General features: G+C 66.8%; 42 protein-coding genes (1 of these 42 running past the window's edge). 18 read left to right on the forward strand and 24 right to left on the reverse strand.

All coding sequences use genetic code 11. The features are described from left to right. Positions 1–114 precede the first annotated feature (114 nt). On the reverse strand, positions 115–1,086 hold the full coding sequence (gene galE, locus ACPDIX_RS12430; RefSeq protein ID WP_423432123.1) for a UDP-glucose 4-epimerase GalE: 972 nt from the start codon (positions 1,084–1,086) through the stop codon (positions 115–117). 186 nt (positions 1,087–1,272) lie between these two features. Here galE and infA point away from each other — a divergent pair, with 186 nt between their 5' ends. Next, the gene (gene infA / locus ACPDIX_RS12435; RefSeq protein WP_165106626.1) at positions 1,273–1,491 is read left to right on the forward strand and encodes a translation initiation factor IF-1; all 219 of its coding nucleotides are present in this window, start codon (positions 1,273–1,275) and stop codon (positions 1,489–1,491) included. 309 nt (positions 1,492–1,800) lie between these two features. On the opposite strand, the gene ACPDIX_RS12440 is transcribed toward infA, so the two are convergent. Both ACPDIX_RS12440 and ACPDIX_RS12445 read right to left on the reverse strand, forming a co-directional pair. Beyond that, positions 1,801–3,177 (reverse strand): MBL fold metallo-hydrolase, encoded by a 1,377-nt coding sequence (locus tag ACPDIX_RS12440; RefSeq protein WP_423432124.1) that lies wholly within the window; start codon positions 3,175–3,177, stop codon positions 1,801–1,803. A 103-nt stretch (positions 3,178–3,280) separates the two neighbouring features. Further along, entirely contained in the window at positions 3,281–4,057 is a 777-nt protein-coding gene (locus ACPDIX_RS12445; RefSeq protein WP_423432125.1) for a LolA family protein, read from the reverse strand. Between the two features lie 140 nt (positions 4,058–4,197). Between ACPDIX_RS12445 and ACPDIX_RS12450 the strand changes: the two genes are divergently transcribed. Continuing rightward, a complete protein-coding gene (locus ACPDIX_RS12450) occupies positions 4,198–4,788 on the forward strand; it encodes an RsmD family RNA methyltransferase (protein ID WP_423432126.1) in 591 nt (196 codons plus the stop codon). Positions 4,789–4,845: 57 nt separating this feature from the next. Here the strand turns inward: ACPDIX_RS12450 and hypB are convergent, their stop codons facing one another. Together hypB and hypA are read right to left on the reverse strand one after the other, a co-directional pair. After that, complete coding sequence (gene hypB / locus ACPDIX_RS12455) at positions 4,846–5,709, reverse strand: hydrogenase nickel incorporation protein HypB (protein ID WP_423432127.1); 864 nt, start codon at positions 5,707–5,709, stop codon at positions 4,846–4,848. Positions 5,710–5,716: 7 nt separating this feature from the next. Next, the gene (gene hypA, locus ACPDIX_RS12460; RefSeq protein ID WP_423432128.1) at positions 5,717–6,058 is read right to left on the reverse strand and encodes a hydrogenase maturation nickel metallochaperone HypA; all 342 of its coding nucleotides are present in this window, start codon (positions 6,056–6,058) and stop codon (positions 5,717–5,719) included. Positions 6,059–6,333: 275 nt separating this feature from the next. Here hypA and ACPDIX_RS12465 point away from each other — a divergent pair, with 275 nt between their 5' ends. Then, positions 6,334–6,705: a hypothetical protein gene (locus ACPDIX_RS12465; protein ID WP_423432129.1), complete on the forward strand. Its 372-nt coding sequence runs from the start codon at positions 6,334–6,336 to the stop codon at positions 6,703–6,705. 357 nt (positions 6,706–7,062) lie between these two features. Here ACPDIX_RS12465 and xylA read toward each other — a convergent pair whose 3' ends face one another. Then, on the reverse strand, positions 7,063–8,376 hold the full coding sequence (gene xylA, locus ACPDIX_RS12470; RefSeq protein ID WP_423432130.1) for a xylose isomerase: 1,314 nt from the start codon (positions 8,374–8,376) through the stop codon (positions 7,063–7,065). A 203-nt stretch (positions 8,377–8,579) separates the two neighbouring features. On the opposite strand from xylA, the gene ACPDIX_RS12475 reads away from it, so the two are divergent. Then, a complete protein-coding gene (locus ACPDIX_RS12475) occupies positions 8,580–10,820 on the forward strand; it encodes a carboxypeptidase-like regulatory domain-containing protein (RefSeq protein WP_423432131.1) in 2,241 nt (746 codons plus the stop codon). Between the two features lie 295 nt (positions 10,821–11,115). Then, positions 11,116–13,701 (forward strand): DEAD/DEAH box helicase, encoded by a 2,586-nt coding sequence (locus tag ACPDIX_RS12480; RefSeq protein ID WP_423432132.1) that lies wholly within the window; start codon positions 11,116–11,118, stop codon positions 13,699–13,701. A gap of 27 nt (positions 13,702–13,728) precedes the next feature. Here ACPDIX_RS12480 and ACPDIX_RS12485 read toward each other — a convergent pair whose 3' ends face one another. The 5 genes from ACPDIX_RS12485 to ACPDIX_RS12505 all read right to left on the reverse strand — a co-directional run bounded on the left by ACPDIX_RS12485 (position 13,729) and on the right by ACPDIX_RS12505 (position 22,315). Continuing rightward, positions 13,729–14,703, reverse strand: coding sequence for an arabinosidase (locus ACPDIX_RS12485; protein ID WP_423432133.1), 975 nt, complete (start codon positions 14,701–14,703; stop codon positions 13,729–13,731). A gap of 1,937 nt (positions 14,704–16,640) precedes the next feature. Further along, a complete protein-coding gene (locus ACPDIX_RS12490; protein WP_423432134.1) occupies positions 16,641–19,013 on the reverse strand; it encodes a VIT domain-containing protein in 2,373 nt (790 codons plus the stop codon). Continuing rightward, the gene (locus ACPDIX_RS12495) at positions 18,997–19,428 is read right to left on the reverse strand and encodes a helix-turn-helix domain-containing protein (protein ID WP_423432135.1); all 432 of its coding nucleotides are present in this window, start codon (positions 19,426–19,428) and stop codon (positions 18,997–18,999) included. The genes ACPDIX_RS12490 and ACPDIX_RS12495 overlap by 17 nt, the downstream gene beginning before the upstream one ends. 318 nt (positions 19,429–19,746) lie before the next feature. Next, positions 19,747–21,495 carry a TIGR03790 family protein gene (locus ACPDIX_RS12500; protein WP_423432136.1) on the reverse strand — a complete coding sequence of 583 codons (1,749 nt, stop codon included), beginning with the start codon at positions 21,493–21,495 and terminating at the stop codon, positions 19,747–19,749. Continuing rightward, positions 21,476–22,315: an MBL fold metallo-hydrolase gene (locus ACPDIX_RS12505; RefSeq protein WP_423432137.1), complete on the reverse strand. Its 840-nt coding sequence runs from the start codon at positions 22,313–22,315 to the stop codon at positions 21,476–21,478. Before ACPDIX_RS12505 ends, ACPDIX_RS12500 begins: the two co-directional genes overlap by 20 nt. 105 nt (positions 22,316–22,420) lie before the next feature. Here ACPDIX_RS12505 and recN point away from each other — a divergent pair, with 105 nt between their 5' ends. Next, positions 22,421–24,157, forward strand: coding sequence for a DNA repair protein RecN (gene recN, locus ACPDIX_RS12510; RefSeq protein ID WP_423432138.1), 1,737 nt, complete (start codon positions 22,421–22,423; stop codon positions 24,155–24,157). Positions 24,158–24,163: 6 nt separating this feature from the next. On the opposite strand, the gene ACPDIX_RS12515 is transcribed toward recN, so the two are convergent. From ACPDIX_RS12515 to ACPDIX_RS12560, 10 genes are all read right to left on the reverse strand, one after another. Next, positions 24,164–25,573 (reverse strand): enolase C-terminal domain-like protein, encoded by a 1,410-nt coding sequence (locus ACPDIX_RS12515; RefSeq protein ID WP_423432139.1) that lies wholly within the window; start codon positions 25,571–25,573, stop codon positions 24,164–24,166. 62 nt (positions 25,574–25,635) lie between these two features. Then, the gene (locus ACPDIX_RS12520) at positions 25,636–27,465 is read right to left on the reverse strand and encodes a c-type cytochrome domain-containing protein (protein ID WP_423432140.1); all 1,830 of its coding nucleotides are present in this window, start codon (positions 27,463–27,465) and stop codon (positions 25,636–25,638) included. A gap of 9 nt (positions 27,466–27,474) precedes the next feature. After that, positions 27,475–28,944: a DUF1501 domain-containing protein gene (locus tag ACPDIX_RS12525; RefSeq protein WP_423432141.1), complete on the reverse strand. Its 1,470-nt coding sequence runs from the start codon at positions 28,942–28,944 to the stop codon at positions 27,475–27,477. Between the two features lie 37 nt (positions 28,945–28,981). Then, positions 28,982–32,044, reverse strand: a complete 3,063-nt coding sequence (locus ACPDIX_RS12530) for a PSD1 and planctomycete cytochrome C domain-containing protein (protein WP_423432142.1) — start codon at positions 32,042–32,044, stop codon at positions 28,982–28,984. Between the two features lie 285 nt (positions 32,045–32,329). Then, positions 32,330–33,820 (reverse strand): nucleoside hydrolase, encoded by a 1,491-nt coding sequence (locus tag ACPDIX_RS12535; RefSeq protein WP_423432143.1) that lies wholly within the window; start codon positions 33,818–33,820, stop codon positions 32,330–32,332. A gap of 143 nt (positions 33,821–33,963) precedes the next feature. Next, positions 33,964–34,698 carry a type II secretion system protein gene (locus ACPDIX_RS12540; RefSeq protein WP_423432144.1) on the reverse strand — a complete coding sequence of 245 codons (735 nt, stop codon included), beginning with the start codon at positions 34,696–34,698 and terminating at the stop codon, positions 33,964–33,966. After that, on the reverse strand, positions 34,695–35,945 hold the full coding sequence (locus ACPDIX_RS12545; RefSeq protein ID WP_423432145.1) for a hypothetical protein: 1,251 nt from the start codon (positions 35,943–35,945) through the stop codon (positions 34,695–34,697). Before ACPDIX_RS12545 ends, ACPDIX_RS12540 begins: the two co-directional genes overlap by 4 nt. 415 nt (positions 35,946–36,360) lie before the next feature. Then, a complete protein-coding gene (locus tag ACPDIX_RS12550) occupies positions 36,361–40,089 on the reverse strand; it encodes a PAS domain S-box protein (RefSeq protein ID WP_423432146.1) in 3,729 nt (1,242 codons plus the stop codon). 130 nt (positions 40,090–40,219) lie between these two features. Then, positions 40,220–40,633: a response regulator gene (locus ACPDIX_RS12555; protein ID WP_423432147.1), complete on the reverse strand. Its 414-nt coding sequence runs from the start codon at positions 40,631–40,633 to the stop codon at positions 40,220–40,222. A gap of 165 nt (positions 40,634–40,798) precedes the next feature. After that, complete coding sequence (locus tag ACPDIX_RS12560) at positions 40,799–41,749, reverse strand: sensor histidine kinase (protein WP_423432148.1); 951 nt, start codon at positions 41,747–41,749, stop codon at positions 40,799–40,801. Between the two features lie 236 nt (positions 41,750–41,985). On the opposite strand from ACPDIX_RS12560, the gene ACPDIX_RS12565 reads away from it, so the two are divergent. Beyond that, positions 41,986–42,642 carry a M50 family metallopeptidase gene (locus tag ACPDIX_RS12565; protein ID WP_423432149.1) on the forward strand — a complete coding sequence of 219 codons (657 nt, stop codon included), beginning with the start codon at positions 41,986–41,988 and terminating at the stop codon, positions 42,640–42,642. A gap of 39 nt (positions 42,643–42,681) precedes the next feature. On the opposite strand, the gene ACPDIX_RS12570 is transcribed toward ACPDIX_RS12565, so the two are convergent. After that, complete coding sequence (locus ACPDIX_RS12570; RefSeq protein ID WP_423432150.1) at positions 42,682–43,521, reverse strand: glycosyltransferase family 2 protein; 840 nt, start codon at positions 43,519–43,521, stop codon at positions 42,682–42,684. 79 nt (positions 43,522–43,600) lie between these two features. After that, a complete protein-coding gene (locus ACPDIX_RS12575; RefSeq protein WP_423432151.1) occupies positions 43,601–44,104 on the reverse strand; it encodes an acyltransferase in 504 nt (167 codons plus the stop codon). Between the two features lie 511 nt (positions 44,105–44,615). Between ACPDIX_RS12575 and ACPDIX_RS12580 the strand changes: the two genes are divergently transcribed. Both ACPDIX_RS12580 and ACPDIX_RS12585 read left to right on the forward strand, forming a co-directional pair. After that, positions 44,616–47,852 (forward strand): LamG-like jellyroll fold domain-containing protein, encoded by a 3,237-nt coding sequence (locus tag ACPDIX_RS12580; RefSeq protein WP_423432152.1) that lies wholly within the window; start codon positions 44,616–44,618, stop codon positions 47,850–47,852. 94 nt (positions 47,853–47,946) lie between these two features. Continuing rightward, positions 47,947–48,990 (forward strand): SDR family oxidoreductase, encoded by a 1,044-nt coding sequence (locus tag ACPDIX_RS12585; RefSeq protein WP_423432153.1) that lies wholly within the window; start codon positions 47,947–47,949, stop codon positions 48,988–48,990. 104 nt (positions 48,991–49,094) lie between these two features. On the opposite strand, the gene ACPDIX_RS12590 is transcribed toward ACPDIX_RS12585, so the two are convergent. Then, positions 49,095–50,102: an aspartate-semialdehyde dehydrogenase gene (locus tag ACPDIX_RS12590; protein ID WP_423432154.1), complete on the reverse strand. Its 1,008-nt coding sequence runs from the start codon at positions 50,100–50,102 to the stop codon at positions 49,095–49,097. A 152-nt stretch (positions 50,103–50,254) separates the two neighbouring features. On the opposite strand from ACPDIX_RS12590, the gene gap reads away from it, so the two are divergent. From gap to ACPDIX_RS12635, 9 genes are all read left to right on the forward strand, one after another. Continuing rightward, the gene (gap, locus tag ACPDIX_RS12595; protein WP_423432155.1) at positions 50,255–51,304 is read left to right on the forward strand and encodes a type I glyceraldehyde-3-phosphate dehydrogenase; all 1,050 of its coding nucleotides are present in this window, start codon (positions 50,255–50,257) and stop codon (positions 51,302–51,304) included. A gap of 279 nt (positions 51,305–51,583) precedes the next feature. Beyond that, positions 51,584–52,318 carry a MotA/TolQ/ExbB proton channel family protein gene (locus tag ACPDIX_RS12600; RefSeq protein ID WP_423432156.1) on the forward strand — a complete coding sequence of 245 codons (735 nt, stop codon included), beginning with the start codon at positions 51,584–51,586 and terminating at the stop codon, positions 52,316–52,318. A 22-nt stretch (positions 52,319–52,340) separates the two neighbouring features. After that, on the forward strand, positions 52,341–52,757 hold the full coding sequence (locus tag ACPDIX_RS12605; RefSeq protein WP_423432157.1) for an ExbD/TolR family protein: 417 nt from the start codon (positions 52,341–52,343) through the stop codon (positions 52,755–52,757). After that, positions 52,757–53,578, forward strand: coding sequence for an energy transducer TonB (locus ACPDIX_RS12610; RefSeq protein WP_423432158.1), 822 nt, complete (start codon positions 52,757–52,759; stop codon positions 53,576–53,578). Before ACPDIX_RS12605 ends, ACPDIX_RS12610 begins: the two co-directional genes overlap by 1 nt. After that, positions 53,575–54,756, forward strand: a complete 1,182-nt coding sequence (locus tag ACPDIX_RS12615; protein WP_423432159.1) for an LpqB family beta-propeller domain-containing protein — start codon at positions 53,575–53,577, stop codon at positions 54,754–54,756. Before ACPDIX_RS12610 ends, ACPDIX_RS12615 begins: the two co-directional genes overlap by 4 nt. Before the next feature lie 26 nt (positions 54,757–54,782). Next, a complete protein-coding gene (gene pal / locus ACPDIX_RS12620; RefSeq protein WP_423432160.1) occupies positions 54,783–55,382 on the forward strand; it encodes a peptidoglycan-associated lipoprotein Pal in 600 nt (199 codons plus the stop codon). A gap of 200 nt (positions 55,383–55,582) precedes the next feature. Further along, a complete protein-coding gene (locus ACPDIX_RS12625) occupies positions 55,583–55,867 on the forward strand; it encodes a Sec-independent protein translocase subunit TatA/TatB (RefSeq protein ID WP_423432161.1) in 285 nt (94 codons plus the stop codon). A gap of 35 nt (positions 55,868–55,902) precedes the next feature. After that, the gene (tatC, locus tag ACPDIX_RS12630; protein WP_423432162.1) at positions 55,903–56,907 is read left to right on the forward strand and encodes a twin-arginine translocase subunit TatC; all 1,005 of its coding nucleotides are present in this window, start codon (positions 55,903–55,905) and stop codon (positions 56,905–56,907) included. Between the two features lie 547 nt (positions 56,908–57,454). Continuing rightward, positions 57,455–57,671: the start of a hypothetical protein gene (locus ACPDIX_RS12635; RefSeq protein WP_423432163.1), read on the forward strand. 1,619 nt of this gene lie beyond the right edge of the window; 217 of the gene's 1,836 nt are visible here — the first part of the coding sequence; it begins with the start codon at positions 57,455–57,457; its stop codon lies off the right edge, out of view.

Here is a 57,671-nt window from a genome sequence, read left to right on the forward strand (position 1 = left end):
GCAGCGCGAGTTCGTGGGGGCGAGGAACCGGGCGGTCGCACGCGATTCCTGTCCGGGGCGTTCGCACGGGTTTCTGTTTGCCGGGTTGTGGACCCCGCACGAAAACCACGGCGATCAGTCGGGGTAGCCGTCCGGGTGTTTTTGGTGCCACGACCAGGCGGTGGCCACGATGTCTTCCAAGCCCGGCCAGCGCGGTTTCCAACCCAGTTCGCGAATGGCCCGTTCAGCCGAGGCCACGAGCCGGGGAGGATCGCCGGGGCGACGGGGTTTTTCCTCCACCGGTATGCGCCGGCCGGTGACGCGTTCGCAGGCGGCGATGACCTCGCGGACGGAATAGCCCCCGCCATTGCCGAGGTTGTAGAACCCGCAGGTCCCGGGAGCCAACGCCAGGATGTGCGCCTCCACCAGGTCGGCCACGTGGATGTAGTCGCGTATGCAGGTGCCGTCCGGGGTGGGATAGTCGGTCCCGTAGATCTCCACGCAGGGTTTCTGGCCGAGGGCCACCTTGAGGACGTTGGGGATGAGATGGGTTTCGGGGCGATGATCTTCGCCGTAACGTTCGGTGGCACCGGCGGCGTTGAAGTACCGGAACGCCACGAACTCAAGTCCATGGATCCGGTGGTACCAGGTGAGGATCTTCTCGAACATCAGCTTGGCCTCGCCGTAGGGGTTGACGGGCCGCTGGGGGGCGTCTTCCGGGATGGGGATTTGTTCCGGATGGCCGTAGGTGGCGGCGGTGGAACTGAAGATGAATTTGCGGACGTTTTGCGCGCGGGCGGCCTCCAAAAACTCCAGGCTGCAAGCGACGTTGTTGCGGAAGTATTTTCCGGGGTTTTGCATGGACTCGCCCACGAGGATGTCCCCGGCGAAGTGGAGGACCGCCTCCGGCCGCACCTCGGCCATCATCCGGGCAATGTCCCCCGGTTCAAACGGTCGTCCGTGAATGAACCGGGCCCGCGGATCCACGGCCGAGCGGTGTCCCTGCCACAGGCTGTCGTACACAATCACTTCGTGGCCGCGGTCGCAAAGTAGTTCTGTGCATACGGATCCGATGTAGCCCGCTCCTCCCGTGACCAACACTCGCATGGGGCCGCAAACTAGGGCAGGCGTCACGGGTGCTCAACGGAAAAGCGCAACGCCGGCCGCGCATGGCCGCGTTCGCGGGGGGCTGCTGCGGGGCTTCCCGGAGGGTTTTCCTGCCGGGCCGTACCAAAAGGGGGGTTGCTTTTCTGCAGCCGCCGTGGCACTTACTCAGGGCAGCGTACTGCGATCATGGCCAAAGAGGAACCGATCGAGCTGACCGGAGTGGTGACGCAAGTCTTGCCGGGCACGATGTTTCGCGTGGCCCTGCCCAACGGGCACGAGGTCCTGGCGCACATCTCCGGCAAGATGCGCAAGCACTTCATCCGCATCAGCGTGGGCGACAAGGTCAGCGTGGAGATGTCGCCCTACGACCTCAACAAGGCGCGGATCACGTACCGGCATCCCTGATCTCCGGGCGGGGATCTGGGTCCTTCCAACTGGCGATCCTCCCGGCACGACTCTTTCCGGTCGGGCGACGTGGTTCCGCGTCGACCTGTTCATGTCCCTGTGGCGTCGGTTTCCGGCGAGTTTGCGCGGGCGGATGGAGGATGCCGTTCCGAGTGCTCGAAGCCTCCGCTTCCATGACCTGCTGGGGAATCCCGCAAGAGGAAGCACGTGGGGCGGGCAGTGAGGACAGCGTGGCCCGGCCGGGTGGTGGCCCTGCGAACTGTTGAGGGTGCAGCCGCGCCACGGGCGGGCTGCGGGGTCTCGCGAGCCTCAGAGGTCCAGTGGCTCGCCGGGTTGGGGTTCCACGATTCGGATCCGCGGATAACGGAGCGCGATTTGCTCGGCGAACCACTGGCGGGCGGTGGCGTCGCCGTGGCCGAGCACCACCACCCGGGGGTCCACCATTCCCACGAAGTCCAGCAGGTCTTCCCGGGCGGCGTGCGCGGTGAGGTCGAAATCCTGGACCTCGCAGTGGCGCACCATTTCGGGAACCTGTTGGCTGAAGAAGAACGGTTCCCCTTGACGGCTGGCCTTGAACCGGCCGCCGGGTGTGTCCGGATCCGCGTAACCCACGAAGAAGACCGCGTGCCGTTCGTCGCCGGCGAGGCGGACGGCCAGGTCATGGGCGGGCGTGTTCTCGGTCATCATGCCCGCGGTGACCACGAAGAGACGGCTCGTGTGGAGCGAGAGCCGTTGGGTCTGTTCGGGATCCAGCACCACCAGGTCGAGAGCCTCGTTGAGGTGCAGGTTGTGATGTTGCCGGTGGGTCCGGTGGGCCTGCAGGTCGTAGATTTCGGTAAACACGCGGCCCAGTCCGCCCACGTAAACCGGTTGGCGGCGGAGACGGCCCTCGGCCATTTCCAGCGCCAGCAGCCCCAGGATCTCCTGCGTACGTCCCAGCGCAAAGCTGGGGATCAGCACACTCCCCCGCCGTTTGAAAACCCGCCGGATGGATTCGATCAGGCGGTCAATCTCGGCTTCCCGGGTGAAGCCGGCCGGTGTGCCGCGGCCGCCGCGGGTCGTTTCCATGATCAACACGTCGGCTTCGACGTCTTCGAATCGCGCGGCGCGGAGCAGGGTCTGATCATGGAAACAAACATCCCCGGTGTAAAAGAGCGTCTCCCGCCGGCCTTGGACGCGAATGCCGGCCGCGCCCAGGGTGTGTCCGGCATCGAAGAACTCGAGCGTCGGCGAGTTCCGCCGGTGTCGGGCCTGGGAAAAAGCGGCCCATTCAACGGGCCGGTTGTATCGGAATCCCTGGAACAGCGGGGCGATCTCGTCCACCTCGTCGTGGGTGTAGAGAGGGTATTCGGTAATTCCCTGTTCGGCCCGTTGCCGGGTCATGACGTTGACGGAGTTGTGAAGCACGCGCTCGACCAGGTAATAGCTCAGCTCGGTCATGAGCACGTGTGCGTGTGGGAAGTGCCGGAGCGCCACGGGCAGGGCGCCGACGTGGTCGTGATGACAGTGGGAGATGGCGATGGCGTCCACGGCGTCGTATCCGGCCGCCTCGAACAACGGCAGGGCGCGCCGGCCCTCCCACTTCGGGTGCATGCCGGCGTCCAGGAGCAGCCGGTGTCCTTCCAGCTCCACCAGCCAGCCGCTGGCACCGATGTTGGTGTCCGGGTTGAGACTCGTGATCCGCATCAGTCAGCCATTACGGTGCAAACGCGCGGTTCCGGGGTGCGGAACCGGGTTCCGACGCGCGGGAGGCCCCCGAGGGTGCCGCCCCGTCCGGGAACGGCATACTTTACTGCTGGGAAGCCTCTTTCATCAACTTCCGCATCAGGTCGGCGGTAAAGGCCTCCATGCTGGAGTAGGCCGTGTAATCGGCGGGAGGCTCGAAAAGGCGGGCATCCGGCTCTTGGAAGCGGACGTTGCGATAGCGGAATGTGACGGTGTCGCCGGTTTCGGTGGTTTGGATCTGGAGGGGAAACTCTTTCAGGTCGGTGGCGAACCAGACGGTCACCTCCGTTTTCTTGCCGCCGGAGGTGGTGAGGGTGACCGTCTCCTTCCGGCAGGGATGGCCGTCCACGGTCTCCTGGCCGAGCACCTTGCGTTCGATGGCGGGCGGCTGGTTCAGTGCGGCACGGTCCTCGGCAGACATGGCCAGGTTGACCGCCGCACGGGCCGAGGGGAACAGGACGTGCATGGCCCCGGTGTCGGTGCGGGTGATGCTGACGATGCGGTCCATGCCCATTCGTTTCACCGTGGCCATCTGATCGGGCCGGGCCTGGCTCCCTTTCATGCGGGAGAGATCCACCTCGGTCCGGAAGCGGCCCTCTCGTGCGGCGAACTGCATGGGCAGGACCACCTTGTCCTGGTTGCGACTGTCGGTCACACGCAGTTCGGCCTCGGCGGTGAAGGTCTTGTGCGCGTCGAACAACCGCATCAACGCGGCATCGAAACTCGTGCTGCTGGCGGCGGGTACCTGGGCGTGCGCGATCCCCAGGCCCGGCAGGGCGGCGCACGCCAGCCCGAAGACGAGGGTCCGGAGAAACCCGACCCTGACGATCATGCGCTTCATGGTGCGGAACCATAGGCCGGTTGAGGCGCCGGCGCCAGTCGAAAGCAAACCGGGCCGAGCCCCGCACAGCCGGGGGGTCGCCCGGCGGGGCCCCTTCCACTTGCGGTGGCACTGTGCAGGGCGATCGCTATACTGGGTCCGTGCGCATCATTGGTGGTCGAGCGGGTGGGTTGATCCTGAAGGTCCCCAAGGGCCTGGCAGTGAGGCCGACGCCGGACCTGGTGAAGCAGGCGGTCTTCAACAGCCTGGGCGACCGTGTGGTGGACGCCGAGGTGCTGGAGCTGTTCGCCGGCACGGGCGCGTTGAGCCTGGAGTGCGTGAGCCGGGGAGCCAGGCTGGCGGTCTGTGTGGAGCGCTCGGCCCGGCATGCCGCGGTCCTGCGGGAGAATTGGCGTCGGGCAGGGTTCCCGCCGGAGACGCTCGAACTCCGAATCCAGGACGTGTTCGCGGCGCTGGAGCCGCTGGCCATGAGCGGCCGGTCGTTCGACCTGATCCTGGCCGATCCACCCTACGGACCCAAGAATTCGACTGCGCGATCGGAATCGGCCGCCCAGCGATTGCTGGACGATCCCTGGCTCCCGCATTTGTTGCGCCGGGGCGGCCGGTTCGTGCTCGGCCACGCCCATCGGGATCGCCTGGAGATCCCCCCCGTATGGCGCGAGGTCAAAACCATGCGCCACGGCGACAGCGTGATGCGCTTTCTGGAATCATGCCCGCCGGAGTGGGCGTGAGACCGCTTCCGCGCATGGGCGGCCATTGCAAACCGAGCGAGATCTCCGCCGCCGCTTTCACAGGGGCCGGGTGCGGACCCGGCGATGCTCCTGCTGCAGGAACTCCAGCCAGGCAGACATCCCTGCGCCGGTCCTGGCGGACACTTCGAAAATGCGCGCGTGATGACTCACCCGCTGCAAATGGGCCAGCGCAGCGGCGCGATTGAACTGGGCCGCCTCGGCCAGGTCACACTTCGTGATCAGGGCCACATGGGCCGAGTGAAAGAGCGGCGGGTACTTGAGCGGCTTGTCCTCCCCCTCGGTGACCGAGAGCAGGACCACGCGCAGGTCCTCGCCGAGATCGAAGTCGGCAGGACAGACCAGGTTGCCCACGTTCTCGATGATGAGGAGGTCCAGCCCGTCGGTGTTCAATTGTTGAACAGCCCGGCGGACCATGTCGGCGTCCAGGTGACAGACCGTGCCGGTGGCCACCTGGACCACAGGCACACCGGCGGCACGGAGCCGGGCGGCGTCAAGGTCGGTGGCCAGGTCACCCACCACCACTCCGCACTGCAGCCGCCCTTGCAACCCGCGGGCGGTTTGCTCGATCAGGGTTGTCTTTCCCGCACCCGGGCCGGACATGATGTTGAGCACCAGCCAGCCCTTGGCACGGAAGAACCCCCGGTTTCGCTCGGCCAGTCGCTGGTTTTTCTCCAGCAACGAACGTTGGACGGCCACCGTGTGAACCGGGTGCGCATGCGGATCCCCGGCCTCATGCGGGTGCGGAGGATGTTCGTGCGCCGGGGATGCCTCGTGCTCATGGCCCGGATCGGGTCCGGGTGCCGGACCCGCCGGGGCCGCTGAAGTCGCCGGCTCCACGTTCCCATGCCCGCCCAGGATTTGCGGGGTTCCGCCCAGTCCGCAGCCGCATTCCTTGCACATAACCCGTTCAGACCAGATCCATGCTTGCGATTTCGAGTTCCCGTCCCTGTCGGAGTTCGGCCTTCAGCCCCCCGCAGTGAGGACAAGCGGGCCATGGGTCGTCCCCGCCGAACTCCTGTTCACAATCCCGGCACCACCACACGGCGGGCACCTGTTCCACCTCCAACCGCGCTCCCTCGGCCGCCGTCCGCGCCGTGACCAGGTCGAACGCAAACGCCAGCGCCTCCGGCACCACACCGCTGAGGGTGCCCACGCGCAGGCGCAACGCCGTGATGCGCCGGGCCCCCCGGGCCCGGGCCTCTTCCAGCGCGATCCGGATCGCCTCGGTCATCAACCCGACTTCATGCATGACCCGACTTGATGCTAGCACAGTTAAAAGATGAGCGAAACCCATCTTTCCACCGAAAAGCAGAAATGCCTCGGCGACACCGCAGGGTGTGGAGATGGTCTCCGCGGGTGAACTGAGAATGGCAGTTGCCCGTGTTAAGGGTGAGCCTTGCGGCGGCGTGGTCGTCTTTCGCCGGCTGACCAGCCCGGCAGTTCGCGGGAGGTCCGCGAACCGCCCGGTGGCAGAGCGGCTGGCCGCTGATGGGCGGGCCCGGGCCGGACGGAGTGGGGGAACCGGTGTTGGTCCATCCCAAGCTGCCCCCCAATGAAGCCGAGCCGCAGGGCACGTGTGACGAGTTCGATGGTGCGACGCTTGCCCGGGCCTGGCAATGGCATGCCAATCCGGAACCCGGCCGGTGGTCGCTGCGGGACCGACCGGGTTGGCTGCGGTTGTTCGCCCGGCCGTGCATGCGCCGGCTGGAGGACACGCCCCATCGGTTGTTGCAAAAGTTTCCCGCGCGCACGTTCGCGGTGGAAACCCGGCCGGACATGCCCGGGGGCGTCGGTGTGGAGGCGGGTTTGGCGTTCGTGGGCCGGGCCAGTGCGGCCCTTGCTGTGCACCGGGCCCCGGGGGATGCGGGCTTGTCTTTCGGAGGGAGGAAACGTTGAGGGAACCTGGGACGGTACCCGACGGGGGCGTGCGATTGCGGGTGCGGGTGGGAGAGGGCGGGTTCTGCGAGTTTGGGTTCGCCGGGCCGACGGGCCCGATCCCGTGCGGTGGCGGAACCGTTCCCAGCCCGTGCCGGGCTCTGGATCAGGGCTAAGGTGGGCCTGTACTGTTCGAAAACGGGGGAGGCGGCCACCACCGGGCACGCCGATTTCGATTACTTGCGGTTCAGCCGCGGTTGAGTGAGGACGGGACGACCGGACGGGAGCGTTTCCGCGCCATGACCCACCGGAAAAGAGAAGGGCCGGGCGTGGGAACTGCCCGGCCCCGTTGGGTGATGAGGGGTGGAGTGGAAACTCTCAAATAAACTCGTTGATGATGTTTTCCAGCAGCTCCTGGCGGCCGCTGGTGTTGGGGGCCGCTTCGCCCTTCTTGAGCATGATGGCCTCAAGTTTTCGGAAATTCATCTTGCCGGCTTCAATTTCAGCGCCCAAACCACTGTCCCAAGAAGCATAGCGCTGTTTGACGAATTCGGCAAGCCTTCCGTCCTTGCGCAGGGCGGCGGCGATTTTGAGGCCGCGGGCGAAGGCGTCCATGGCCCCGATGTGGGCGTAGAAGAGGTCAATCGGCTCGAAGCTTTCGCGCCGGACCTTGGCGTCGAAATTGACGCCGCCGGTGGTGAACCCGCCGTATTTGAGGATGGTGTACATGATCTGGGTGGTCAGGTAGATGTTGGTGGGGAACTGGTCGGTGTCCCATCCCAGGAGGGTGTCGCCCGTGTTGGCGTCAATGGATCCGAGGGCGCCGGCGGCGCCGGCCACCTCGAGTTCGTGCTGCATTTCATGTCCGGCGAGGGTGGCGTGGTTGGTTTCGATGTTGAGCTTGAAGTGCTGCAGCAGGTCGTATTGCCGGAGGAAATTGAGGCAGGCGGCGGCGTCTGAATCGTACTGGTGCTTGGTGGGTTCCTTGGGTTTGGGCTCGATGTAGAACTGGCCCTTGAAACCGATCTCTTTTTTGAACTCCACGGCCATGTGCAGGAAGAGGGCCAGGTGATCGAGCTCGCGCTTCATGTCGGTGTTCCACAGCGTGCTGTAACCTTCACGCCCGCCCCAGAAGACATACCCGGCCCCTCCGAGTTCGTGGGTCACCTCGATGGCCTTTTTCACCTGTGCCGCGGCGAAGGCGAACACTTCGGCGTTGGGGCTGGTGGCGGCGCCCATGGCGTAGCGCGGATGGGTGAAAAGCGAGGCCGTGCCCCAGAGGGGTTTGATGCCGGTGCGTTCCTGTTCCTCCTTCATGACCTTCACGACGGCGTCGAGGTTCTTGTTGGTCTCGCGCAACGTGCGTCCCTCCGGCGCCACGTCGCGGTCGTGGAAGGCGTAGAAGGGCACGCCCAGCTTTTCCATGAACTCGAAGGCGACCCGGACCCGCCGCTGGGCGTTGGCGATGGAGTTGGAGCCATCGTCCCAGGGCCGGATGGCTGTGCCCACGCCGAAGGGATCGGCCAGCGGATTGCGGAACGTGTGCCAGTAGACGACGGAAAACCGCAGATGCTCGCGCATGGGTTTTCCTTCGACGATCTCGTCCGGGTTGTAGTGTTTGAACGCCAGCGGATTACGGGACTGGGGACCTTCGTACTGGATCTTGCCGATTTTCGGGAAGGCGGCTTTCATGGTATTGTGGTGATGTTGCGTTGTTCGATCTCGCTCCCTCGAGCGGTGTTGGTACCCCGGCTCGTGTGCCATATCAAGTCGAAAGCGCGTTTCAGTGGGGGGAAAAGACCTGTCCGGGAAGGCGAAAGGGTGCGGGATCGCGCGGGAGGGTTTGTGGCAGGGGGCACTTGACCCCGCCTGCAAGCGGGTCTAATGAAGGCCACGTGACCACATCCCTCGCAGCGTTCCTCAGGCTTCTGCTCGTGGGCTGGGTGGTGGCGGGATGGGCACGCGGGGCGGAGCGTCTCGACTTCGTCGGAACCGTGGAAGATCCGGAGGGAAAACCGGTGCCCGGGGCCACGGTGTTTCTGCACACGGCCAGGCCCAGGAAGGGGCCAGCCTACCTGTGCCCATCGTGTTATCCGGATTGCGGAAGGTACGGCCGGACGGGTGCGAACGGACGGTTCCGGATTGAATCCGTCGATGGTGCGCTGCTGTTTCGGGTGGTGGTGGTGGCCGAGGGTTACGAACCCGGGTTTTTCAAGGACGTTGACGCGGCCCGGGGCCCGTGGCGCGGGGTCTTGTCGCGAAGCCGCCAGCCGGTGCCATCCGAACACCTGGTGCGCGGTCGGGTGGTGGACAGCCGCGGTGATCCCGTGGCGTTCGCGATCGTGGAGGTTCAGACCTATACGCAGGGTTCCTTGGTGACGGGCGGGGTGCCGGCCGGCGCGGATGCGGTGGCGTTGACCGACGAAGCCGGTTGGTTCGAACTGCGGGCGCCGCCTCCGGTAACGAGCGTCAGCCTTCGGATTGAGGCACAGGCCCGCGCACCTCTGGTCGTGGAGAATCTGGCGCCCGGGGGCACAGAAAAGAAGTTTGTCCTGACCGAGGGGGTGTCCATCACAGGCCGCCTGGTTCGGAACGGCCGGCCGGTACCGGATGTTGTGGTGGGTGCCATGAGCGCCGACCGAATGTACCGGACCCAGGCCGGCGGGCATGAGGTGGCGACCGGGCCGGACGGGCGGTTCCTGCTGGTGAACCTGGCGCCGAACCTCGAGTACCACGTGTACGGCCGACTCTCCTCACTGACGAACCTCGGGGTGTTGCCGATCCGTCGGGGGAACCCGGGCGGCGACGGCGCCGTGTGGGACCTGGGAGACTGGCAGATCCAGCCGGGCAACCGATTGGCGGGTCGGGTGCAGTTGAGTGACGGTAAACCGATCCCAGCCCAAGCCTTGCTGGTCATCGATCGGGAAGACGCATGGGACACCCTGGCCATTGAGCTCCCATCCGATGGCCGATTCGAGATCCCGAATCTTCCGCCGGACGAACCTCTCTCAGTCCGGGTGGCGTTGGACGGTTACCACCTGGCCCGGTCCAACGGGAGTTTGGACTGGCTCAATCCCTGGCGGCTGATCGGGCGACTGCCGGAAGACAAACGGGACCTGACCATCCTGCTCGAACCTGGTGACCGGAAGACCGCATCGGCTGACCCGGATCTCTATCAGGACCTTGAGGATGCCCAGCCGGCGCATCTGCCGTTGTGCGGGGTGGAACGTGCCCTGCCGCTACCCGTGGGTTGGGAGATCGAAGGCACCGTTCGCGATGCGGACACAGGCGAGCCAATCGCGGATTTCGAGGTCTTGCCGGCCACGGCGTTGACGCTCCGGGGAGAAGACCTGGCCTGGCACCGCCGCCGGCTCGTGCAGGGACGGAACGGCCACTACCGGGTGGGCCTGCCGCCTGCGACCACGCGTGCCGTGGTGGAGGTGCGGGCCCCGGGATACCTGCCCGCGCGTTCTCCGGCCTTGCAGAAGGGGCGGGCCCGATGGGATTGCGAGCTGCGGAAAGGAAGACGACCGGCGGGTGTCGTGTTGGACGACCAGGCCCGGCCGGTGAAAGGTGCCGCGGTCTGGTGTCTGGCGCCGGGCGACCGGGGGATGGTGAGCTGGCAGGAACTCACGTTACGGGTCGGCGCGGGGGTGATCCGGGCCATGACGGACGAGCAGGGGCGATTCGAGCTTGAACCCCGGAGTGGTGACTGGTGTTTGATCGTGCTGGACGAAGCCGGGTTTGCATGTGTGGACCGGGCCGAAGCCGGGTCCAACGTGGTTGTGCGGTTGCGCCCATGGGCGCGTGTGCAGGGTCGGGTGGTCGGCCCCGCGGACTACGAGGGAGCGGTTTTTGTGTGGATCCGGCGCACCGGCACCTGGGAACGTCTGGAGAACGGCGGATTCGGTGCTCCGCTGATCGTGCCCGACCGATCCGGGCGATTCGAAGTGAAGCGGTTTCCTCCGGGACCGGCCATTGTCCAAGTGTCCATCCCAACCAGGCTGCCGAGCCCGCCCATGGAGATCCTTGAGCAGGTGTTCCAGCGAAGGTTGGACCTCCCGCCGGGTGCCGAGGTGGACTTGGGCGAGATGCGATGGGAAATGCCAGACTCCCACAAGACGCATGACCGCTGAGCACCTAGCAGAGTCCGGCGGGTTTGCCTCACGGGTTTGGCTGCTCGGCATGGCCGGATTGTGAGCCCGGCGCAGCGGACCGTTTGCCCCGCCCGGTGGAGAGCTTCTTCACGGCCCACCGGCATCCTTCCCCGGAAGGCGAAACCCGGGCGAATCGCTTTACCACGCAGTCGGTGCCCCCCAAATTGGCGGGCGTGAGAATGCGCAGGCTGAAAACCGAGGACGGTGCGGGACGGTTCGGCCGCAGCCGGCGGCCCCGGGCAGTAGAGCGGGGAGTGGCGAGGCGGATCCGGCCATGGCAGTGACGCTCTACGATCTGTTGGTGCGGGATCCGGACAATGTGTCCAGCGAGAGCCTGCTGGACCGGTTTCTCGAGTATGCGGCTGATCGGGGCCTCACCTTGTACACGGCGCAGGAGGAGGCGCTGCTGGCGGTTCTGGAGGGCCACAATGTGATCCTGCAGACGCCGACCGGCTCGGGGAAAAGCCTGGTGGCCATGGCGATGTTGTTTGCGGCGTTGGCGCGGGGACGGCGGGCCGTCTACACCTGTCCGATCAAGGCCCTCGTGAACGAAAAATGGCGGGATCTCTGCAGGGAGTTTGGCCCGGACAACGTGGGTCTCTCCACGGGAGATGCCTCGGTGAACCGGCAGGCGCCGATCCTGTGTTGCACGGCCGAGATCCTGGCCAACATCGCCCTGCGCCGTGGCGCTCGTGCACCGGTGGACGACCTGGTCATTGACGAATTCCACTGGTATGCGGACCGCGAGCGGGGCGTGGCCTGGCAGGTGCCCCTGCTGACGCTGCCACAAACGCGGTTTCTCTTGATGTCGGCCACGCTGGGTGACACGCGATTCTTCGAAGAGGAACTCACACGGCTGACCGGGCGGCCCACGGTGACGGTCAGCGGGACCGAACGGCCGGTCCCGCTGGAGTACGAATGGTCGGAGCGTCCCCTGGCCCAGACCATCGAACGGTTGCTGGCCGAGGACAGGGCGCCGATCTACGTGGTTCATTTCACGCAGGCGGAGGCGGCCGAAAGTGCCCAGGATTTCATGAGCCTGCCGCTGTGCACGCGGGCCGAGAAAGAACAGATCGCGGCCGAGCTGGAGACGGTCCGGTTCAACTCCCCCTACGGTCCGGAGATTCGGAAATGGCTGCGGCACGGGATCGGCCTGCATCATGCGGGTCTGCTGCCGAAGTACCGCGTGCTGGTGGAACGGCTGGCCCAGCGCGGCCTGCTGAAGCTCATCTGCGGAACGGACACGCTGGGGGTGGGTGTCAACATCCCGATTCGCACCGTGGTGTTCACCCGGCTTTGCAAATTCGACGGTGAAAAGGTGAAGCTGCTGACGGCGCGCGATTTCCACCAAATCGCCGGCCGGGCGGGGCGCAAGGGCTTCGATGAACGGGGCTCGGTGGTGGTGCAGGCGCCCGAGGAGGTGATCGAGCGGAAGAAGCAGGAGGAAAAGGCGGCGCGGGACGGGCGGAAAGTGGCCAGGCGCAAACTTCACGAGCCGGGCCGGATCAGTTGGGACCGGAAAACCTTCGAACGATTGATCGCCGCGCCGCCGGAGCGGTTGACCTCGCGGTTCCAGGTCACGCCCGGGATGCTGTTGCATGTCCTGAGCCGGCGGGACGAGGACGGCTGCCGCGCGCTGCAACAGATCATCCGCCGGTGCCACGATTCGCCGCGCCAGAAAAAGGAACATTTCCGGCGCGCCTGGCAGTTGTTTCGTTCGATGGTCAACCGCAATGTGATCGAGATTGTCCCCCGTTCCGAGCGCGACGGGAACGGCCTGCCGAAACTCCGGGTGAACGTGGAACTGCAGGAGGATTTTTCCCTGGACCAGACCCTCTCGCTGTACCTGCTCGAGACGCTGCTGATTCTGGATCCGCAGTCGCCGCAGTATGCGCTGGACGTGTTGTCCCTGGTGGAGGCGATTCTCGAGGATCCTGAACCGATCCTGCGGCGCCAGCTCGAACGGGTGAAAGCCGAGGCGCTGGCGGCCATGAAGGCCGAAGGGGTGCCCTACGAGGAGCGGATGGAACGGCTGGAAGAGCTGGAGTATCCGAAGCCGAACCGGGATTTCATCTACGGCACCTTCAACGCGTTTGCCGAGCGACACCCGTGGGTCGGCCAGGAAAACATCCGGCCCAAGAGCATCGCGCGCGAGATGTACGAGACCTTCCGTTCGTTCGACGATTACGTCCGCGATTATCAGTTGCAGCGGGTGGAGGGCCTGCTGCTCCGGCACCTGCACAGCGTCTACAAGGTGCTCAAACAGACCGTGCCGGAGCCGGCCAAGACCGACGCAGTGCGCGAGATGGAACTGTACTTCGGCACGATGATCCGCACCGTGGACTCCAGTCTGCTGGAAGAATGGGAGCAGATGCGGGACCCGGAATACGAACGGCGGGTGGCCGAGGAACGCGCGCGCATCACCGGTCAACCCGTTGCTGCTCCGGCCCCCGCCGACGCCGCGCTCACGGCCAATCCGGCCACGTTCACCGCCCTGGTGCGAAACCGGATCTTCACCTTCCTGCGTGCGTGGAGCACGCGGCAGTTCGACACGGCCCTCGCCCAATTGAACCCGGCGGCCGACGCCGAGGGCAACCCGTGGTCGACTGCGCGACTTCAATCCGCTCTCGAGACCTATCTGCAGGAGCATCTCCGGCTGAGCCTGGACCCGGAGGCCCGGAACCGCCGGCACACGCATGTGCAGCCTGCCGAGGACGGCCGGTCGTGGACGGTGCAACAGATGCTGATTGACCCCGACGGGCACAACGACTGGGTCGCGGAATGGCGCGTGGACCTCGCGGCCTCCGACACCACGGGCGAGCCGGTCATGCAGTTGCTGCGTCTGGGCCCGCTGGTTTGAAAAGGGCGCGCCTGCGCAGCCCGCAGCTCAGGGACCGGCCCCGGCACCCGCCCGCAGCACACGCTCCACGTCCGCCCGGGTCACACGAAAGGCCGTGCCGTGTTTCATCGGTTTCGGGAAGGTCATCTCCCGCGTGGCATCGCGGAAGGAACGAAAGTCACGCGTCTTCAAAGCCCGATACTCTCGCAGGCGATAGGCCTCATGGTAAATGATCCAGTCTTCCCCGATCTTCAGCGCCGACGGCCCCTCGGTGAACGGCTCGGTCAGATGCGGCGAAATGTCGCGCCACGGTCCGAGCGGCGAATCCCCGAAGGCCACCCGCAGGCGTCGCTCGGGCCGGGTGTTGTCCTTGTGCACCAGCACGTAGCCGGGATCGGTGAACACAATCTGCGCATCGATCACGCTGTAACCCGGATCCCAGAAAAGCCGCGTGGGCGTGAACTCGCGAAAGTCGCGCGTGGTCGTGTAGTACAAACGATGATTGTTCGTGCGGGGCTCGAGATGATCCGGAAACCGCCCCGGGATGGTGGACGCCCAGACAATGATGAACCGGTCCCGGGGCGCATCGTAAAACAGTTCCGGAGCCCATACGTTCACCGTTTCCGGCTCGTGCTCCATGGCAGGGATGAAACGCTGGTCTTCCCAGTGGACCAGGTCGCGTGATCGCGCATACCCGAAGCCCCGGTCGCCCCGCCATGCGCTGGTCCAGACCACGTGCCAGGTTCCGTCCGGCCCGCGGCAGACACTGGGGTCGCGCAGGATTCTTCCACCCACCGTCGGTCGCAGGAATACGCCCGGCACATTCGACCAGTGATGGCCGTCCCAACTGTAGACGAACCGCAGGCCGTCCTGCTCGGGCTCGCGAAAGGTGCTGAACAGGTAGGCCGGCGCATCCGGCGCGCCTGCCACGGGAGAGCCGGGTTCGGCGACCGCCGCAAGAGCTGTCCAACCGGCCGCGCACAGCATCCAGACAAACCAGCCCACAACCTTGGCCGTTCGCATGGCGATCATCCTAGGGCGATGCCTCCGTCCCGCACAGCTCTTTCTGCCGGCTTGCAGATGGTGATCGGACCCGGCTCGCCACGCCGCGGCGGAAAAGGAAACTGTCCGACCAGGCGCGGACTGCTGAAAGTCCGGGCTGATCGGGTCGGGTCCGGCAAAAACTCGCCCACGTGACTTGTTCACCCCGGGACACGTCTTACGCGAAGGATTGGTGAACAAGATGGTCCGCGGGTTCGGGTTTCGTTGGGCGGGAATGCGTTGCGGCAGAGGGAGGCGGTGGCGGCGTGCGACCCCCGGTGAATAACGTGGTGAACAACTTCCTGTGGCAGGGTTCCGCAGGGCGACCTAGAGTAGTGGTGGTTCATTGAAAGAACAGAGGCGATCGGCGACCCCTGCGGGGGTCGGGGTCGTCTCAGGGATGATCCCGGGCAACCGGGGAAAGGTCGTCTCCTGCTGGTTGGAGACGGCCCCTCCGGCGCGGCCGGCGGGCCAGCAAAGGCTGTCCTGGCGGCGTGGGAGGCAGGATTCACCGGCTCCTCCGGCAGGGTCGCACCTGCCGGTAGTGCGAACTTGGAGCCGTGCGGCTAGGGGCCCACCGGAATGTGCCCCGAGCCGAGTCAAGTAATCCGGGTGATTCCGGCCCCGGATGAATCGCAGTGACCCACGGGGTCCACGGTTGCTACTGCGTAACCAGCCGATGCAAGACCGAAGCACCCGCCCGGGCGCGGCGTGCCGCAACGCTCCCGAGGGAGCGTGGCTCCCGCCCATAAAGGGCAAACTGGGTCGGCATCGTGGGGTGTGCGATGCCCGCACTGACGGGCCGCAATTCCCGGCGGTTTCCGGGTGCCACCGCCGCCCCCGCACAAAAGGCAACCTGTGAGGGTTGGCGAGACCCGTGGGGATCGAGCGCGAATGGTCGCCTGCGGGCGCATGCGCCGATCCCGTTGGGCGGTGCCCGTGCCCGTTTTCGCACGGGCCCCGTCCCGGGGTCTCCGGCAGGGCCGATCCAACATGCGGCCCCGAACGCCGGAGGCTCAGAAGCCACCCCTCGAGATCCGTCGAACCGCAAGGTTCCGGACGGCCGTCGCCGTGCGGCCGATGACTCCCCAGCGGGACACGGCGTCGGGGAACCGGCAGCGCATGCGCGCCCAATGCCGGTCGGAGGAGAGCGTGGCGAGCTCCTTCCCAAAGCCGGCCCCCGCGGGGTCTGCGGATCCCGCGGGGACCCTTTTTCTTGATTGTCTTTCGGCCCGCCGGGCCCGAGCGACGGCGACCACGGCCGCGGTTGATGACTCGCGCGCTCTGCGCGGCCCGTTCCTCACTGGCCGCGGCCAACCGTTGGTGCGGTGATCCCAGGCATGACTTCTTCCTGGACTGCGAGAATTCGAACCGCTCCTCGGCCGGTCCGCACGACCGGGGTGAGAACGACCTTACGCAGCGCAACCGGGCTGCCCGATGGCCGGAGTGCCCGCAGACGCGCTGCGGAGCGCCCGGGCAAGGTCCGCGCGCCCCGGCTTCGAGTCCGCCCCGGACACGGCTTGCTCGGGCAAGCGGACCGACCCGGGTCGGGTGGGACGGCGCTGCAGCCAGGGAGTTCCTCATCCGCGTGGGCCGCTCGGTCCCAACCGGAGTGCTCCGCCATCGTTCGGCGCCTGCATTCGCCCGGGTATCCACACGCACTTGGAATCCACTCCGCCATGCCCGTCCGGTCCCCTGTGCAACCGATCCCTGGAGCCGGGACCCTCCCGGCCACGGTGGTGCTCGCCATGGCGCTGTGGCAGGGGCGCAGCCGCGGACGAAGGCAGACGGCGGACGAGTCGGACGCCCTCAGTCCGGGTTGCCCCGGCTGACCCGCACGGGCGGCAACGGCACGCATGCGACCACGTTCTCCGCGCCGGGTCGGGCTGTCGGGCTTGTCCTGCCGGATGGCCGCCCGGTCACGACGCGGGTTCGAACATGTCCCAGAATTCGCGCGGCTCGATGCGGTCGCCGCGGAGCAACCTCCGTGTCCACCTCTGCGGGTCGGGGAGTGCAAGGGCTCCCTGCCGGGCGCGATCGAGCCACCGGCGTTTGCGCGGGTCGTGTTGGGTGAGTTCGCTGTGGTCCAACCAGCGCCGGAGGCGCGTGGTGTGAGCGCGGAAGGCGGAGGTCTGGAGGCGTTCGCACGCGGCGACGAAGCAGAGCCAGGCCAGGGCCGTGGCGAACCAACGCTGTTCGGGGTCGGCGCCGGGCAGGCCGCCGTCGGGCTCGAGCCGGGCTGCGAGCTCTAGGAGTTGATCTTCCCAGGACCGGTCTTCGGAATTGGTCGGTGCCTTTGCTGCCCTTTGCCCCGCGGCTCGAGGTCGCATGGACTTGCGGACCTGCAGGCGTTTGGGTGCGGCGGGCGTGGTCAGGAACCCGAGCATTCCGGGAGGCGGAGAGGCGAATGCAGGCGTGTTCGGTTGGAAGTACGAGTCGAAGGATAGGCTCTCCGGAAGGCCCAGCGGTATGACGATGGTTCGGGGTGGGGCCCCGGGTTGATCGCCCGGGCGACGGACGACCGCCACCAGGGACATGGCGCGGCTCGCCAGTCCGTACCGGCGGCTGAGCTCTTCCAAGCGGACCCACGCGGCGCGCGCGGTCGCATCCGTGGCACTTTCCGGATCGGCCTCCCGAACTTCGCTCTCGGCGTCGGTGATCAGGCGGGCGCCTTGAAGGAGGCGGACGACGGCGGCTTCCGGGCTCGGGCCGAGGGTCACAGGCACCTCGATGCGGTGATGGCCGGCGCCGGTTTCCCATTCGATGCGGACCCGCACCTCTCCGGGTGCATCCGCCTCGCCCCACAGCACAAGCGGTTGCCCCTCCGCGAGTACGTGGGGCGGCGGAATCGTGAGGCGGGCGGACGTGGGCCCGGAAGGGTGGAGCTGCACCTGCAGGTGCCGGGCAAAGGTCCTTTGCATGGAAGCAAAGAGCTCCAGGACTGCCAGGTCCACCCGTTCGGACGGGGTCAGGAACTTCGACCGCCCTCCTGTCCGACGCGCCAGCAGGGCAAGGAACCGGTCCTGGCTGGCCGTGCCGATGCCCAGGCAGTGGACGCGCACGCGCCCTTGTGGCAGGGCCTGCAGGATGTCCTCGGTGCCGGCCACCTGGCCGTCTGTCAGCACCAGCAGATCGCCGCCTTCGTCGCCCAGCAGGGCCGCGCCGGCCCGGATCCCGGCCAGGAGTTCGGTCCCGCCCACTGCTTCCACGCCCGCCAGCCAGGCTTGCGCGCGGTCGCGTTGGCAGCGGTCGGCCGACACGAGTGTGTCGGAGAAACTTTCGACAGTGTGGTCGAAAGCCACCACGCCAAAGAGGTCGCGGTCGGTGCAGGCGCCCAGGCAGGCTTCCACCGCCCGACGGGCCTGTGTCAGGGGCTCGCCCGACATGGATCCGGACCGGTCCAGAACGAAGACGACCCGGCGCGGCCGCTCATCCGCCCGGGCATCAGCCCGGGTGAAGCGCGTGGAGGGGATCATCAGGGCAAAGCCGCCCGCAGTGCGGTCAGCGATTCCGCCCACGAGTCCTTCCAGTTCGCCTGCGAAACGCGCCTCCAACACGAGGTCACGGTTCGGAACGTCGGTCTCTGTGGCCAGGGTGACGCGTGCCTGTCGGGGAGTCGAGGTGTCCACCACGATGCGGTGCGAAGGACAGCGAACTTCGCGGAGCGGCGCGGGCAGGACCAACTGGAGGTCGAACCCGACCTTGTGAAGCTGAGTGGCGTCGCGCATCCATGGCGGCAGGAGCACGTCGCCGAATTCCGCCGGCAGCTCCAGCTCGCCCATCCCGGGCGCGGGACTGATGGTCCGGGCCCCCGGGTGATAGGTGGGTGCCAGTGTGAACGGGAAGCGGAACCGCCAGCCGTCGTCGCAGGGGTCCACCCCGGCCAGCAGTTCCAAATCCACCCACACCATGGCCCCGGGCCGCAGATTGCCCAGGGTGAGATTCACCACGCCGTCCCGGTACGATCGGACCCAGGCCGCCATGTGCCCGGCTGTGATTCCCTGCTCGTAAAGCCGCTCCGCCTCGGCCAGCGGTCGCAACTCCGAGTCCACGGACCATCCCTCCCCGCGGATGCGAAACCGGCGCAGCGCTGCATCCCGCGGGAGTGCGAAGGCGTAGACGACCTCGACCGGCCCGGACTCGCCCGATTGGAAGCCGTGTTGCACGCGCAACTCGGCGCCCACGGGCAAAACCCGTCCCGTCAGCCAGAGTCGTTGGAGGGTCAGTCGCAACGACCGCCCGGTGCGGGCGTCCCGCACATCGTAGGGGATCGTGTCAGATATGGTTTGCATGGGATGCCTCCTTTTGCTGGGGGTTCGACGCCAGTCGCCCGGCCAGTTCCTCCAAGGCCCGGCGAATCTGTCGCGCCCGCCAGGGCGCGACGTCGGCCCGCACATACACCGTCACGTCCGGCGCCACCGCGAAGGCCCAGCAACCAACCGGTTCGAGGGCGGCGGGCCGGTCCGGCTCCGGTTCACCCAGGCGGAGTCCGATCTCGGCGAGTGTCAGCCCCCGGGCCTGCCAGGCCCGGATTTGGCGGAGGCGCTCCAGATGTTCGGGCCCGTAATGAGCGCCGGGACCGGCCTTGTGAGGCGGCGGGATCAGACCGCGGGCAATGTAGTAACGGATCGTCCGAGCCGGACAACCACTCTGCTGTGCCAGTTCGGTCAGGGTCCACCTTTGCGTCCCGGCAGTTTCGTTGCTCATCACGGGCGAATATACGACACTATTTGACACTGTCAAGATCATGCCGGCGGGCTTCGAGCATGTCGGGGTGTCGGGGCTGCGGGGGCGGTGTGGTATCGGGCAGGGGCGCGGGCGGGGCTGATTGGGGCGACGGTTGCAAGGTGGGGACAAGTCCGGCTCGAGGGCCGGGGCCGGGGTCAACGCCTGCGTGGCCGGGGCTGTGCGGTTGCGCGGGCCCCCTTGTGGAAGGAGGTCGTCGGGGGGCGTGTGAGGGGGAAAGGAAACGGGCGGAGGGATGCGGCGCGGATGCGTCCCGGGCCCGCGGGCGGCGGTGGTGGGTCAGGGTGTCCGGGAGGGGACGGAGTTGGTGGCGGGAGGCTGCATGTCTTCCCAAAGCTTGCGGTACTGCCGGGCTTCTTCGGGCTTGTCGAGCCGCTCGGCCAGTGTGGCGAGTTTGCTGTAGAGGAGGGCCTTGTCCACCTGGTCGGGGTAGTCTTGAAGAAGGGTGCGGCGGGTTTCGTACGCGTCGTTCCATTGTTCGAGCTGTTCGTAGCGCTCGGCCAGGCGGAGGAGGAGCCGGAGCCGTTGTTGGGGGCTTGGGTCGAGGCTGAGGGCACGCTGCCACATGAGGGCGGCGGAGTGGGGTTTGCCCTGTTCGTCGTAGAGGTCACCGAGTTTTTCGGTGAGGATGGCGCTCTGCCGGGTGACGGGGCATTGTTCGAGGTAGTGGACCATTTCCGCCACGGGTGTTCCGCGTGCGAGGTTGAGGTTCACGAGTCGCAGGTGAGACCAGGCGACCAACGGGGATCCGCTGGATTCGAGTTCGGCGTGGAGGGCGCTGGGGGACCGCCCGTAGGGGCGGTAGAGCGGATCGCCGACCACGGTGATCTGCCAAGACAGGGCTGGTTGGCTGGCCCAGGCGGCCTCGCCGAAGCTGAATCCCTGGAGCACGAAGCGGGAAATGAAAATGGTCATGTCCGGTGTGCCGCCCAGGTAGGGTTCATACACGGGGCCCATGGTGATGGTGGCGCCGCGGTGCAGGAGGGGCCCCACCCAATGCCGGTCCGTGCTGCGGAGATCTGCGGCGGCGTAGGAGTGGAGGTGATAGGCGAAGGCGCCCGGCAGGAACTCGACCCGGGGTCGTGCCAGTGCTCCGGCGACATTTTCGGCGTACCAGCCGATGTAGATGCCGATCTGGCTGAGGGGGAAGGTGGAGGGGAAGACCGCCTCGTTGGTGTCGAGGACGGTGGGCAGGCCGAGCAACCGGGCCATTTCGGCTGCCTGGCGGAGCATCTGCTCGCCCGGTTGGAGTCCGGGTTCGACGGTTCCGCGGCAGTCGAAGTAGGCGCGTCCCCACATGCCGTTGCGCTCGGCTTCCCGAGCCTTGTCCACGAGTGCGCGGGCGATTTCGGGTGAAGGCCCGTCGAGCCGGCTGACCAGGAGAATGCCGTTGGTGGGGTGGAGGAGGGCGCCGTTGGTGACGCCGTAGAGCGGGTTGACGTAGGGGCCGATGAGGGGATAGCCGCTGACGGCCAGCGGCAGGCAGGCCAGCTCCGAATCCACGGCGGCCTCGTTCCGGCGAAGTTCGGGTCGGAGCATTTCGGTTTCGGGCTCGTACAGGCCGGTGTCGGGTTTGATGCGCCACGGCACGCCGTAGCAGAGGACGGCGTAGCGGATGCGGGACCGGACCACGCCGCGGCGGACGGGTGTGCCGGGTGAGGGGTCGCGGGCGGGCACCTCGCCGATCTCCCACAAGCCGCGGTTGGTCAGTGCGGTCAACAGGGGCTGCTGCAGCAGGTCACGGTACTCCGCACGGGACATTTCCGCGCCGGTGGAGAGTTTGAAACCGAAGATCTGGGATTGCGGGACCTGACGGCGTTCGGCGTAATGGAGGGCCACGGCGCGGCTTTCCGGGACCGCGCTGTTGTACACGACGATGACCTGATCGCCCTCCGTTGCCTGCGCCGCCGGGGGCAGAAGCCACGCGGCGGTCAGGACCAGCAACCGGGCCAACCATGCGAGGGCCCGTCCGTGGCGACGCAGGACCGGCGCTGCGCCGGCCGGGGCATCAGCAAGGTGCGGTTTCATGGTGGGAGGCCGGGTTGGAGACGCTTTCCGCGGGCCTGCCCAGCAGGATGCGCATGCCGTCGTAGGCGAGTTCCACGCCGGCAGGCAGGTCGGCGTTGACCAAGTCGTGATCGTAATCGTGGGTGAGGTGGGTGAGCAGGGTGCGGTTGGCGCCGATCCGGCGGGCGGCGGCGAGCGCTTCGTCCAGGCACATGTGCGTGGGGTGGGGCCGAAACCGAAGGGCATCGAGCATGGCCACTTCGACACCCCGGACGCGTTCGATCACCTCCGGGGGCACGGCGTTGCAATCGTTCAGGTAGGCCAGGCGTTTGCGCCCGCCCTGTTCGAAGAGGTAACCGGTTGTGGTGAATCGGCCGTGGGGCAGAGGCAGGGGGGTGATGTGGAGGTCACCCAGGTCGAAGGGGCCCTCGATCACGTGTGGTTCGGGCATGAAATAGCCCCTGGGCCAGGGCCCGTCATGAAAGGCGTAGGCGTAGACGCGGCGCAGGTCGGCCATGGTGACCGGGTCGGCGTAGACCGGCAGGGGCCGGCCGCCGCGCAGGTCGCAGAACCGGCGGCAGTCGTCCAGGCCCATGATGTGATCGGCGTGTCCATGGGTGAAGAGGACGGCGTCGAGCCACCGGATGTTTTCGCGCAGCATTTGGAGGCGGAACTCCGGCGGGGTGTCCACGACGAGTTTGACCTTCGGCGTGGCCACGTAGATGGCCGAGCGGGTCCGGTGGTTGCGCGGATTGGCAAGGAACTCCGGCGGGTAGTCCGCGCCGATGATGGGCACTCCCTGGGAGGTGCCGGAGCCCAGTACGATCAGTTCGAACGTCATCGTTCCATTTTTCGTTTGCCAACCGGAGCAGCCCCCCTTGAATGAGACGGGGTCCGGTGGCGGGCCGGTGCAGCGACCGACCTGCCGTTGGGATTTCAAGTTAGCATGTTGATCACGCTGCGCATCAAAAACCTTGCCCTGGTGGAAGACCTGACGTGGGAGTTGGGTCCCGGTCTTCACGTGATCACCGGCGAGACCGGTGCGGGGAAATCGCTTTTGATCGGTGCCTTGGAACTGGTGCTGGGAGAGCGTGCCGACCGGTCGCTGCTGCGCAGCGGTGCCGAGAGCGCCACGGTGGAGGCGGTCTTCGACGTGCGGGGTCTGCCGGAGCCGCTGGACCCCTGGTTGATGGAACGGGGCTTGGAACCATGCGAGGAGGGTCGGCTGATGCTCAAGCGGACGGTCACCGCCACCGGCGCCAACCGCCAGTTCGTGAACGGATCGCCCGCCCCACTGGCGGTCTTGAAGGAACTGGGTGACCGGTTGGTGGACATTCACGGCCCGCACGATCACCAGTCGTTGTTGCATCCGGCCAGGCAGTTGGACCTGGTGGATGCCCACGCCGGCCTGCAAGAGCTCCGGACGGCTTTTGCGCGGGCCTGTGCCGAACGGGCCCGACTGGAGCGGGCCAGGACGGAGCTGGTCATGGACGAGACCGCGTATGCGCGGCAACTGGATCTGTTACGGCATCAGGTCCGGGAGATCACCGAGGCGGCGCTGCAACCGGGCGAGGAGGAGACGTTGCAGGCGGCTCATCAACGGCTCAGCAACGCGGCGCGCCTGCTCCAGCTGACGCGCGCCGCTCTCGACGTCCTCACCGAGAGCGAGCAATCCATTCTCAACCAGGCCGGGGTGGTGGGCCGCACCCTCCAGGAGCTGCAACGGCTCGATCCCCAGACCGGCGACTGGATCGAATGGCACTCGCGCGCGGTCGAACAGTGGCAGGGGCTGGCGCAGGAACTGAGCCGGTACGCCGATCGTCTGGAACTGGATCCACGGCGGTTGGAGGAGGTGGAACAGCGACTGGACCTTTTGCAGGGTCTGAAGCGCAAGTACGGCCGCACGGTGGCCGACATCCTGGCTTTCGGGGAAGAGGCTGCCCGACAACTGGCCACGTTGGAGCAGCGCGAGACGGAACTGGCCCGGCTGCAATCGGAGCTGGCCGCCCTGGACCGCCGCCTCCGCGAGCTGGGTGCGGAGTTGCATGCGCGCCGTCGCGCCGCTCTCCCCGGCTTGGAACGGGCCGTCCGCCGGCACCTGGAAGACCTCGGGTTCCAACAGTGTCACTTCGAGGTCCGGCTGGAGTCGCGACTCGAAACGGCGGGTGAAGGGCCGCCGCCTTCGCCCGCCGGTTGGGACCGTGTCGAGTTCCTGTTCGCTCCCAATCCGGGTGAACCGCCCCGGCCCTTGCGCGCCATTGCTTCATCCGGCGAGCTGGCGCGGGTCATGTTGGCGCTCAAGACCGTGCTGGCGGCGCAGGACCAGATTCCGGTGCTGGTGTTTGACGAGGTGGACGCCAACGTGGGCGGGGAAACCGCGCACGCCGTGGGGGCCAAGATGCGGGAGATCGCGGCTCACCGGCAGGTCTTGTGCGTCACCCATCTGGCCCCGGTGGCCGCACCTGCCACGCAGCACTGGCGGGTGCAAAAGACCGTGCGCCAGGGCCGGACCTACACGGAACTGACGCGACTCGACGCAGCCGGGCGGGCGGAGGAGCTGGCCCGCATGCTGGGCGGCCGTTCTGAAGAGGCCCTGCGGCACGCGCGCAGTCTGCTCGAGGTTGCGGAAGGGCGGACAGCCCGGGCACCGGCCGGCAAACGTGCGCGGGCGCGCGGCCGCTGAGCGCCCTCAGAAACCGCACGAGACCGCGGGCACGGGCAGTTCCCGCCGGATCCGCTCCAGTTGGTACCCGAACCCGGGTCCGTGCAGGGTGGACAGGTCCACGCAGCCGTGTTGTCTGCGGTAAGCCCCGGGGTGCACCTCCGCTTCCGGGGCCGAGGCGGCCGGGTAAAACTGCATGGCGTTGGTTTCCACGCCCATCAGGGTGGGCAGGTGCGCCGCCAACAGGAGGTGCGGGATCTGGGCGAGCATGGGATTGGTCAGGTCCTGCACCATCAGGGCCATGCCGTGTGCGCGCGCCCAACAGGCCGAAAGGATCGCCCCCGTCTGCGTCTTGCAGGTTTTGAGCGCCACGCCGTTCCAGCCCAGGGCGCGGCCGAAACGGATGAGCTTCCAGTCATGGGCGCTTTCATCCAGGAAGAGCGGTTTGCGCGCCGATACGCCGTGCACATCGAACGGGTGCGCCTCCAGGTCGTAGGGGAACGGTTGTTCGACGTACAACAGCATGCCGTAGAGGCGCGGATACTCGTCGCGCAACCGGTCGAGGATCTCGTTCACGTAGGCGGGGTCGGGCGCGGTGCAATTGAAATCGGCCGACAACCAGTGCACGTCCTGGGCCAGCGCGATCCGGCCCACGCGAACGAGCCGTTCGTAGTCCCAGGCGGAGTCGTTGCCGCGAAGTTTGATCTTCAGACATCGGAGTCCGTCCCGGCGGATCCAATCCGGCAGCAACACCGGGTGCCCGTCCGACGGCTCCGATCCGTTCAGGTCCGCTCGCTCCAGCGGATCCGCCCCACCCACCAGGTGCCAGGCCGGCAGCCGGCGACGGGGTTCCCTCAGGAAAAAGTCCGAAGGGTGTCGCCCCCGAAAATCCACCGGGGCTCCGGGGGCCGGCTGAAGATACCGCGCCAGGTCGTGGTTGAGGAATGCAGGGCCGAGGGTTTCGTACACGGATTTCCCGACGCACTGTCCGAACGCGTCATAAGTGGCCAGATCGAACGGGGAGACGCAAACCAGGGCCGCCAGCCAGGGCATCGGCTCCCGTCCCCGACGGTGACGCTGATTGAACCCGCGCCAGAATCCCGGCAGGACGGTTTCCAGGAAGGCGTGACCGATTTCCAGCGGATGGCCTTCCACGCGGATGGCGGCCCAGAGCGGCGCCAGTTCACGGCAGAACTGCTGCAGCGTCTCCAGACGTTCCTGCCAGGGCGTGGCACCGGGCCAGACCCATTGCACGCTCAGCGGGGTTTCGCCCCAGCCGTCCGCCGTGCGACCCTGGCGATCCGCCACGCGCACACGTGTGCGGGCACAGACCACGGACGTGAGGGTTTCGGTGCCGAACTTCAGCGGTACGCGGGTCGTCACGGGGAGGAAATACAACTCGGCCGCCACCGGCCGGACGTCAGTGCTCAGGCCCATGCGCCGGGGTGTAACCGGGAGCCGACACGGCGACAAGCCGATTTCCTGGCGCGGATGCCCCGTCAATCCCCGGATGCGAGTCGGGCGAGAAACGCGCCGGGCCCGGCCGCGAACGTGTCGCGGCATGCCTCGCTGCAGAAGGCCACCAGACGTCCGTCGTGCGCGACGGTGATGTCCTTCCGCGCCGGCCTGCCCGACACCGGACAGAGTGGGTTGGAGGGGGGTTGGGCCAGTTGGCCGGGGGGCGGTTGAGCCAGTTGGGCCAGACGAGCGGTGAACCGGGTCGGTTCCCTGCGAAACGTTTCGCGGCAGTCGTCACAACAGAAGGCGACCAGCCTGTCTTCGTGCCAGAGGGTGCGCTTCGGATCGGCCAGTTTGTCCGACACCGGGCAAATCGTGTTGATGGGAACGCCCGTCACCGGTTCCCCACCCCCGGTTGGTGCACCGAGTTCGATGGACAAGCTGCGGGTCCCTGCCGCTGCGGCGGTGCGGTCCTCTGTCCCTGTGGGGTCTGCGGCCTGTGCGAGCAGGCGTGCCACGGCGTCGGACGTCACTTCTGTCTTCCACAGGTAGAGGTGTTGCAGTCGGGGCAGGCGGAGCAGGCCGGCGACGCCGGTCGCGGTCACGGCGGTGCCGTAGAGATTGAGCGATGTCAGTTCTGTCAGGCCGCGCAATTCGGCCAGGCCGGCGTCGGTGACGCGGGTGCGGTCGAGGCGGAGCCGTTCCAGGTGGGGCGCACCCCGGAGATGGCGGAGGCCGGCGTCCGTGACCGCCGTGCCGCCCAGGTCGAGCCACCGGATGCGCGGACCGCAGAGGGCGATCAGCCGCTCCAGTGCAGCGTCGTCGAAACGGGGCCCGGCCGGTGCGGCGTTGACCTGCAGCCAGGGTTCAGTCGCGGCCAGGGCGGCGATGGCGACACCCGGCCGGTCGAGTTCGGCATGGATCTGCTCCGGCCCCGGCATCCTGTAAGGATCGGGCGTTTGTGCGGAGGGCGGTTGCGGGGCGTTGGAGGCAGGGGCGGAACCGGTCGGCGTCGGAAGGGCGCGCAACCGTTCCAGGAGGTGTGTCGGCGGGGTCAGTTCTGCGAGGGTGCGATTGGTGGGGGCACCCTGGGCGATCCACCAGGCCAGCAGTTCTAGGTCTGCGGGGTCGGGTTGGGGTTTGCCCTCCGGGGGCATGTGTTCGTCGTGATCGAGCGGCAGGCGCATGCGTTTGAGCAGGAGACTGGCCTCGGGCCGGCCCGGTTCGATGGCCGGGCCGGAATCGCCGCCGATCCAGAGGCCGGCCGCGTGGTCCAGACGCAGGCCTCCCTTGGCCTTTTCGCTTCCGTGGCAGCTGATGCAGTACCGATCGAACACCGGCTGGATCCCGTGTTGGTAGAGATCGAACGCAGCCGGGTCGAGCGGCACCGGTCCGGTCGCGGGCCCGGCACCGGTCCTGCCTCCGAGCAGCGGTTTGAGCCAGGAAGGAGCGTGTTGGGCGAGATAATCGCGGCCGTGGGTGAGCGACCCGCCGTAGTGTCCGGCAGGGACCAGCGCAAGCGCGCACACCACCAGCAGGAACCGGTACCAACCGGACCGGCGGAAGGCATGCGCCACCGCCATGAGCACGGCCAGCACCGCCACCGCCAGCCCGGTGAGGCGGTGAAGTCGCAGCAGCCCCGCATCGTATCCTCCGGCGCCGGCCAACAACCAACCGCACAGCGCGGCCGCCAGCGTGGAGGGGACCAGCAGGATCAGCAACGGGCCTGCCGCGGCGCGGACCACGGCCTTTCGCGGGCGCAACGCGGCCACGATTTCCAGAAACAGCAGGCCCAGCACCAGCCCGATGGGCAGATGAACCAGCACGGGATGCCATCGGCCCAGAAAGAGGGTCCAATCCACCGTGTCCATGCCACACTTTTAACTCAGAATCTCCTGGATGACACGGGCTTCCTCCGTGCCGGTGAGCCGCTGATCCAGGCCTTGAAACCGGTAGGTGAGCCGCCGGTGGTCAATGCCCAGGCAGTGCAGGATGGTGGCGTTCAGGTCGCGGATGTGGACGGGATCGCGCACGATGTTGTAGCTGAAATCGTCGGTCTCCCCGTGGACGAGCCCGCCGCGGACACCGCCGCCGGCCATCCACATGGTGAAGCAGCGCGGGTGATGGTCCCGACCGTAGTTGGTCCGGCTCAGTTCCCCCTGGCAATAGACGGTGCGACCGAACTCGCCGCCCCAGACGACGAGGGTGTCCTCCAACAATCCCCGCTGTTTGAGGTCCGTGATCAGCCCGTAACAGGCGCGGTCAATGTCGCGGCATTGCAGGGAGAGGTCGCGTGGCAGATTTTCGTGGGTGTCCCATTCGCGGTGCAGAATCTGGACCACGCGCACACCACGTTCCACAAGCCGGCGCGCCAACAGACAACTGGCCGCAAACGTGCCGGGTACGGCCACCTCCGGCCCGTACAGGTCCAGCACCGATTGCGGTTCGCCCGACAAATCCGTCAGTTCCAGAATTGAACTCTGGAGACGAAAGGCCATTTCGTACTGGGCAATGCGGGTCTGGATCTCGGGGTCGCCCTGGCGTTCGTAGGCGATCTGGTTCAGTTGGGCCAGCCCGTCGAGCATATGCCGGCGCGTGGCCGCGTCCACTCCGTCCGGGTTGTTCAGAAACAACACCGGATCACCCACGGATCGGAGGGCCACGCCCTGGTGTTTGGCCGGCAGGAACCCGGCACCCCAGAGGCGCTGGTAAAGGGCCTGAGCGTCGCGTTTGGACGACCAGCGCGGCGTCATGACCACGAAGGCCGGCAGATCGTCGGCCTCGCTGCCCAGGCCGTAGGAAATCCAGGCGCCCAGACTGGGCCGGCCCGGGATTTGGCTCCCGGTCAGGAGATAGGTTGCGGCGGGGTCGTGGTTGATGGCCTCGGTGTGCACGGTCTTGATCACGCAAAGGTCGTCCACCACACGGGCCGTCCAGGGCAAGAGTTCGCTCACCCAGATGCCGCTGCGCCCGTGCTGGGCGAACCGGAACACGGAAGGCGCCACCGGGAACCGTTTCTGTCCGGAGGTCATCGTGGTCAGTCGCTGACCCTGACGGACCGAATCCGGCAGGTCCGTGTCGTACAACTCCTGCAGGCGGGGCTTGTAATCCCACAGATCGAGCTGGGAGGGCGCCCCGTTCATGAACAGGTAAATGAGACGCCGAGCGCGCGGTTTGAAATGGGGCAGGCCCGGCAGCCCGGGATGGGCGCGGCCGCGGTCGGACGGCGCGCCGCGCAACAGCTCGGGCAGCATCAGGGTCGCCAACGCGATGCGGCCGGCCGCCAGACCGGTGGTCTTGAAGAAGGCGCGTCGGGTGAGACGTCGGGTGAATTCGTCCAGTGGGTTCATGGTCGGGTGAGGCGATGGAGTTGCCGGTGAACTGGTGTCAGTTCTTCGTGAGGAACTCGTCCAAGTTGAGCAGCAGGTTGGCCACCAGCGTGTAGGCGGCCAGGTCCGTGGCAGGAATATCCTCCGGCGCGGGTGATTCACCCACGCGCATGAGTGCCCGTGCGGCTTCCGGCTCGTTCTGATATCGTGCGCGTTGCCGGCCGAGGTTTTCCTCCAGGATCGCCGCCTCTTCCGGCGAGGGTTCGCGCCCGGTCACGAGCCGGAATCCGTGCCGCAGCCGGGCGGGGTCATTTGAGCCGCCTTCCCGCCACATTCGGGCGGCGAGATGGCGCGACGCCTCGACCACCTGCACGTCGTTCATCAGCGCCAGGGCCTGCAACGGTGTGGTGGTGCGGTCCCTGCGCACCACGCACTGTTCACGCGAGGGAGCGTCGAACAACACCATGAACGGCGGCGGCGCCGTGCGTTTCCAGAAGGTGTACAGGCTGCGACGGTAGAGCGCGGCCCCGTGATCCTGCTCGTAACGTGCGGTGTTGCTGGTGGTATAACCCACGGCTTCCCAGATCCCGGGCGGCTGGTAGGGCCGCACACCCCGGCCGCCCATCTGGAAGTTCAACAGGCCGCTGACGAAGAGGACACTGTCGCGCACCACCTCGGCGTCCAGCCGGTGACGCGGTCCCCGGGCCAGCAACCGGTTCTCCGGATCGCGTTCCAGCAACTCGGGCGTCACCCGCGAGCTCTGGCGGTAAGTAGAGGAGGTCACCAGCAGCCGGAGCAGCCGTTTGACGTCCCAGCCGCTCTCCCGAAATTCCACGGCCAACCAGTCCAGCAGCTCCGGATGTGACGGCCATTCACCGCGCAGGCCGAAGTCTTCGCTGGTTCGCACCAATCCGATGCCGAAGAGTTGCTGCCAGAACCGGTTCACCGTCACGCGCGCCGTCAGCGGGTGTTCCGGGCTGACGAGCCACCGGGCAAAGGTGAGGCGGTTGGTCTTTTCCGCCGGGGGCAGCGGTGGAAGGATGGCCGGCACGCCCGGACCCACCGGTTCGCCCGGTCGGTCATACTGACCGCGGATGAGCACGTGGGCCGGACGTGGCACCTCGAGTTCACGCGCGATCAGCGTGCCGGGGATCTGCTTCTCCAGCTCGGCCTTTTGCTCTTGTACCTCGGCGAGTTGGCGGCGCAACTGCGCCAGTTCCTCGTCTCCTTCATACACCCGGTCCAGGTAATGCGCGCGGACGCGGTCCTGTTCCGTCTGGGGAAGTTCGGACCAGGGCCGGTCGAGGAGCTTGCGCAATGCCTCCGGCAGTTTGGATTCGCGCGCCCGGGCCCGTTCTCCTTCCCACCACGCCTGCAGCGAGCGGGCCGGGTCGCGTGCGGGGTCATGAACCGTCACCGCACCGGCGGCATCCCACCAGGCGCGCCCGTCGAACTGGGTGAAGGCAAGGCCGGTGATCCGTGCTCCGGCTGTCAGGCCCAGCTCGGAAGCGGGCACTTCGAGTCGCACCCAGCGCCCTGTCGGGGGCAGGTCACCGCGTTGAAGTTTCTCGGTCGTGCCGGAGCGACCGTAGGGGATGGCGCCCGGATCTCCCCAGTTGGCGCGTTTGGACCACTGACCGTCCACGTGGAACTGCAGCATGACGGCCCGGGGCGGCGCCTTCGGATCCAGGTAAACATGTGCGAACAGGATGGTGTCGGCACCCAGTGCCAGCGGCCGATTGCAGGTCGGGAAATACGTCTGGTGCAATCCCGACCCTTCCCTCAGCAGACTGCGCCGGCCGCGGTGGACCGGTCCGTCTCCGGCGCTGACCCAGCGATGCGGCAGGTTGCCCTCGTTGACCCGCGGTTCCGCCCCCGGCGGGAACTCGTCGTCCACCCACAAAATCTCGGTTGGCACCGGTCGGGGCGGTTCGGGTGACAGTGCCGGGTCCTCATAGACGAGCTGCGCGGCCCGCCGGGCCAGCGCGGTTTCGAGATCCGTCTGTTGTCGTGTCAGTTCCGTCAAACGCCGTTCCTGCGCGGGCGTGGGCAGGGGCAGCGAGGGCGGCGGCAGCAGGGCGTTCCCGTCCATCGCGTTTTCGGCCAGGTTGTTGAAAATGGCGAAGAGCTGGTAGAACTCCTTCTGGGTGATCGGATCGATCTTGTGATCGTGACAGGCGGCGCACCCCAGCGTGAGGCCCATCCAAACCGTGCCCACCGTCTCGACGCGGTCCACCGCGTAACGCACGCGAAACTCCTCTTCGATCGCCCCGCCTTCACTGGTGGTGACGTTGCATCGGTTGAATCCACTGGCGATGAGCTGGTCCCGGCTCGGCTCGGGAAGCAGATCCCCCGCCAGTTGTTCGATGGTGAACCGGTCGAAGGGCAGGTTGCGATTGAAGGCCGAAACGACCCAGTCGCGGTACGCCCACATGGATCGTTCGTTGTCCAGGTGCAGCCCGTGGGTGTCGCCGTAACGGGCCGCGTCCAGCCAGTAATGAGCCATGTGCTCGCCGTATCGCGGCGAGGCCAGGAGCCGGTCCACCAGCCGTTCATATGCGTCGGGCCGCTCATCCCGAACAAACGCGTCCACTTCCTCCGGTGTGGGCGGCAGGCCGGTCAGATCCAGACTCAGACGCCGGATCAACGTCACCCGGTCCGCCTCCGGCGAGGGCTTGAGCCCCTCCTTCTCGAGCCGTGCCAGCACGAACCGATCCACCGCGTTGCGCGGCCAATCCGCCTGCCGCACCTCGGGCAACGGCGGGCGGCGGGGCGGTTCAAAGGCCCAGTGCCGTTCATAGGGCGCACCTTCCGCGATCCATTGCCGGAGCAGGCGGATCTGCGCCGGCGTCAGCGTGTGGCCCGAGTCGGGCGGCGGCATGCGGTCGGCCGGATCGTTGGCCGTGATTCGGTGCCACAGCTCACTCTCCTCGGGCCGGCCGGGCACCACGGCCGGACGCCCCTTGCGCGCTGCGGTGGCGCCTTCGAATGTGTCGAGTCTGAGATCCGCCTTCCGGTGATTCGCATCGAAACCGTGACAGTGGAAACAATGATCGGAGAGGATCGGCCGGATGTCCCGGTTGAAGCGCACCGAGGCGACGGCGCGCGATGTGGCCAGCAAAGAAAGGGCGATCCATCCCGTCAGAGACAGGCATGGCCACCACCGGCCCTGGGTTCGAGGACTCACCGGTTCTGTGCGCCGGTCCGTGGCCGGCGCTCTTGTGCCTGTGCCGGCGCCTTCGAACCGCCGTCCACCCGGGCCCGGCTCTTTGAAGGCACCGCCCAACAGGCAGGTTCATGCCAAACATAAGCCGCCACCCGCGCGGGTCAACGCTTTTGGCGGGGACGGGCGAACGGGACAAACCCGGCCTGCTGGCGGACTGGGGTGCGGCCTGCGGGCGGCGCGTCAGGGTCGGGGGTGCGGCGCCGGTTCGGGTGCCTCCTCAAAGATCGAATGCCGATCCATTTCGAGCCAGTGTCGCAGGGCTGCGGCCCGGACGGCCTCGAAATAGGAGGGTGTCAGACCTCCGTGTTCCCGAAGCAGCTCGTCCAGCTCCCGCTGGATCGCCTCCGCAAGATCGGGCCGCAGTCGCAGCCGCAACCGGCGTCCCTCATGAATAAAGACGGCCTCGCAACGCGGCTCATCGGTGTCGGCCACCCGGATCGTGCCCCGACCGAGGCTGGCCCCCGTGGCCACCTGCAGACCGTCATTCACGCAGCTCAAGGGCGGGCGCAATCCGGCGTAACTTTCGACCTGCAGCGCGTCCCGCCCCACGCCCCATCGTTCGCGGGCGTGCAAACCCATCTTGGCCCCCAGGATGGACCAGGTGCCGAGGTGGCGGTGCAACTCCGACGTCAGCACCACCAGCCTCCATTCTTCCCACCCGTGCCTCTGCTGAATGGCGCGGGCCAACTGCCGCACGTCGGGCCGCAGAAACTCGTCGGCTGTTGGGAACCGGCTCCAGATCACCGTCTGGTGCAACGGCGCTTCCCCCGCCACACGGGCCACGGTTGCGGGCACCGCTTCGGGTGTTTTCGGCCTGACGATCCGCCACCGCGGTCGGCCGGGGCACGGCGAACTTTCGAACTCTTCGGGCGCGAGCAGCCAGAGTGCAACCAGGTCATCCCAGAACCGCAGGTGACCCGAACCCGCCAACCCGGCACCGTGTCCCTCCCCGAACAACGCCTGAATGAGCCGGCCGTAGGGTGTGCGATCCTGCCCCACCTCCACGACCCAGGCCGCGGTCATCGCGGGCGGCTCCACCCCGTCCGGGTAACCCACGGCCAGCACGGCCAACCCGGACGCGCACACGATCTGCACCGCTCCGGTGTCCCACCGGGCGTTCCAATCGGCAGCCGCAGCATCGGGGACCGTGCCGAACCAGACCACCGATTCGATTCGCCCGGCTGCCGAGGGATCCCGCACCAGCAGGCTCGCCAGGGTCGTGAGCGGCCCGGTGCAGACGTAAAGGACACGTTCGTCGGCCCGATCGCGCACGTTCCGCCAGACGGTGTCGAAATCCGGAAACCCGTTGATCGGAACCGGGGCCGGCCCCAGCCTTTCCCAGGCCAGCCCGGTTGCATGGGAGCGAAAGGGCGGAGCCGGGCGCGCGACCGCGGATCCGACGGCCACCGGAACATCGGTCCGACCGAACAAGCGCAGCAAACGGGCCGCGTTGGTGGCGCCGACGTCCGCAGCGCAGGCTCCCTCCGTGGCCACCACTGCCAGCAACTCGAACTCCGGATCGCTCAAAAGCAACCCCAGGGCACGCGCATCGTCCCCGGCCCAGTCACCGTCGAAGACAACCGGCCGGGCGGTGTGGCCATGCGCCGGGGCGATGGCCACAAACAGCACGAGCACCAGACACCCCGCCGCGATGGGCCGCGGGGTTTTCATGGCTGTGAGGAACCTCCAGAGTGCGGCGCGGAAAATGCCAAACGCGACGCGTTCCCGCGTTTGGCTCCCATCGCGGGGATGCGCGTCGGCCGCAGAAGTGTGCAGGACGCCACCGCTTTCCGGGAATGATCGTCGGGTGGTTCTCATGGGGAACTGTAGGACCGGCCTTCCCGGTCTGCGTACCGGACGATCACGCCGCCACCGCCGACGCGCTGGTACCAGCTGGCAGCCGCCAGGGGCGCGTGCGTGTGCTGGGATTCGGGACTGCGCGGCCGGGGCCCCATGCTCCAGAGCACCCAGCGCACCGGCGCGGTGCGGGGATCGGAAACGTACCGACCGCGATCGGCCCGGTTCCGTGGAAAATCATCCGGCACCCAGAGGGCGTAATGGCCCGCCGGACTCCCGTTGAGCAGTTGCGGACCGGGAGCGGCGTATTTGTAGGTGTGCCCGCGGTGAAAAGGATCTTCCAGGAACGAATCCATGCCCGGCCGGTCGCTGCGCGGCAGGTAGCCGTCGCGGGCAAGCTCGACGGGCAACTGGCACCAGTGCTCTGCCAGGTCGCTGTTGCAATTGACCCGCACGGGCGGGACCCGGCCGTCGTGATCTTCCGCATACATCTCGAGGGCCAGTCCCAGAGCCTGCAGTTCCATGCAGACCCGTGCCACCATCGCCTTCTCTCGGGCCCGGCCCATGGCCGGTAGCAGCAGTCCGGCCAGTACGCCCAGGATCCCCACCACCACCAACAGCTCGATCAAGGTGAATCCCACGCCGTGGCCGGGGCCCGCTGCGAGGATCCGCGGGGGACCGCCGGGTCGGCCCGGGCGATCAAGGGCTGCCGCCGTTTTGAATGGCCGGCAGATGGGGCGATCCACGTTCATGGCTGGCGGAGGCGGAAATATCGCTGATGTTCCTCCGGCGGCAGGATGACCAAACGGCGGCCGTCGGATCGGATGGCGGTGCGGTTGACGGGGGTCCAAACCGGATCGGACAGGCTCGCTGAAGATTCCAAAACGTAGTCCGTCCCGTTGTCGGCCCAGTGCACCACAACCGGCCTGCCGATCTCGATCTCCGGCGGCGGCAGGATGATCTGCTGCACGATCAGTTCGTAGCCGTTGGTGCCCTGGAGGCCGGAACCCGATTCCTGGTTGAGGATGCCGATGGCATCGAAAACTCCCGTGGGCACGGGGCCCAGACTGTAGCGTGGGTGCCGCAGGGTGAAGTATCGTCCCGCACCGTCGGTGACGGTGCAACGTCGATCGCCCCAGGGCAGGCTGGGATTCCAACCGTTGGTGCCGTAAAAGCGTGCTCCCAGTCGGTTCGTGAGCGTGGGATCCGTGGCCATTCGCAGTCCCGGGATGCGGACCCGCATTCCCTGCCAATGTTCGCAGCCGGTGGACCGCGTCGGATCGAAGATCTCTTCGCTCGTGTCGGGATCGCCGTCATCCACGCGCACCAGTTCGGACAGCGGCACCCACTCCGGCTCCGGCAGCCCGTAACCCGCCTGCAAGAGCCGGAAGGAAAAGTCGTACTGGGGATCGATGCTGTGTCCCTCGTTGATGTTCCTCTTGCCGCCATAGAAAAGGGATTGGTTCACGGTGACCTCCACCAGATCCCCGGCGCGGAACCGATGACCGGTCTCGGGGTCGTGCTCCAGCCGCAGGATCTCGGCCACCCAGGCCCGGTTGGTGTAGCTGAGGTCGCTGTTTCGGATCCAGGGCAGGTTGCCGTAGTTCTGTCCCATCCAGCAGGCGGTGCCGCCGCGATCTTCGGGGTCCACCGCCTGCAGGAAGACCTGCCATTGCCCGCCGAGCTGGCCTGCATGGGCGCCGTTGTCCCAGGGCAGGAACGCCGGCTGCGGATCCAGCAGATCCTCCGGATTGTTGAGCCACACCCCGCGCAACCGGAACGGGAACGATCCCGTCCATGCGCTGGTACCGTCCTCGTTGACGGCCTGCAACCGGGCATGCGTCTCGAACGGTTGCGCGTTGACCCGGCCCGGAAGGATCGTGACCAGGGCGACCCAGAGGATGAACCCGACCGCGCCGGAGGGGGCGGGCCGGAGGGCGCCGCCGCCCGGATGCCGTGCCTGCGGGGGTTGATTCATACGAACTTGCACAATATTCATACGCACGACCATCCTGGCCCGTTGGTGTGGTAGGAAGCAAGTACAAAATCGTATGAAACATGTGAGGCGGGGCTGCCCGGGCCGCGGGACCGTCGGGGCTGCGAGTGTCGGAGCGATTCAGGTGTCGGGTGCGGGAGACGTCGGCGGGCAGGGAGGTTGTCGCGCGTGCACACCGGCGAGAGGGGCACCTTTCGGAAGGGCCGGCACCGTGCGGTTTGCACAGGTTTGGTCGCTGGTGTTGGTGGGATCCGCTGCCTGCCGGGCGGCATTCTCCGGCCGGAGGCTGCGCCGCTGCGGCCGCCGGGGGCGCGGGGAACAACGGAGACTGCACGGCCGGACCGGTTGTGCGTCGCGCTTGCGAGCCGAGCCGGAGGGCCCTCGCCGCGAGGGCCGGGATTCAAGGGACACGAGGGGGTTATTTCGCGTCGAGCATTTCCCGAATGCGCCTCAGGAGGAGCTCGGGTGGGAACGGCTTGGGCAGGAAGGTCTGGTGCGGTCCCAGTTCCAGCAGTCGGCCGGCCATTTCCTCGCTGTAGCCGCTGAACAGGATCACGCGGAGGTTCGGCCGATCGGCCTGCAGGTGCCGGGCCAGTTCCCGGCCGTTCATGGGGCCGGGCATGACGATGTCGGTGAGCAGCGCGCGGATCTCGCGGCGGTGCCGGGCCCAGACTTCCAGCGCCTCGGCGGCGTCTCCGGCCTCGTGGACGGTGTAGCCGTGGCGTTCCAGGGCGGCGCGGGTGAGGCGCCGCAGGGACGCGTCATCCTCCACCAGCAACACGGTTTCGGTGCCGCGCGGGGGGCGACTGCGGGGTTCTGCGCCCGGCCCGGTGGCCGATTGCGTTTCCAGGGGCAGATAGATTTCGAAGGTGGTGCCCTGCCCGGGTGCGCTGCGGACCTCGATCCAGCCCCGATGCTGTTGGACGATGCCGTACACGGTGGCCAGGCCCAGGCCGGTCCCTTTGCCCGGTTCTTTGGTGGTGAAGAAGGGTTCAAAGATGTGCTCGAGGACCTCCCGGGGCATTCCGCATCCCTCATCGCGCACGCGCAACACGGCGTAACGGCCGGGGGCGGCACCGGGGCGGAGTCGCGCCTGCGCCTCGTCCACGAGGCTTTCGGCTGTCTGGATGGTGAGCGACCCGCCCTGGGGCATGGCATCTCGCGCATTTACGGCGAGGTTCATGAGAACCTGGTCCAGCATGCCGGGATCGGCACGCAGGAAAAGCGGTCCGGGATGCAGATCGAGTTGGAGCCGGACATCCTCACCGATGATACGCTGGAGCATCCTGGCGATGCCGGTGACGCTTTCATTGAGGTCGAGTATGCGCATTTGCATGACCTGGCGCCGGCTGAAGAGCAGGAGCTGGCGGGTCAGGTTGGCTGCGCGCTCGGCGGCGGCGTGGATTTGTTGCAGCCCTTCGCGGAGGGCAGGGGTGAGGGCCTCCTCGTCACTGAGCAGTTCGGTCTGCATGATGATGGCGGTGAGGATGTTGTTGAAGTCGTGTGCCACGCCTCCGGCGAGGCGGCCGACGGCCTCCATTTTCTGCGCCTGTAACAGTTGCTGTTCCAGTTCGCGTTCACGGGTGATGTCCCGGGTGACACCCACCCAGCGGTTGACCCGGCCGTCCGGTCCGAGCACCGGGTAGATGTGGGAGCGCACCCAGCGGACGCGGCGGTCGGGACGGACGATGCGGTACTCGACATCGCGGGGGCCCGGCTCGACAGATTCGGCGTTGAGCAGTTGGATCCGGTCACGATCCTCCGGGTGCACGAAATCCAGCCAGGCTTTGGGGTTTTCTTCCAGCCGTCGGGCGGGGATGCCCCAGATCCTTTCGAAGGCGGGGCTCACGTAGAGGAATTGCTGGGAGTGTGCGTCCTTGATCCAGAATAAGTCCTCCAAGGTGTCGGCCAGTTGCCGGAAACGTTCCTCGCTGGCGGCGAGGCGCGCCTCGGCCTGGCGGCGGGCCTCTTCCCGGGCCGCGGCTTCGAGCGCGAAGCCGATGTCCTGGGCCAGTTCGCTGAGCAGCTGGGTTTCCTCGGCGTCGAAGAAGCCTGGCGCGGGCGCGTAGAGGTTGAGGACTCCCCGGACCCGACCTTCCACGAGCAATGGGAAGGAGGCCATTGCGCGGTAACCGCGAGCAAGGGCCGCTTCTTGCCAGGACTGGGCTTCCGGCGCGAGGGCGATGTCATTGCACACTGCCGGGCGTGCCGTGGCGAGTGCGTCCCGGGTGAGGGTGCATCCGAGGGCCGGATCTCCCAAAAACCGGTTGACGATGAGGAGGGTGTCGGGATCGGCTCCGGCGCTGGCGACGACCTGCAGCGGGCCATCGGGCTCTTTGGTGAGGGCGGCACAGGCCATTACGAAACCTCCCGTGTGCACGGCGATGCGGCAGGCACCTTCGAGCAGTGCCGTGGGGCGGCCTTCGCGGACGATGAGCTGGTTGATCTGGCTTAGAACGGCGTAGGTGCGGTTGAGCCGTGCGAGCCGTTCTTCTGCCAGGCGTTGCTCGGTGATGTCCTGGGAGGCGCCGTATACCCGGATCACGCGGGTTCCGGTCTGGTCGAAGACCGGCTCGGCATAATCCCGCAGCCATCGGATCTGACCGGCCGGGGTGATCCAGCGCATTTCGCACACGTCGCGTTGGCCTGCGGCCACCTTGCGTGCGTGCTCCAGAGCCTTGGGCAGGTCATCGGGGTGGACCAGGGTTTGCCAGCCGCCCCGGGCGATGACCTGCTCCAAGGTCAGGCCGAACACGCGGGTGAAGGATTCCGTGACCCATTCACCGATCAGTTCGCCCTCGGGGGTGACGCGGAAGATGTAGGCGTAGTCGGAGATCAGGTTGGCGATGATCCGGTTGCGTGTGTCGCTTTCCCGGAGGGCTTCTTCGGCCCGTTTGCGGTCGGTGATGTCGATGGCACTCCCGATGGCCGCCGGGCGATTCTCCCAGAGGATGGCGGCGGCTGCAAAATCGATCCAACGTTCCGTGCCATCCTTGTGCAACAGCTTGAACTCGTAGCGCGCTGGCACAGGTTCGCCCCGTTGTCGGGCCAGGCCGCGATGGCGGACCAGTTCACGGTGATCCGGGTGAACAACCTCCCAGAACCGGGTTTGCAGGAGTTCCTCTTCAGACCGGCCGGTCAGGGTGCAGGCTGCCGGGTTGACATACACGAACCGTTCTCCGGCGTACACGAAGATGGCGGTGGCGGAGCATTCGGCCAGGCGCCGGAACCGTTCCTCGCTCTGGCGGAGGGCTTCCTGGACCGCATGCAGGTCGGTGATATCCCACAACACATTGACCGCGCCGGTCAGACGGCCGGATGCATCGGTCAAAGGCGCCGCGCAAGCCAGGGCGTGTCGCCGGGACCCATCGGGTCGCTCGACGATCACTTCGCCGCCGGCGACGGGTTGTTGCGTGCGCAGGCAGTGGGCCGTCCAGGACTCGGTGGGGTCCAGGGCCGTGCCGTCCGGGCGATGGAGGCTGAATGAACCGCAGAAACGATCGGCCGGATCGCGCAAGCGCGGTTCCCGTCCCCAGAGTTCCCGGGCCCGTGTGTTGTAGTAGGTGATGAGGCCCTCGGCATCGCAAATGTATGCGGCTGCGGGCAGGACCTCGAGGGTCTGCCACAGTTGGTCCTGCGCGCTCTGGAGCGCCCGGTTGGTCTCCCGCAGTTCGGCACATTTCTTTTCCAGTTTGCGCAGGAGCGCACGGGCATAACGTTCCTCCAGTTGGGCCGGATCGGGGAGCGGGGCCGGCTCCGCGGCACGCATGGGGCGCTGCCGTGCCTGCTCCAACAGGCCGCGCAACTCTTCGAGAAAGGGTTCCGGTTCGGCGGGCTTGACGAGGAATGCATCCGCGCCGAGGTCGCGGGCGAGCTGTTCGTCCTCGGGCTCCGTGTAGGTTGCGGTGTAGACCAGCAGGGGGATGGCGCGCAGTTTGGGGTCGGCCTTCCATTCCCGCAGCAGGGTGAACCCGTCCATCACCGGCATGAGCAGGTCGGTGATCACCAGGTCGGGCGGCTGTTGCCGGGCCAGTTCGAGCGCTGCGGCGCCGTGGGAGGCTTCCACGACCTCGTACCCGTACCCGGCCAGGAGCGACCGCAGCAGGTAGAGGTTTTCGGGATGATCATCCACGATGAGGATGCGCATGGTTCATCGAGTGGTTGAGGGACGAAAACGGGATGCGTGGCGAGTGCCCGGCTCGACCCGGGGAGGTTGGCCCGGGGGCTGACGGAGGCAGGTGCGGAGGGTTTCAGACCATGGCCGGGGCAGCATGGCGTCATGCCGGGTTGTGCCGGTTCTGGCCGGGCGGGTGGGAAGGCGTGCCGGCGTGGGTGGCGGCCAGCGCCTCCACTTCGCGAACGAACGTGTCGGGTTGGATCGGTTTCTCGATGTAACCGGTGCAACCTGCGGCCAGCGCCTTTTCGCGGTCGCCTGTCATGGCGTAGGAGGTCACGGCTATCACCGGTGTGCGTTCCAGTCCGGGCACCTGGCGCAAAGCCCGGGCCACTGCGTAGCCATCCATGCCGGGTAACTGGATGTCCAACAGGATCACGTCATACCGTTCCTGGGTGGCCAGGGCCAGACCTGTCCGGCCATCGGGGGCGGTCGTCACCGTGTGACCGGCCTTCTCCAGCAAGTAGGTGGCCAGGTAACGATTGGCTTCGTTGTCTTCGATCATCAAGATGCGCATGAGACGTGGGTGGGGTGGGGTTGTTGTTTCGAACAGGCGGCTGTTTTCGGGTGACGGCCGGCCGGCTCCGGACGGTGTCACGGAGGGGACGCTCGGTGGGGGGCGGTGGAAAGGCTTCGATGGACCGCCACTGCGGGTGTGACTGCCCGGGTGGAAAGCTTGGTCTCATGGTGGTGGCGTTGCTTTGGCGTTGGGAGGGTGCGGTTGTTCAGGGACTTCCAACGGAAGGAGGACGGTGAATGTGCTGCCCCGTCCCGGCTCGCTCTCGAGCTCGATCCGGCCGCCCAGCAGCCCGGCCAGGCGGCGGCAGATGGCCAGACCGAGGCCCGTTCCTTCGTGCGGGCGGTCCAGCCCGGTTTGGAGCTGTTGAAACGGTTGAAACAGTTTGTCGAAGTCTTCTCTTGCGATCCCGGGACCCGTGTCTGCGACCTGGAATCTCAACAGAGTACCGTTCTCAACCAGGTCCACCTGCACGCGGACGCCGCCCTGCTGGGTGAACTTCACCGCGTTGGCGAGCAGGTTGAGCAGGATCTGTCCGAGCCGCCGGGCATCGCCCAGGGCCCGGCCCACGGTTGGATCCATCTGGACTTCCAGAGTCAGGCCCCTGGCTTCTGCGCGGGGTCGGACGGAGGCCACCACATGCTCGACCACCGCGCGAACGTCGTAGGGGGTGCGTGCGATCCTGAGCTGGCCCGCCTCGATCTTGGAAAGGTCCAGCACGTCATTGATCAGCGCCAGCAGGTGGCGGGCACTGTCCCGAACCATCGTGAGCTGTTTGCGTTGTTCTTCATTGAGGGCTCCGGGCAATTCCTGCAACAGCACGCCGGCGAATCCCAGAATGGAGTTCAGCGGGGTGCGCAGTTCATGGCTCATTGTGGCCAGGAAGGCCGACTTCACCCCGTCCGCCTCCTGCGCCCGTGCGAGGGCGGTTTCCAAAGCGCGGTTCAATCTCCGCAGCTCTTCCTCGCTGCGGCGCCGGCGCTCGACTTCTTCCCGGATCCACACGAAGCTTGCCACGATCGCCGCCACGCAGGCTGTGCCGAGGAGAAGGAACCCGAGCTCGAGCCAGTCGGGCAAAGGGGCTGCTGCCGTCCAGAGGAGGATCGCCAACCACACGGTCGTCAGGAGAACAACCGCCAGGAAGAAGGCCGCGGAAGCGCGCCGTAGCGTTTCGGGGCGGAACATCCCGAAACACCCGGCTCTGCCGTTGGAGGCGGGCGCGGACATAGCGTACGGCCCACTTCTTAGCTCCGATTCCGGCGAGCCGGCAAGCCCGGAGGAGCGGTCGCACTCCGGGTGTGGCGGTTCGGGAAAAGGCTGACGGAACGTTTCTGCTCGGCAGAATGGGGCCCGTGCGGAAATTTTGGAGGACGCTGGTGGCGCTTTTGTTGGTGCCGAGCTGTGTGGGGGCGGCGCGCGTGTTGTTCCGCGTGGTTTCGGCCAGCGACGGGCTCGCCACCTTTTGGCTGCCCTTCCTTTGCGGGGTCGCCTGTTGGGTGGTGATCTTCTGGCTGTTGCCGCGGCCGATGTGGCTTTATGTGTTCGGGCATGAACTGACGCATGCCCTGGCGACCTGGTTGTGCGGGGGGCGGGTCAGGCGGATGCGCGTGACCTCACGCGGGGGCCATGTGCTCGTGAGCAAGGCCAACTGGTGGGTGACTCTGGCGCCGTACTTCGTGCCCATTTATGTGATCCTGGTTCTGGCGGGTTACGGCCTGGGCCATCTTTTTTGGGGCTGGGGCCGGCATCCGGAGTGGCTGTATCTGTTGCTGGGTGCGGCCTATGCCTTTCATCTGACGCTGACCGGCCAGGTTCTCTCGCAAACCCGGCAGACGGACATCACCAGCCAGGGCGTGTTGTTCTCGGGGGTGATCATTGTCCTGGGCAACCTGATCGTGCCCATGTTGGGTCTGCCGCTGTTGACCGGTGTGGCTCCACTGGGGACGGTCTTGGCGTGGTGGTGGCAGGAAACCGCACGCGTCTGGCTCTGGTTGAGCCGGGTCTTCTGAGCCGGTGGGAAGGGATGGTCCGGAAACATCCGGCCGGGTTCAGGCGATCGGCTCCGACCAATACCCCACCGGGCGGGTCACGCGCCGGATCTGACGTTGCGCGGGGCTTTCCAGCGTGTAGATGGCGAACTCGAAGGGTTCCTGCCGGTAGCAGCCGTGCCACCACCGGCTCAGCCGGTGCGTGAGCACCCACCAGGGCGCCAGCAGGCGCATCCATAAAGGGGCGCTTTGGCGGAGCCGACGCCACTCGGCCCGGGCCTGCTCCTGACGGCTGAGGTTGCTTCCCGTCCAGGTGAAAGCGGAGGTGAATCTTCCGAGTGTCCCCATGCGCACCCCGGCGCGCAGGAGGCGGACCATCCACTCGCCGTCCCCGCCGCAACGCCAATCGGGGTCGAGCCAAAAGCCGCCGGGATCCAACAGCCGCCTCCGGAAGAACATTCCGCAGCTGTAGGTGCCGAGGTGACAGGTCCAGGTGTGTGCCAGGCGTGGCGGTTCGACCTTCCGGTGGAAGAGGTAACGCCCCTGCGCGTCCACCATCACCACGTGGCCGAAGACCACATCCACGTCCGGATGTGCCTCGAACCAGGCCGCCACCGCACGGAGCGCTCCGGGCAGGTACTGCTCATCAGCATTCAACCAGGCACAAATCTCGCCGGTGCCCCGACGGAGCCCGCGGTTGATGGCATCGTACATGCCGCCGTCCGGCTCCACATGGAGTTGCACGCGGGGATCGGCCCGGACCCAGTCCAATGTGCCGTCGTCGGAACCTGCGTCCTGGATGATATGTTCCGCAGGTACGCCCTGGTCGGCCACGGAGGCGATGCAGAGCCTCAGCCACGGACCGGGGCGGTAACTCGGCGTGACGATGGTGAACTGCATGAGCGGATGGACCAGGCGCTTGAAACCGGAGCGGTGCGTCCCCTGGCCGCGGAAGGCCGGCGCCGGAGCCGGGCCGATCCTATGGCGCGTGCGCCGGTACGGGTCGCAACACCCGGGCCGGGTTCCCTGCCACGATGGTACGGGGCGGCACGTCGCGCGTGACCACGCTGCCCGCGCCCACGATGGCGCCCTCCCCGATGGTGACGCCGCAGAGGATGGTGGCACCGCTGCCGATTGAGGCCCGGCGACAGACGCGCGTGGGTATCACCTGCCAGTCCTTTTCGCTCTGGGGCGTGCCGTCCGGGTTGGCCGCCCGGGGGTAACGATCATTGATGAAGACCACGCCGTGTCCGATGAAGCATTCGTCCTCGATGATCACGCCCTCGCAAATGAAGGTGTGACTGGAGATCTTGCAGCGCGCCCCGATGCGCGCGTTCTTCTGGATCTCCACGAAAGTGCCGATCCGGGTTTCGTCACCGATCTCGCATCCGTACAAGTTGACGAACCCGTGGATGCGTACATCCCGTCCGAGTTTGACATCGGGGGCGATCCTGGAGAATTCGGGCATTCCAGATGTGCTCATGCCGGCAGCATAGTTTGACTGGCGACGGAAGCCAGTCCGGGGTTCGTTTTCGTGCCGGCCTTCGAGTGTTCAACGGGCGGCAGGACCGTGGGCATTCCCGATGTGTTCTCTCACGGGGGGCTGGGGGAGTGCCTTGGGAGACGCGTCCGGAACAGGGGTTTCTCTCCGGGAATGCGGAGACCGGCGCTGTCCGAGGGTTGGGTCCTCGAGGGCATGCTCCGCGGGACTGCCGGGACCTGGCGGATGGACGGATGATCCCTGGTCTGCCTGAAAGGCCGGCTCATTGGGGGAGGCTGGCACCCAATGCCCGCTCTGCCGGGGCGGCGTGAGGTGGGCGGCACGCGTCGGGAAGCCAGAAGGCGCAAGAGCCGGACAAAGGCCTTGCGGATGGGCAAAAGGAAAGACCTGTTGTGGAGACGGTCCGACCGGTTGTCAGGGGTGGCCGAAGGGGGCGAGCCGGCGGAGGCGGAAGGGTTGGCGCGCGGCAATGGGCGGGGGTAGCATGCGGTTCATGCGGGCGTGGTACAGAGGCGGCTTTCGGGCCGCGTGCGTGAAGGGTGCGCTGATCCTGGTGTTGGGTACCGCTCGAGCGGCCGAGGCCGGGGCGGCGCGGTGGAGTTGGGAGGAGGAGCATGCGGAGGTGGATCCCCGTGGGGATTTGCGGTGGCAACCGCGGCCGTTCCGGTTCGAAAAGGGCGGATCGGTTCGGTACATCGATTACGAGCAGGGGGATGACGGGAACCCTGGGGACGAGCCGGACCGGCCGTGGCGGCATCATCCCTGGGATCCGAACGCGACCGGGCGTGCGGCGGCGGAGCGGGGTGTGCACACCTATGTTTTCAAGCGGGGCGTGGTGTATCGGGGTCGGTTGGTGGTGCGGGATGCGGGACGGCCGGGGGAACCGATCCGGCTGACGAGCGATCCCGGGTGGGGAAGCGGAGAGGCGGTGATTTGCGGGTCGGAGCGGGTAACAAACTGGGTGCGGGGCGCGACGCATCCGGACATTCCGGAGCCGGAGAAGGTATGGTGGGCGGACGTGGACTGGTTGCCGCGGTCGGTCTGGTGGGCCGATGCCCCGGGCGGGGTGAAACGGATTCCGCTGGCCCGGACGCCGAACTGGAAGGTTTCGAACCCGGACGATGTGAAGAGCGAGTGGTGGGAGTGGGAGAATCCGGGTCGGCCGTTCGGCAACGTGACGACGAACCGGCAGGGCCGTTTTTTGCACCTGGGGATCGACACGCGGCACATAAGGGAGAAACCGGCTGAGTATTTCCTGGGTGCGCTGGTATGGACGGAGTTCGGCTGGGTGATGAGCGCCCCGTACCCGACGGAGGTGGAGGTGGTGGATCTGGAGCGGCACGGGCTGGGTTTTGCGGGTTGGACGGGTGGCGGCACGAACGGTGTGATCATGCGGGGGATGCGGTATTACCTGGAGGACAAGCCGCATTACCTGGACGATCCGGAGGGCGAGTTTTGGTTCGAACGGCGGGGGCGCGGGGGGCGGTTGTATTTGCGGCTGCCGGAGGGGGTGGATCCGCGGGTGGCGCAGGTGGAGGTGGGCCGGTGGAGCAATCTGGTGGAGGGTCGCCGGGTGGAGCATCTGCACATCACGGGCCTGACATTCCGGTTCACCACGCCGCACTGGGATCTGACGGCTCCGCCGTGGGATTTTCGGACGGTGCCGTGGTTGCTGCGTCCGGAGCAACATCCGGGGTGCGTGTGGATCTGGGGCGAGGGCCGGGACATCCGGATTGCGAACTGCCGGTTCGAACATGTGGTGATGCCGGTGCGCATCCGGTCGGTGGAACGGGGCCAGGTGGTGGATGGCGTGCGCATCGAGGACAACGAGGTTCGGTTCACGGATCACGGGATTTTTTCGGTATGCGACGGTGGTGCCTGGGGATATGCGGATTTGCGGGGCCGGCTGGGGGACGTGCGGATTTACCGGAACCGATCCTGCGAGACGGCGCGACGTCCGTCGCGGTACAGCAACGGGATCGGGATCGAGGTGGCGGGGGCTCGTACGGTGGAGATCGCCGGCAATGTCATCGAACGGACCTATGCGCAGGGGATCGATGTCGTCGGCGGCAAACGAAACGGTGCCTGGGGCGACGTGCCGTTCACGCGAATTCTGATCCATCAAAACAAGGTTTGGGATTGTTTGTTGAACTGTAACGATTTTGGAGGGATCGAGACCTGGCAGGGTGGACCGGCGTATGTGTTCAACAACGTGGTGCACAATCCGCTGGGGTACCGACATTGGAATCGGTACACGGGGACGGATGCCGGCTTTGGTCACGCGTATTATCTGGACGGGGCGTTCAAGAATTATCATTTCAACAACATCGCGTGGGGCCGGGGCCGGGATCCGAAGGGCCCGGTGGTGAATTGCTCGGCGTTTCAGGAAATCATCAGCTATCAGAACACCTTCTTTCACAACACGGTTTACAACTTTCACACCGGCTCGCGCCGGCAGGAACCGCGGGCGGGCCGGAACAAGTATCTGGGCAACGTGTGGGAGGGGATCGGGACCCATGTACTTCGGCATGCGGACCCGGCCCGGTCGCGCCCGGAGGGTGAGGTGCGCCAGTGGCAGCCTTCGAAGGTTCGGTACGCACTGGAGCTGAACGCTTACGCCCGGAATGTGTTTCATGATTTCGGGCAGATGGGTGTGTTGGAGCCCTCGGGCCGGTGGTTGTCCGGGTTCGACGATTTCCGCAGGGTGTTGCTGGAGCAGGGGAGTCTGGCCTGTGACCTGGGGGTGGTCAGCCGGGAGCCGGTGTTGGAGGATCCGGAGCACGGAGATTTCCGGCCCCGGGCGGGCTCGCCTGCGATTGACGGCGGGGCGCGGGTGTTTGTGCCGTGGGCGCTGTCGGGTGTGGTGGGGGAATGGCACTTTTACGCGCCGGTCGGGGATCCCACGGTGATTCCGGACGAACACTGGTATCTGACGGACTATCACGTTTCGCGGGACACGTATGATCAGCGGCCGACCCATCCGTTGCAGGTGGTGAACGGCCGGGCGGAGGACTACGAGGTGGGGTGGTTGGAGGATTGGACGCGCGGGGCGCTGCGGTTTCGAGCGGAGCGGCGGATGTATGCGCGGGTGTCTCATGCGGAGATGATGCGTCCGTTTCGGTTCACGGATCTGAAGCGGAGCCGGCACGAGAATCCGCAGCCGGAACCGCACGTGGTGGAAGGGGAGGCGTTGCGGAATCCGCAGGTGCATCGTTCCGGTTTGCTGATCGAGGTGGTGTTCCGGACGGTTGCGGGCCGGGCGGGGGCGGTGCTGGTGGAGAAACGGCGCGGCACGGGCTACAGCCTGGCCCTGACGGAGGATGGGCGGGTGCGATTCGAGGTGGGTCCGGTGGAGGGCGGCTGGCGGGTGCTGAGCGGGAGCGCGGTGCATGACGGTGACTGGCATCATGTGGTGGCGGAGTTGGACCGGGCCGGGCGACGGTTGAGGTTGTACGTGGACGGCCGGCAGGCGGGCGAGGCGACCGGGCCGGACGCCACCGTTTCACTGGCCAACGACGGGGATCTGCACGTTGGAGGGACTCCGGAAGGGCGCTGGCTGGATGGGTGGCTGGATTTCGTGCGGATTGCGCTCGGCACGCTGCGGGAGGCCGACACGACGATCGAGGAGCTGTACGCGTGGGAATTCGACGGGCCGTTTCTCAGGGATTTTGCCGGGCGGCGGCCGGTTGGGGCGCGGCGGGACGCCGGTGCGCTGGAGCGGGTGGAGTGACGGGCAGGGGCGCGCCGGGAAAGGGCTTTCCAGCGATGGGGTTTTTTCGGCAGGTTGGCCCGGCGTTTACGGGCTGATTTGCGAGGGAGCCGAAATGGACCGGTACGAACAGACGCTGGAAAAGCTCCGCGCCCGGCCGGCGAGGTGGCTGGTGACGGGCGCGGCGGGTTTCATAGGATCGCACCTGCTGGAGCAACTGCTGTCGCTGGATCAAACGGTGGTGGCGCTGGACAACTTCAGCACAGGCAAGAGGGAGAATCTGGATGCGGTGCGGCAGCGGGTCACGCCGGAGCAGTGGGGGCGGTGCCGGGTGGTGGAGGGTGACATAGCGGATCCGGCGGTGTGCGCGGCGGCGTGCGAGGGGGTGGACTATGTCCTGCACCATGCGGCGCTGGGGAGTGTGCCCCGGTCCATTGCGGAACCGCGGGCGAGTCATCGGGCGAATGTGACCGGGACACTGGAGTTGCTGGAGGCGGCGCGGCAGGCACGGGTCCGGCGGTTTGTGTATGCATCCAGCAGTTCGGTTTACGGGGACGAGCCGGGTTTGCCGAAGCGGGAGGACCGGATCGGACGGCCGCTGTCGCCCTATGCAGCCACGAAGTGGATGGACGAGATCTACGCCGACACGTGGGGCCGCGTGTACGGGCTGGAATGCATCGGCCTGCGGTATTTCAACGTGTTCGGGCCGCGGCAGGATCCGCACGGTCCTTATGCGGCGGTGATTCCGCGTTGGATGGAGGCATTGTGGCGCGGGGGGACGGTGACGGTGTACGGCGACGGGGAGACTTCCCGGGATTTTTGTTACGTGGGCAATGTGGTGCAGGCGAATCTGTTGGCCGCGACGGTGGAACGGCCCGGGGCGGTGCATCGGGTGTACAACATTGCGGTGGGCGAGCGCACCACGCTGAACGAGCTGTACGAGATTCTGGTGGCCGGGTTGAAACGGTGGCGGCCGGGGCTGGAGCCAGCGCGGCCGGTTTACGAGGATTTCCGACCGGGTGACGTGCGGCACTCCCTGGCGGACATCAGCCTGGCGCGGGAATGGCTGGGGTACGAGCCCCGTCACCGGCTGGCGGAGGGGCTGGAGTTGACGTGGGAATGGTTCGCCACGCGCCGGCCGGCGCCGGTGGGTGCGTGAGCCGGGTGGGGCCCCTCGGGCAGCGTTGTTCGCGGAGAGGAGGGGCGGGAGGGTTGAACCGGCCGGCCGGGGGGCGGTTGGACCGGGGGCGGGCCGACCCCGGTTCAGGTGGCCAGGAGGAGCTCGGCGATTTGGACGGCGTTGAGGGCGGCGCCCTTGAGGAGCTGATCGCCGCAGACCCAGAAGCAGAGTCCGTTGTCGAGCGCGCAATCCTTGCGAATCCGGCCCACGGCGCAATTGTCCTTGCCGGCCTGATGCAGGGGCATAGGGTATTCGCAGCGGGCGGGATCGTCAATGACCTCCAGGCCGGGGGCCTGACGGAGCACGTCAAGGGCGGCCTCCACGGAGACGGGTTTTTCGAATTCCGCACTGACAGCAACGGAGTGGGCGCGGTACACCGGGACGCGCACGCAGGTCACGCTGGCGCGGAAGGTGGGGTGATGCATGATTTTGCGCCCTTCGTTTTCGAGTTTCATTTCCTCGCGCGTGTAGCCGTTGGGCAGAAAGCTGTCCACGTGGGGCAGCACATTGAAGGCAATCTGGTGGGGGTAAACCTCCCGGGTGACGGGTTCCCCGTTGACGATTTGGCGGACCTGCCGCTCGAGTTCGGCGATGGCGCGTGCGCCGGTGCCGGAGACGGCCTGGTAGGAGGAGGCGAAGATGCGGCGGCAGCCGAACGCCTGGTGGAGCGGGTAGAGGGCCATGAGGGTGATGGCGGTGGTGCAGTTGGGGTTGGCGATGATGCCGCGGTGCCAGCGGACGTCCTCGCCGTTGATTTCAGGGACGACGAGCGGGACGGAATCGTCCATGCGAAAGGCGCTGGAATTGTCCACCACGACGCATCCGGCCTTGACGGCCTCGGGGGCGAACTGTTTGGAAATGCTCCCGCCGGCACTGAAGAGCGCCAGATCGATCCCCCGGAAGGAATCGGCACGCAGTTCCTGAACGGAGATTTCCTCCCCCCGGAAGGGGATGCGTTTGCCGGCGGAACGGGCCGACGCCAGCAGCGTCAGCCGGCTGAGGGGGAAATTCCTCCGTTCCAGCGTACGGATCATTTCGATGCCGACGGCGCCCGTCGCACCGACCACGGCCACATGCGGTTGACGATTCATGGTCACTTGGCGGGGCATCTTATCCGAAGGGCGGGGGCTGTCAACGGACCCGGGGTTACGGGGATGGGAAAAGCGCATTGACCCGGGGGCGGCTTCATCTATGATTTTTGCTTAAATTTGCGGGTCATAAGAACGAAAGGACGAAGGACTCTATGGCAGTCAAAGTTGCGATCAACGGGTTCGGCCGCATCGGCCGTTTGGTGTATCGGGCCCTGGTGGAACAGGGGATGGTGGGTCGGGACATCGAGGTGGTGGCCGTGGGCGACATTGTGCCCGCGGACAATCTCGGCTACCTGCTGAAGTACGATTCGACCCAGGGCCGGTTCCAGGGCACCATCGCTTCGGAAAAGTCCAGCCCGGATCGTCCGGACGACGACATTCTGATCGTGAACGGCCACAAGATGAAGGTGGTCAGCGCGAAGGATCCCTCGCAATTGCCGTGGAAAGACCTGGGCGTGGAGGTGGTGATCGAAGCGACCGGGTTGTTCACCGACGTGGAAAAGGCGAAGGGTCACCTGGCGGCCGGGGCCAAGAAGGTGATCATCACCGCGCCGGCCAAGGGCGACTGCCTGACGGTGGTGATGGGGGTCAACCACGACAAGTACGACCCTGCGCAGCACCACATTGTGTCGAACGCATCGTGCACGACGAACTGTCTGGCACCCCTGGTGTACGTCCTGTTGAAGGAGGGCTTCGGCGTGGAGGAAGGTCTGATGACGACCGTGCATGCGTACACGGCGACGCAGAAGGTGGTGGACGGGCCGAGCCGCAAGGATTGGAAGGGCGGCCGGACGGCCGCGATCAACCTGATCCCCTCCTCGACGGGTGCGGCCAAGGCGGTGGGCCTGGTGCTGCCGGAGGTGAAGGGCAAACTGACGGGCATGGCCTTCCGGGTGCCCGTGCCGACCGTTTCCGTGGTGGACCTGACGGTGCGGACGGTCAAGGAGACCAGCTATGCCGAGATCTGCGCGGCGATGAAGAAGGCCAGCGAAACCTATTTGAAGGGCATCCTGGGCTACACCAACGAGGAGGTGGTGAGCACGGACTTCATCCATTGCCCGTTGTCGTCCATTTTTGACGAGGGCTCGGGCATCGAGCTGAACAAGCGGTTCTTCAAGCTGGTGAGCTGGTACGACAACGAGTGGGGGTACAGCTGCCGCGTGGGCGACCTGCTGAAGCTGATGATCCAGAAGGGCGTCTGAGGCGCCTGTTTCCTGCGGAGCACACCCGTCCTCCGCTCCAAACGACCGGCGGTTCTCCGGAGAAAGGGGGCCGCCGGTTTTGTCTGGTGGGAGGTGGGGGCAAGCCCGGTTTTTCGGGCTGCAGCGGGAGCGGGCGGGTGAGAAAGGGTTGCGCCGGCAGGAGGTGGGCGCTATGAATGCGCGCGGCTGAAGGATCCGGAGAAGAATTCGGGTCCACGTCGCGTTCCGCCCGGCGCATCGGTTCCTCACGACTGGGAGCGGTCAACGAGACGTGTGGATATGAAGTGGCCCCTTTTTTTTGCCGCCGCGGTGGTGCGTCCGGTGTCCACCGAGTGGGAGCTTGTTTACGTTTGGAGCCAGACGCGGCCGGAGGCGAAGGTCATCATCGTCTGTTTGTTCCTGTTTTCGGTGATGGCGTGGTCGGTGATGATCTCGAAGGCGATGCAGATGCGCCGCGCGCGGAAACTGAACCAGTACTTTTTGGAGGCGTTTCGGTCGCAAAAACGGGTTCTGGAGTTGTTCGATCGCCGGGTGCAGGCGGAGGGCTGTCCGTTGTTCGTGGTTTACCGGGCGGGATGCGCGGATTTGGACGCGCGATTGCGGGGTGCGGATGGAGAGACCCGCCGCCGGCACCTTTCCCTGAAGGGGATGGAGCATGTGAAGCGGGTGCTGGAGAACGCGGTGGCGCAGGAGGCGTTGAAGCTGGAGTCGGGACTGATCCTGCTGGCGATTGCGGTGAGCGGGGCGCCGTTTCTGGGTTTGTTGGGGACGGTGTGGGGGGTGATGAGCACCTTCGCCGGTGTGGCGCAGCAGGGGGTGGCGACGCTGACGGCGATGGCGCCGGGGGTGTCGGCCGCCCTGAGCACGACGGTGGCGGGGTTGTTGGTGGCGATCCCCTCGATGTTCGGCTACAACTGGCTGGTGCATCACCTGCGCGTGTTGACGGTGGAGCTGGACAACTTCGCGCAGGAACTGGCCTCGCGGATGGAGACGGAGTACCTGACGGAGGAGTGAGGCCGCGGCAGGGAGGCAGCACATGCGCCGGTTCAGCCAACGCACGCACCTGGTGACGCTGAGCGAGATCAACATCACGCCGCTGCTGGATCTGGCGTTTGTGTTGTTGATCATCTTCGTGATCACCACGCCGCTGTTGGAGCAGAGCCTGCCGCTGAAGCTGCCGCAGGGCGGGCAGCCGGACGTGCCGTTGGATCCGCGGCTGGTTCGAACGGTGGAGATCACCGCGCAGGGGGTGTACGTTCTGGACCGGCGTCCGCTGCGGTTGGATCAGCTGGAGGCGGTGCTGGCGGCGGAGTACCGGGCCAACCCGAATCTGGTGGTGTACATCCGTGCCGACGAGAACGGTCCGTACAAGCATGTGGCGGCGTTGTTGGACCGTTGTTTGCGGCACGGGATCACGCGATTTTCGCTGCGGACCGAGGCGGTGCGACGATGATGGACCGTTGGCAACGGCGGGGTTTGGCGGTATCGCTGGCGCTGCACGCGCTGTTGTTGGCGGTGCTGGTGCTGGGGCCGGCGTTTCGTGCACCGGACCGGTCGTTGCCGGACCTGCCGGTGATCGAGTTCGTCCCGTTGCGGTTGGTGGACGAGCCGGATTTCCGGGGAGGCCAGCGTGAGGTTCAGCCGCCGCCGCCCCAACCGAAACCGCCCGAGCAGGCGCCCCCTGAACCGGCGGTGCGCCGGGAACCGCCCCGCGCGGAAAGGCGGCCTGAACCGGCCCCGGAACCGCGGGTGGAACCGGCGTCGCGGCCGGAACCGAGCGCCCGGGCGAGCCGCCGGTTGCCGGAGGTGAGCACGCGGCTGGTGCGGCGTCCGGTGGAGGGTCGGCAGAGTTCCGGCAGCCGCGCGGACGAGGCGGAGGTGCGGGCAAGTCAGGAGGCGTTGCAGCAGGCGTTGAACCGGTTGCAGGAGCTGGCGCGGTCGAGCACCGAGGTGGGGGTGCCGGGTCCGGGCGGGGAGGCATACGCCAACTATGCCCAGTACGTGAAGACGGTGTACACGCGGGCGTGGTTGGTGCCGCCGGATCTGGATGTGGAGGATGCGACGGTGGTGGCCTCGGTGACCATTGCGCGGGACGGGACGGTGTTGTCGGCGCGGATCATTCGGGGCTCGGGGCATCCGGGTGTGGACGCCTCGGTGCAGCGGACGTTGGACCGGGTGCGGACGATCGGGAGGGAATTCCCGGCCGGGAGCCGGGAGGATCGCCGGACTTTTACCATTCATTTCAACCTGAGAGCGAAGCGATTGACGGGATGAAACGCGACCTGTTTGCGAGCTGGTGGTGGTTGGTGTGGGGTTTGTGGATGGGGGCCGGGTCCGGCCTGGCCCAGGAGATCCAGATTCGGAAGGAGGTGTTGTGGCAGCCGGGGACGGGCCGGCCGATTCCGATCGCCCTGAGCGGGTTCGAAGGCGAGGCGGCTTCGGTGCTGCGGTTCGATCTGGAGGTGGCGGGTTTCCAGGTCACGGGAACGGACACGGCGCTGTTCGAGCTGAAGGGCGGCAGGAGCGGCGGCGGCCTGGAGGGGGCGCTGCTGGATCGGGAGTCGAAGGTCACCTTGTGGGCCCGGGTTTACAACGGGGGGACGCTGCGCCAGCAGGCGCATGCGATGGCCGACGACGTGGTCCTGGCGGTGACGGGCCGGCCGGGGATCGCGCAGACGCGGATTGCGTTCAAGGTGGAGTCCGGCGGCGCGAGCGAGATTTACGTGAGCGACTATGATGGACACGGTGCGCGTGCGGTGACGCAGGACCGGTCGCTGGTGGCGGCGCCGTGCTGGTTGCCGGGTCGCCTGGTGCTGTACTACACCAGTTACAAGAGCGGCAATCCGGACATCCTGCGGCACGATTTGACGACGGGCCGGCGGGAGGTGGTGGCGGGACATCCCGGTTTGAACACCAGCGCGGCGCTTTCGGCGGACGGGCAGCGTCTGGCCATGATCCTGAGCAAGGACGGCGCCACGGAGTTGTATGTGGCCCGTGCGGATGGCAGCGGGTTGAAGCGGCTGACCTTCAGCCGGGAGGACGAGTCGTCGCCCACGTGGTCGCCGGACGGGCGATGGATCTGTTTTGCCACGCGGCAGAACGGGCGGCGCGTGCTGGCCCGGATTTCCCCGGATGGGGGATCGTTGCAGCGGATCGTGACGGCCGGGGTGGCGAATCCCTCCGAGCCGGACTGGTCGCCGGACGGCAGGTGGATTGCGTTCACCGCGCAGATGGGAGGGTTCGAGATCTGCGTGGTGCCGGCCGAGGGCGGGGCGGCGACGGTGTTGGTGAGCGGGGAGGACCCGAGTTGGGCGCCGAACTCGCGCACGCTGGTATTCACCCGCCGGGTGGGGGGCGGGAAGGTCCTGTCTTTACTTGACGTGGCCACGCGGCAGGTCAAGGATGTCGCGCGGGTTCCGGGCAACAGCTCGCAACCGAGTTGGGCGCGGTAGGTGGCATCCGGACGGAGTCGACGAACATGAAACATGCACGGTTTTTTGTGGTGGGCGTGCTGGCGCTGGTGCTGGTGGGATCGGTGACCGGTTGCCGGCGGAGTCCGCAGGGGATCACACCTCTTCCTGCCCCGGCGCGGGTGGGTCCGAGTGAACCCCCGCCGGGTGGGATCATCGGCGCGCCGGGCGGCCCGGGTGTGAGCGGGGCCGAGTTGCCGAGTCCGGTGGGGACGCCCCTGCCGCCGCGGGGCAATTACGAGGGCTGGCCGCAGGATCGGGAGACATTCAAGGCCCAGACGGTGTACTTTGATTTCGACAGCTCGGTGATCAAGAATGCGGAGCGGCCGAAGATTGACGTGGTGGCGGCGCATTTGAAGGCGAATCCGTTCCACGCGGTGATCATCGAGGGGCACTGTGACGAGCGGGGCACGGAGGAATACAACCGCGCCCTGGGCGAGCGACGAGCGCTGGCGGTGCGGGAGGTCCTTCTGGCGGCCGGGATTGAAGCCGAACGGATCGTCACCATCAGCTACGGAGAGGATCGGCCGGTGGACCCCGGCCACAACGAGGAGGCGTGGCGGAAGAACCGGCGCGCCGAGTTTGTTCTGTTGACGCCGCCGCGGTGAAGTCGGCGTGCTGTGGTTCGGGGGCTTTACGAGGCCGGGTTCCTGCACTAGAGTAGCTCGGTTGTGGCCCATGCGGCGGAGCAGCTCTTACCGGACGGGATACCGGGAGGGTGTCGGCGCCGGTGGGTGGATTCAGAAGGCGAACGCTTGGCGGGCGGCAGAGACGGGGGTCGCAAGTGAGAAAGGTGTAGAGAGGTGTCATGAGCAACGGGATCATGTTGGCGTTCCTGGGGTGGGGCGAGGTGATCTGCATTCTGGCGATTCTGCTCCTGCTGTTCGGGGCGAAGAAGTTGCCGGAGCTGGCGCGTGGGCTGGGCAAGGGTATTCAGGAATTCAAGAAGGCCACGCAAGAGGTTCAGAGCGAACTCGAGCGGGTCATTGAAGAACCTCCTCCGCCGCCCCCCCGCCCGATCAACCCGCCCTCGAATCAGGGTGCGTCCAGCCCTCCGGGTGCCGGCACACCCACTTCTGCTCCGGGTGCCTGAGTTGGGCTGCCTGATCCGGGAACGGACCATCTTCGATGGCCGGCGAGAGCGAGGATATTTGGCTGGACGAAGAAGAGAGCGAAGGAGGTCCGGTCAAGCCGTTCTTGGAACACCTTGAGGACCTGCGGTGGACGCTGATCAAGGTGTTCGCCTCGCTGGCCGTGGGGATGCTGGTGTGCTTGGTGGCCGGCAACCACCTGGTCAGTTTCCTTGTTTATCCGCTGAAGGTTGCGTCCCGCTTTCACACCCCCGCCCCTTCGAGCGTGCTGACGGTGGAGTGGGGAACGAACGTGCTTGCGCGGGTGGATCGGTCACTGGCGCAGCGTTGGCTGGGTGGGCTGGCCACCAATGTGCAGGCGCTGCAGGTGGTGCCGGAGCAGGTGGAAGGGCGATGGGTGCTTGCCTTGAAGCCGGAGGAGCGCCCGCAGGCGCCGGAGCCGGACACGTTTGTCCTTCTGAAGAACTACAGTCCGATCAGCGCGTTCATGGTGGCGATCAAGCTGGCCCTCTATGGAGGGTTGGTGCTGGCGCTGCCGTTCATGTTGTACTTCATCGGTGATTTCGTGCTGCCAGCCCTGAAGGTGCACGAGAAGCGGTTCGTGTTGCGGGCGCTGGCCATCGGGGGGGTGTTGTTTCTTCTGGGGATGGCCTTCTGTTATTTCGTGATGTTGGAGGTGGCCCTGAGCGCGACGGTGCAATTCTCGGCCTGGCTGGGATTCCGTGCGGACGAGTGGCGGGCGGAGGATTACGTGACGTTCGTGTCGTTGTTCATGCTGGTGATGGGGGTGAGCTTCGAGCTGCCGATCGTGCTGTTGGCGCTGGTCAAGGTGGGCCTGCTGGATTACGAGAAGCTGAAGAATTTCCGGTCGTACTGGGTGGTGGTGGAGCTGGTGTTGTGTGCGTTCCTGACGCCGTCGGGCGATCCGTTCACGATGCTCTTGATGGCGTTCCCGGTGCACCTGTTGTACGAGGTGAGCACGTTCATCGCGTGGTTGTGGTGGCGGAAGGAACGGCGATTGGAAGCAGCCGGTGAGAAGTGACCTCGCGTCCGGGGGCCGCCCGTGGCGGTGCCCGTGCACAGCCGGTCCCGTGCATTTGACGATGCTCCCCCATGACGGCCCCGGGAAGGGCCGCTGCCGCTGCTGTTTGCCCGGGTGAGTCCCCGTCAGACACGCGCCCCGCCGGTGGGCTTCCTGCCTGCCTGCGTACGTCACTTGCTCACGGATTGGGACCGGACCGCGTGGTGTCGTGCGGGGGTGGCTGCCTGCCGCGGGTGTGGAGGGTTCGGCCCTCGCGGCCGGGGTGGCTTGCGGGTTGCCGGGCTGCTCCCCGCCTGAACCGGAGGATCGCGGCACACGGATCGGGATGCAGGGCCGGTGGTCCCGTGGCCCGTTTTCGGACCGCCGACGCGGGCAGACCGGGCGCAAAGCAGTGGCGAAGTCTGCGACGACCCTCCGGCTTGCAACGGAGTCCCGATGATTCAGGAAGCTCGCGCCGCCGGGTGCTTGACAGGGTCCGCAACGGCCGTCAGGATTGCCTTGTTGTCAGGGCTTCAACAGTTTCGTCACGGGTATATCACGGGGAATTATGAAGACATCCGACGGCTCGCGGTTGTGTTGGGGGAATGTTCTTTTTCCGTTCTGGGCTCGGGTTCTTCAAGTGGCCGTGGCGGTGTTTGGGGCGGGTGAGGCTGGGGCGGCGGTCTCGCTGTCGGTGTCGCCCTCGTCGGCCCCTGCGACGTACGCCGGTATGGTGGAACTGACCGCGCAGGGCCTGCAGCCGGGGGAAACGGTGGCGATCCGAC

This window comes from Limisphaera sp. 4302-co, from assembly GCF_049537155.1.
Taxonomy (GTDB): domain Bacteria; phylum Verrucomicrobiota; class Verrucomicrobiia; order Limisphaerales; family Limisphaeraceae; genus Limisphaera.

Bases quoted from the DNA above. Each gene is read 5' to 3' on its own strand.
- galE (WP_423432123.1), bottom strand. From the start codon at position 1,086: ATGCGAGTGTTGGTCACGGGAGGAGCGGGCTACATCGGATCCGTATGC.
- infA (WP_165106626.1), top strand. From the start codon at position 1,273: ATGGCCAAAGAGGAACCGATCGAGCTGACCGGAGTGGTGACGCAAGTC.
- ACPDIX_RS12440 (WP_423432124.1), bottom strand. From the start codon at position 3,177: ATGCGGATCACGAGTCTCAACCCGGACACCAACATCGGTGCCAGCGGC.
- ACPDIX_RS12445 (WP_423432125.1), bottom strand. From the start codon at position 4,057: ATGAAGCGCATGATCGTCAGGGTCGGGTTTCTCCGGACCCTCGTCTTC.
- hypB (WP_423432127.1), bottom strand. From the start codon at position 5,709: ATGTGCAAGGAATGCGGCTGCGGACTGGGCGGAACCCCGCAAATCCTG.
- hypA (WP_423432128.1), bottom strand. From the start codon at position 6,058: ATGCATGAAGTCGGGTTGATGACCGAGGCGATCCGGATCGCGCTGGAA.
- xylA (WP_423432130.1), bottom strand. From the start codon at position 8,376: ATGAAAGCCGCCTTCCCGAAAATCGGCAAGATCCAGTACGAAGGTCCC.
- ACPDIX_RS12480 (WP_423432132.1), top strand. From the start codon at position 11,116: ATGGCAGTGACGCTCTACGATCTGTTGGTGCGGGATCCGGACAATGTG.
- ACPDIX_RS12485 (WP_423432133.1), bottom strand. From the start codon at position 14,703: ATGCGAACGGCCAAGGTTGTGGGCTGGTTTGTCTGGATGCTGTGCGCG.
- ACPDIX_RS12490 (WP_423432134.1), bottom strand. From the start codon at position 19,013: ATGCAAACCATATCTGACACGATCCCCTACGATGTGCGGGACGCCCGC.
- ACPDIX_RS12495 (WP_423432135.1), bottom strand. From the start codon at position 19,428: ATGAGCAACGAAACTGCCGGGACGCAAAGGTGGACCCTGACCGAACTG.
- ACPDIX_RS12500 (WP_423432136.1), bottom strand. From the start codon at position 21,495: ATGAAACCGCACCTTGCTGATGCCCCGGCCGGCGCAGCGCCGGTCCTG.
- ACPDIX_RS12505 (WP_423432137.1), bottom strand. From the start codon at position 22,315: ATGACGTTCGAACTGATCGTACTGGGCTCCGGCACCTCCCAGGGAGTG.
- recN (WP_423432138.1), top strand. From the start codon at position 22,421: ATGTTGATCACGCTGCGCATCAAAAACCTTGCCCTGGTGGAAGACCTG.
- ACPDIX_RS12515 (WP_423432139.1), bottom strand. From the start codon at position 25,573: ATGGGCCTGAGCACTGACGTCCGGCCGGTGGCGGCCGAGTTGTATTTC.
- ACPDIX_RS12520 (WP_423432140.1), bottom strand. From the start codon at position 27,465: ATGGACACGGTGGATTGGACCCTCTTTCTGGGCCGATGGCATCCCGTG.
- ACPDIX_RS12525 (WP_423432141.1), bottom strand. From the start codon at position 28,944: ATGAACCCACTGGACGAATTCACCCGACGTCTCACCCGACGCGCCTTC.
- ACPDIX_RS12535 (WP_423432143.1), bottom strand. From the start codon at position 33,820: ATGAAAACCCCGCGGCCCATCGCGGCGGGGTGTCTGGTGCTCGTGCTG.
- ACPDIX_RS12540 (WP_423432144.1), bottom strand. From the start codon at position 34,698: ATGAACGTGGATCGCCCCATCTGCCGGCCATTCAAAACGGCGGCAGCC.
- ACPDIX_RS12545 (WP_423432145.1), bottom strand. From the start codon at position 35,945: ATGAATATTGTGCAAGTTCGTATGAATCAACCCCCGCAGGCACGGCAT.
- ACPDIX_RS12550 (WP_423432146.1), bottom strand. From the start codon at position 40,089: ATGCGCATCCTCATCGTGGATGATCATCCCGAAAACCTCTACCTGCTG.
- ACPDIX_RS12555 (WP_423432147.1), bottom strand. From the start codon at position 40,633: ATGCGCATCTTGATGATCGAAGACAACGAAGCCAATCGTTACCTGGCC.
- ACPDIX_RS12570 (WP_423432150.1), bottom strand. From the start codon at position 43,521: ATGCAGTTCACCATCGTCACGCCGAGTTACCGCCCCGGTCCGTGGCTG.
- ACPDIX_RS12575 (WP_423432151.1), bottom strand. From the start codon at position 44,104: ATGAGCACATCTGGAATGCCCGAATTCTCCAGGATCGCCCCCGATGTC.
- ACPDIX_RS12580 (WP_423432152.1), top strand. From the start codon at position 44,616: ATGCGGGCGTGGTACAGAGGCGGCTTTCGGGCCGCGTGCGTGAAGGGT.
- ACPDIX_RS12585 (WP_423432153.1), top strand. From the start codon at position 47,947: ATGGACCGGTACGAACAGACGCTGGAAAAGCTCCGCGCCCGGCCGGCG.
- ACPDIX_RS12590 (WP_423432154.1), bottom strand. From the start codon at position 50,102: ATGAATCGTCAACCGCATGTGGCCGTGGTCGGTGCGACGGGCGCCGTC.
- gap (WP_423432155.1), top strand. From the start codon at position 50,255: ATGGCAGTCAAAGTTGCGATCAACGGGTTCGGCCGCATCGGCCGTTTG.
- ACPDIX_RS12600 (WP_423432156.1), top strand. From the start codon at position 51,584: ATGAAGTGGCCCCTTTTTTTTGCCGCCGCGGTGGTGCGTCCGGTGTCC.
- ACPDIX_RS12605 (WP_423432157.1), top strand. From the start codon at position 52,341: ATGCGCCGGTTCAGCCAACGCACGCACCTGGTGACGCTGAGCGAGATC.
- ACPDIX_RS12610 (WP_423432158.1), top strand. From the start codon at position 52,757: ATGGACCGTTGGCAACGGCGGGGTTTGGCGGTATCGCTGGCGCTGCAC.
- ACPDIX_RS12615 (WP_423432159.1), top strand. From the start codon at position 53,575: ATGAAACGCGACCTGTTTGCGAGCTGGTGGTGGTTGGTGTGGGGTTTG.
- pal (WP_423432160.1), top strand. From the start codon at position 54,783: ATGAAACATGCACGGTTTTTTGTGGTGGGCGTGCTGGCGCTGGTGCTG.
- ACPDIX_RS12625 (WP_423432161.1), top strand. From the start codon at position 55,583: ATGAGCAACGGGATCATGTTGGCGTTCCTGGGGTGGGGCGAGGTGATC.
- tatC (WP_423432162.1), top strand. From the start codon at position 55,903: ATGGCCGGCGAGAGCGAGGATATTTGGCTGGACGAAGAAGAGAGCGAA.